General features: G+C 70.7%; 47 protein-coding genes (2 of these 47 running past the window's edge). 21 read left to right on the top strand and 26 right to left on the bottom strand.

Annotated elements, in window-relative coordinates; genetic code table 11:
• Positions 1-352 carry the 5' end (the start) of a hypothetical protein gene (locus MXD95_RS02915; protein WP_250638981.1) on the bottom strand. Its footprint begins 401 nt before the window's first position, so the window shows 352 of its 753 coding nt (coding positions 1-352); its start codon is at positions 350-352; the stop codon falls past the left edge of the window.
• Between the two features lie 459 nt (positions 353-811).
• On the opposite strand from MXD95_RS02915, the gene MXD95_RS02910 reads away from it, so the two are divergent.
• Positions 812-2,371 carry an amidase gene (locus MXD95_RS02910; protein ID WP_250638937.1) on the top strand — a complete coding sequence of 520 codons (1,560 nt, stop codon included), beginning with the start codon at positions 812-814 and terminating at the stop codon, positions 2,369-2,371.
• A gap of 102 nt (positions 2,372-2,473) precedes the next feature.
• Entirely contained in the window at positions 2,474-3,619 is a 1,146-nt protein-coding gene (locus MXD95_RS02905) for a PP2C family protein-serine/threonine phosphatase (protein WP_250638936.1), read from the top strand.
• Between the two features lie 95 nt (positions 3,620-3,714).
• Here the strand turns inward: MXD95_RS02905 and MXD95_RS02900 are convergent, their stop codons facing one another.
• Positions 3,715-4,374, bottom strand: a complete 660-nt coding sequence (locus MXD95_RS02900; protein ID WP_250638935.1) for a TIGR03086 family metal-binding protein — start codon at positions 4,372-4,374, stop codon at positions 3,715-3,717.
• Positions 4,375-4,980: 606 nt separating this feature from the next.
• Here MXD95_RS02900 and MXD95_RS02895 point away from each other — a divergent pair.
• Positions 4,981-6,321, top strand: a complete 1,341-nt coding sequence (locus MXD95_RS02895; protein ID WP_374121943.1) for a glycosyltransferase family 4 protein — start codon at positions 4,981-4,983, stop codon at positions 6,319-6,321.
• Positions 6,318-7,445 carry a lysylphosphatidylglycerol synthase transmembrane domain-containing protein gene (locus tag MXD95_RS02890; RefSeq protein WP_250638934.1) on the top strand — a complete coding sequence of 376 codons (1,128 nt, stop codon included), beginning with the start codon at positions 6,318-6,320 and terminating at the stop codon, positions 7,443-7,445. Before MXD95_RS02895 ends, MXD95_RS02890 begins: the two co-directional genes overlap by 4 nt.
• 110 nt (positions 7,446-7,555) lie before the next feature.
• On the opposite strand, the gene MXD95_RS02885 is transcribed toward MXD95_RS02890, so the two are convergent.
• The gene (locus tag MXD95_RS02885) at positions 7,556-9,601 is read right to left on the bottom strand and encodes an ABC transporter ATP-binding protein (protein WP_250638977.1); all 2,046 of its coding nucleotides are present in this window, start codon (positions 9,599-9,601) and stop codon (positions 7,556-7,558) included.
• Between the two features lie 278 nt (positions 9,602-9,879).
• Between MXD95_RS02885 and MXD95_RS02880 the strand changes: the two genes are divergently transcribed.
• Positions 9,880-11,388, top strand: coding sequence for a Kelch repeat-containing protein (locus MXD95_RS02880; RefSeq protein WP_250638933.1), 1,509 nt, complete (start codon positions 9,880-9,882; stop codon positions 11,386-11,388).
• A 43-nt stretch (positions 11,389-11,431) separates the two neighbouring features.
• On the opposite strand, the gene MXD95_RS02875 is transcribed toward MXD95_RS02880, so the two are convergent.
• Positions 11,432-12,823 carry a lysylphosphatidylglycerol synthase transmembrane domain-containing protein gene (locus MXD95_RS02875; protein WP_250638932.1) on the bottom strand — a complete coding sequence of 464 codons (1,392 nt, stop codon included), beginning with the start codon at positions 12,821-12,823 and terminating at the stop codon, positions 11,432-11,434.
• Between the two features lie 105 nt (positions 12,824-12,928).
• Entirely contained in the window at positions 12,929-13,996 is a 1,068-nt protein-coding gene (locus MXD95_RS02870) for an HpcH/HpaI aldolase/citrate lyase family protein (RefSeq protein ID WP_250638931.1), read from the bottom strand.
• A gap of 406 nt (positions 13,997-14,402) precedes the next feature.
• Here MXD95_RS02870 and MXD95_RS02865 point away from each other — a divergent pair, with 406 nt between their 5' ends.
• A complete protein-coding gene (locus tag MXD95_RS02865; RefSeq protein ID WP_250638930.1) occupies positions 14,403-15,626 on the top strand; it encodes a CaiB/BaiF CoA transferase family protein in 1,224 nt (407 codons plus the stop codon).
• Positions 15,627-15,774: 148 nt separating this feature from the next.
• Positions 15,775-16,803 carry an LLM class F420-dependent oxidoreductase gene (locus MXD95_RS02860; RefSeq protein WP_374121942.1) on the top strand — a complete coding sequence of 343 codons (1,029 nt, stop codon included), beginning with the start codon at positions 15,775-15,777 and terminating at the stop codon, positions 16,801-16,803.
• A gap of 74 nt (positions 16,804-16,877) precedes the next feature.
• Here the strand turns inward: MXD95_RS02860 and MXD95_RS02855 are convergent, their stop codons facing one another.
• From MXD95_RS02855 to MXD95_RS02840, 4 genes are read right to left on the bottom strand one after another with little or no spacing between them, the layout of a single operon-like run.
• Positions 16,878-17,777 (bottom strand): enoyl-CoA hydratase-related protein, encoded by a 900-nt coding sequence (locus MXD95_RS02855; protein ID WP_250638928.1) that lies wholly within the window; start codon positions 17,775-17,777, stop codon positions 16,878-16,880.
• Positions 17,778-17,780: 3 nt separating this feature from the next.
• Positions 17,781-18,197 (bottom strand): MaoC/PaaZ C-terminal domain-containing protein, encoded by a 417-nt coding sequence (locus MXD95_RS28380; RefSeq protein WP_250638927.1) that lies wholly within the window; start codon positions 18,195-18,197, stop codon positions 17,781-17,783.
• Positions 18,194-18,706, bottom strand: a complete 513-nt coding sequence (locus MXD95_RS02845) for an FAS1-like dehydratase domain-containing protein (protein WP_250638926.1) — start codon at positions 18,704-18,706, stop codon at positions 18,194-18,196. The genes MXD95_RS28380 and MXD95_RS02845 overlap by 4 nt, the downstream gene beginning before the upstream one ends.
• A 60-nt stretch (positions 18,707-18,766) precedes the next feature.
• Positions 18,767-19,918 (bottom strand): acyl-CoA dehydrogenase family protein, encoded by a 1,152-nt coding sequence (locus MXD95_RS02840; protein WP_250638925.1) that lies wholly within the window; start codon positions 19,916-19,918, stop codon positions 18,767-18,769.
• Between the two features lie 508 nt (positions 19,919-20,426).
• Between MXD95_RS02840 and MXD95_RS02835 the strand changes: the two genes are divergently transcribed.
• Together MXD95_RS02835 and MXD95_RS02830 are read left to right on the top strand one after the other, a co-directional pair.
• The gene (locus MXD95_RS02835; RefSeq protein ID WP_250638924.1) at positions 20,427-21,626 is read left to right on the top strand and encodes an acyl-CoA dehydrogenase family protein; all 1,200 of its coding nucleotides are present in this window, start codon (positions 20,427-20,429) and stop codon (positions 21,624-21,626) included.
• A 66-nt stretch (positions 21,627-21,692) separates the two neighbouring features.
• A complete protein-coding gene (locus MXD95_RS02830; protein WP_250638923.1) occupies positions 21,693-22,205 on the top strand; it encodes a MaoC family dehydratase in 513 nt (170 codons plus the stop codon).
• Between the two features lie 334 nt (positions 22,206-22,539).
• Here the strand turns inward: MXD95_RS02830 and MXD95_RS02825 are convergent, their stop codons facing one another.
• From MXD95_RS02825 to MXD95_RS02815, 3 genes are all read right to left on the bottom strand, one after another.
• The gene (locus MXD95_RS02825; RefSeq protein WP_250638922.1) at positions 22,540-23,319 is read right to left on the bottom strand and encodes a class I SAM-dependent DNA methyltransferase; all 780 of its coding nucleotides are present in this window, start codon (positions 23,317-23,319) and stop codon (positions 22,540-22,542) included.
• 117 nt (positions 23,320-23,436) lie between these two features.
• Complete coding sequence (locus MXD95_RS02820; protein ID WP_250638921.1) at positions 23,437-24,219, bottom strand: class I SAM-dependent DNA methyltransferase; 783 nt, start codon at positions 24,217-24,219, stop codon at positions 23,437-23,439.
• 134 nt (positions 24,220-24,353) lie between these two features.
• Entirely contained in the window at positions 24,354-25,583 is a 1,230-nt protein-coding gene (locus tag MXD95_RS02815) for an acetyl-CoA C-acetyltransferase (RefSeq protein ID WP_250638920.1), read from the bottom strand.
• Positions 25,584-25,984: 401 nt separating this feature from the next.
• Between MXD95_RS02815 and fabG the strand changes: the two genes are divergently transcribed.
• Positions 25,985-26,743: a 3-oxoacyl-ACP reductase FabG gene (gene fabG / locus MXD95_RS02810; RefSeq protein WP_250638919.1), complete on the top strand. Its 759-nt coding sequence runs from the start codon at positions 25,985-25,987 to the stop codon at positions 26,741-26,743.
• 91 nt (positions 26,744-26,834) lie between these two features.
• On the top strand, positions 26,835-28,019 hold the full coding sequence (locus tag MXD95_RS02805; protein ID WP_250638918.1) for a thiolase family protein: 1,185 nt from the start codon (positions 26,835-26,837) through the stop codon (positions 28,017-28,019).
• 149 nt (positions 28,020-28,168) lie between these two features.
• Here the strand turns inward: MXD95_RS02805 and MXD95_RS02800 are convergent, their stop codons facing one another.
• Genes MXD95_RS02800 through MXD95_RS02790 form a run of 3 tightly spaced genes read right to left on the bottom strand, consistent with a single transcriptional unit; the run spans position 28,169 to position 31,301 of the window.
• On the bottom strand, positions 28,169-29,005 hold the full coding sequence (locus MXD95_RS02800) for an SDR family NAD(P)-dependent oxidoreductase (RefSeq protein WP_250638917.1): 837 nt from the start codon (positions 29,003-29,005) through the stop codon (positions 28,169-28,171).
• Positions 29,002-30,108, bottom strand: coding sequence for a phosphotransferase family protein (locus tag MXD95_RS02795; RefSeq protein WP_250638916.1), 1,107 nt, complete (start codon positions 30,106-30,108; stop codon positions 29,002-29,004). The genes MXD95_RS02800 and MXD95_RS02795 overlap by 4 nt, the downstream gene beginning before the upstream one ends.
• The gene (locus tag MXD95_RS02790; protein ID WP_250638915.1) at positions 30,105-31,301 is read right to left on the bottom strand and encodes an acyl-CoA dehydrogenase family protein; all 1,197 of its coding nucleotides are present in this window, start codon (positions 31,299-31,301) and stop codon (positions 30,105-30,107) included. The genes MXD95_RS02795 and MXD95_RS02790 overlap by 4 nt, the downstream gene beginning before the upstream one ends.
• A gap of 191 nt (positions 31,302-31,492) precedes the next feature.
• On the opposite strand from MXD95_RS02790, the gene MXD95_RS02785 reads away from it, so the two are divergent.
• Entirely contained in the window at positions 31,493-32,086 is a 594-nt protein-coding gene (locus MXD95_RS02785) for a TetR/AcrR family transcriptional regulator (RefSeq protein WP_250638914.1), read from the top strand.
• A gap of 104 nt (positions 32,087-32,190) precedes the next feature.
• Positions 32,191-33,057, top strand: coding sequence for an LLM class flavin-dependent oxidoreductase (locus MXD95_RS02780; RefSeq protein ID WP_250638913.1), 867 nt, complete (start codon positions 32,191-32,193; stop codon positions 33,055-33,057).
• Here the strand turns inward: MXD95_RS02780 and MXD95_RS02775 are convergent.
• Positions 33,038-33,994 carry an LmeA family phospholipid-binding protein gene (locus tag MXD95_RS02775; RefSeq protein ID WP_250638912.1) on the bottom strand — a complete coding sequence of 319 codons (957 nt, stop codon included), beginning with the start codon at positions 33,992-33,994 and terminating at the stop codon, positions 33,038-33,040. The two genes, MXD95_RS02780 and MXD95_RS02775, sit on opposite strands and share 20 nt — an antisense overlap.
• 617 nt (positions 33,995-34,611) lie before the next feature.
• Here MXD95_RS02775 and MXD95_RS02770 point away from each other — a divergent pair.
• A complete protein-coding gene (locus MXD95_RS02770; RefSeq protein ID WP_250638911.1) occupies positions 34,612-34,953 on the top strand; it encodes a cupin domain-containing protein in 342 nt (113 codons plus the stop codon).
• A gap of 74 nt (positions 34,954-35,027) precedes the next feature.
• On the opposite strand, the gene MXD95_RS02765 is transcribed toward MXD95_RS02770, so the two are convergent.
• From MXD95_RS02765 to MXD95_RS02750, 4 genes are all read right to left on the bottom strand, one after another.
• Entirely contained in the window at positions 35,028-36,110 is a 1,083-nt protein-coding gene (locus tag MXD95_RS02765) for an S-(hydroxymethyl)mycothiol dehydrogenase (RefSeq protein ID WP_250638910.1), read from the bottom strand.
• An 89-nt stretch (positions 36,111-36,199) separates the two neighbouring features.
• Positions 36,200-37,057, bottom strand: a complete 858-nt coding sequence (locus MXD95_RS02760; protein ID WP_285223493.1) for an NAD(P)-dependent oxidoreductase — start codon at positions 37,055-37,057, stop codon at positions 36,200-36,202.
• A 138-nt stretch (positions 37,058-37,195) separates the two neighbouring features.
• Positions 37,196-37,387, bottom strand: coding sequence for a hypothetical protein (locus MXD95_RS02755; RefSeq protein ID WP_250638908.1), 192 nt, complete (start codon positions 37,385-37,387; stop codon positions 37,196-37,198).
• Between the two features lie 378 nt (positions 37,388-37,765).
• Entirely contained in the window at positions 37,766-39,475 is a 1,710-nt protein-coding gene (locus MXD95_RS02750) for a serine/threonine-protein kinase (protein ID WP_250638907.1), read from the bottom strand.
• A 687-nt stretch (positions 39,476-40,162) separates the two neighbouring features.
• Between MXD95_RS02750 and MXD95_RS02745 the strand changes: the two genes are divergently transcribed.
• Together MXD95_RS02745 and MXD95_RS02740 are read left to right on the top strand one after the other, a co-directional pair.
• Positions 40,163-41,098 carry an SAM-dependent methyltransferase gene (locus MXD95_RS02745; RefSeq protein ID WP_250638906.1) on the top strand — a complete coding sequence of 312 codons (936 nt, stop codon included), beginning with the start codon at positions 40,163-40,165 and terminating at the stop codon, positions 41,096-41,098.
• Positions 41,099-41,421: 323 nt separating this feature from the next.
• Positions 41,422-43,842, top strand: a complete 2,421-nt coding sequence (locus MXD95_RS02740; protein WP_250638905.1) for a phosphoketolase family protein — start codon at positions 41,422-41,424, stop codon at positions 43,840-43,842.
• A gap of 70 nt (positions 43,843-43,912) precedes the next feature.
• On the opposite strand, the gene MXD95_RS02735 is transcribed toward MXD95_RS02740, so the two are convergent.
• On the bottom strand, positions 43,913-44,935 hold the full coding sequence (locus MXD95_RS02735; protein WP_250638904.1) for an Acg family FMN-binding oxidoreductase: 1,023 nt from the start codon (positions 44,933-44,935) through the stop codon (positions 43,913-43,915).
• A gap of 366 nt (positions 44,936-45,301) precedes the next feature.
• Between MXD95_RS02735 and MXD95_RS02730 the strand changes: the two genes are divergently transcribed.
• Positions 45,302-46,414, top strand: coding sequence for a CobW family GTP-binding protein (locus MXD95_RS02730; RefSeq protein ID WP_250638903.1), 1,113 nt, complete (start codon positions 45,302-45,304; stop codon positions 46,412-46,414).
• Between the two features lie 128 nt (positions 46,415-46,542).
• Here the strand turns inward: MXD95_RS02730 and MXD95_RS02725 are convergent, their stop codons facing one another.
• From MXD95_RS02725 to MXD95_RS02715, 3 genes are all read right to left on the bottom strand, one after another.
• Positions 46,543-46,830 (bottom strand): hypothetical protein, encoded by a 288-nt coding sequence (locus tag MXD95_RS02725; protein WP_250638902.1) that lies wholly within the window; start codon positions 46,828-46,830, stop codon positions 46,543-46,545.
• A gap of 88 nt (positions 46,831-46,918) precedes the next feature.
• On the bottom strand, positions 46,919-47,833 hold the full coding sequence (locus MXD95_RS02720) for an RICIN domain-containing protein (RefSeq protein ID WP_250638901.1): 915 nt from the start codon (positions 47,831-47,833) through the stop codon (positions 46,919-46,921).
• Positions 47,834-48,221: 388 nt separating this feature from the next.
• Positions 48,222-49,007, bottom strand: a complete 786-nt coding sequence (locus MXD95_RS02715) for a TetR/AcrR family transcriptional regulator (RefSeq protein ID WP_250638900.1) — start codon at positions 49,005-49,007, stop codon at positions 48,222-48,224.
• 305 nt (positions 49,008-49,312) lie between these two features.
• Between MXD95_RS02715 and MXD95_RS02710 the strand changes: the two genes are divergently transcribed.
• A complete protein-coding gene (locus tag MXD95_RS02710) occupies positions 49,313-50,605 on the top strand; it encodes a GDSL-type esterase/lipase family protein (RefSeq protein ID WP_250638899.1) in 1,293 nt (430 codons plus the stop codon).
• Positions 50,606-50,661: 56 nt separating this feature from the next.
• On the opposite strand, the gene MXD95_RS02705 is transcribed toward MXD95_RS02710, so the two are convergent.
• The gene (locus MXD95_RS02705) at positions 50,662-51,495 is read right to left on the bottom strand and encodes a crotonase/enoyl-CoA hydratase family protein (RefSeq protein WP_250638898.1); all 834 of its coding nucleotides are present in this window, start codon (positions 51,493-51,495) and stop codon (positions 50,662-50,664) included.
• A 526-nt stretch (positions 51,496-52,021) separates the two neighbouring features.
• Here MXD95_RS02705 and MXD95_RS02700 point away from each other — a divergent pair.
• The 3 genes from MXD95_RS02700 to MXD95_RS02690 all read left to right on the top strand — a co-directional run bounded on the left by MXD95_RS02700 (position 52,022) and on the right by MXD95_RS02690 (position 57,309).
• Positions 52,022-52,975, top strand: coding sequence for an SGNH/GDSL hydrolase family protein (locus MXD95_RS02700; protein WP_250638897.1), 954 nt, complete (start codon positions 52,022-52,024; stop codon positions 52,973-52,975).
• A 178-nt stretch (positions 52,976-53,153) separates the two neighbouring features.
• Entirely contained in the window at positions 53,154-54,365 is a 1,212-nt protein-coding gene (gene serA / locus MXD95_RS02695; RefSeq protein ID WP_251077683.1) for a phosphoglycerate dehydrogenase, read from the top strand.
• Between the two features lie 91 nt (positions 54,366-54,456).
• A complete protein-coding gene (locus tag MXD95_RS02690) occupies positions 54,457-57,309 on the top strand; it encodes an FAD-binding and (Fe-S)-binding domain-containing protein (protein WP_250638895.1) in 2,853 nt (950 codons plus the stop codon).
• A gap of 122 nt (positions 57,310-57,431) precedes the next feature.
• On the opposite strand, the gene MXD95_RS02685 is transcribed toward MXD95_RS02690, so the two are convergent.
• Positions 57,432-57,671 carry the final stretch of an enoyl-CoA hydratase/isomerase family protein gene (locus MXD95_RS02685; RefSeq protein WP_250638894.1) on the bottom strand. It continues 531 nt past the right edge of the window, so the window shows 240 of its 771 coding nt (coding positions 532-771); the start codon falls outside the window, past its right edge; the stop codon is at positions 57,432-57,434.

Raw genomic sequence — 57,671 nt, 5'->3', positions numbered from 1 at the left:
GGTCACGACCGTTCGCGCCACCCCCCACCTCGTCACCCGTCACATCCGCGGTCTCGCCCTCGGCGGCCACGTCGTGAGCGGGCTCGTCGCTGGCAGCCTCGTCGCTGGCAGCCTTGTCGCCGCCAGCCTTGTCGCCGCCAGCCTTGGGCTCTGTCACCGGCTCGGCTGCCCCGAGAACAGGTGCACCAGGTCCGGGCGAGGATGGTTCGGGAGCGCTGTCGGTGGACGGGACACCGACCGAAGCGGCGGTCGGCGGTGTCGGCGGAGGGAGCGGAGGGGTCGTGGGCCGCGAGCCGTCCAGCGGGGCGATCAGCGTGGGATCGGGCGCCGCCGGGTTCGGGTCCGCTGACATCGTCGTGGTTCCTCTCGTTCGGTCGTCCTGGTCCTGAGGGCTGTCTGGTATCGACGTACTGTTCGGCCTCGACGTCCTTGTCTGGTGCGGAGCCCCACCATTCATCCCGCCCGGGCGCCCGGCTTGACGAACCTGGCTTGCGGCACGGAAAGAGTTCACTGTCCGTTCTCCGGGCGGCGGTACCCCGTCATCGATGTTGATAACACGATGTGGGTGGGGTGGTGCACCACTACGCCGCAGATCCCACGGACATAGACCTACATATCGGTGCAATACAGACACGATGCGAGTCGTCTCCGTGGCAAACTCCTCGCCAACCCATACATCCGGCCACGCGATAGACAATGGGCGAGGTACTGTACCGGGTCCGGTCCGGGCGGCCTGACGTCGGTTACGGTTCGAGAGCAGGCCCGACCGCAGCCCACGATGGCCGAGGCAGCGGCTGGCAGGGGGTGGCTGATGTCCGACGTGCAACGAGCCCTCATGAACCCCGACGACGCTGACGCCCAGCGCGCGGGCCCACACGACACGGGGTCGCGCGGCGCCGGCCCGCCCGGCACCGGTCCTGATGGTGTGACGTCCCACAGCTCCGATGGCCTGGAGGGCGTGGCGGCACTCGCTGCCCGCCTCGCACGAGGCGAGGTCACCTCGCGGGAGCTGGTGGAAGCGGCGCTCGGCCGGATCGAGGCAACTCAGTCGACGCTGAACGCCTTTCGCCGGATCCGGCCACGCGAGGCGCTGGAGGAGGCCGCGGCCGCCGACGGCGCACTCGCGGCGGCGGCGCAGGCCGGCCACCGACCTCATCGACCACTGCTAGGCGTCCCCATCGCGATCAAGGATGACACGGACATCGCCGGGCTGCCGACAGCATTCGGCGCGATGGGTGAGTTCGCACCCGTGGCCCGGGACAGCGAGATGGTGCGGCGGCTGAAGGCCGCGGGCGCGATCATTGTCGGCAAGACGAACACCCCCGAGTTCGGCCAGTGGCCCTTCACCGAGGGTCAGGCGTTCGGAGTGACCCGCAACCCGTGGGATCTGGACCATTCTCCAGGCGGATCGTCCGGCGGTGCGGCGGCGGCGGTCGCGGCGGGGCTGGTGCCGGGCGCGATCGGCTCGGACGGCGCGGGTTCGGTGCGCATCCCGGCAGCCTGGACCCATCTGGTCGGCATCAAGCCCCGGCGTGGACGGATCTCCAGTGCGCCGGTCCGCGAGCAGTTCAATGGGCTGACCGTTTTCGGTCCACTGACCAGGACGGTCGCCGACGGCGCGCTGCTGCTCGACGCGCTGTCCGGCAGTCTGCCGATCGATCGGGACCGTCCACCCGAACCCCCGGAGACGTTCCTCGCCGCGGCCGGGCACCCACCGCCCCGGCTGCGGATCGGCCTGTCGCTGCACCGCCCATACAGCGGGATGCCGGCACGGCTCGACCCGGCGGTAAGGGCCGGGGTGGAGCGGATCGCCGAGGCACTCGCGCGGCTCGGACACGAGGTCATCCCGGCCGAACCGGCCTACGGACTTCTCGGCGCAATCTTCTTGCCGCGGTCGATGGACGGCATCCGCGACTGGTCCGGCCGGGTGCCCGACCCGTCCCTGCTGGACGCGCGCACGCTCGCGAACGCCCGCACCGGCCGGCTCCTGCGCCCGCTGCTCCCGCTGGCCCGTGCGGCCGAGCCGCTGGCCCGGCTCAACATCGGCCGAATCTTCCGCAAGGTGGACATCCTGCTCGCCCCGACCACGGCGACACCACCGCCGCGCGTCGGCGAGCTCAACCGCGACACGAACTGGGCCACCGACCAGGCGATCGTGGCCGCCTGCCCGTTCGCCTGGCCGTGGAACGTGCTCGGCTGGCCGGCGGTGAACGTCCCGGCCGGATTCACCCCCGCGGGCCTGCCGGTGGGCGCCCAGCTCATGGGCCCGGCGACCGCCGAATCACACCTGATCTCGCTGGCCGCGCAGCTCGAGGCCAGCGAACAATGGCAGCGCTTTCATCCCGGGCAACGGGTGGCGCGTGCCGGCTGACCCCCTCCGCCAGAGGTGACCATATGGTCAGATCACGGTGACCTTCCAGACGTCCTGCCAGGGTGTATGGCCGAACGCCTGGTCGTCTCGAGACAATGACCCATGCGAACTGTCCGGACGGACACCCCTGGCGCTCTGCTTGCCCCGGGCGAGCGGGCCGATAACCTCGCGTTCGTCGTTCTCGGTGGAGCCGTGCTTCTCGGCGCCCTGCTCGCCGACGTCTTCTCCCACGTGGCGCTCGCCGGGTATTTCGGCCTCGGGCCGCTGATCCTCGCCGCCGCCTGTCCGCCGCTCATCACCGCCGGCGTCGGTGCGGTGACGGTGATGCTGGGGATTCTGTCGGGTCTGTGGGACGACCGGTTCGGCACCGGGCAGCACATCGCCGCGATCATCCTGATCGCCGTCCAGGCAGCGATTGCCGTCTGTATCTGCGTGTGCCGTGAGCGGCAGCGCTCCAAACTGCATCGCGTCCAGGCCGTGGCCGAGGTCGCGCAGCGGGCGCTGTTGCCGGCGGTGCCCGACCGGCTGGACGGCGCCGGTTTCGCCGCCCGCTACCTGTCCGCCGCGCGGGAGGCATCCGTCGGCGGGGATCTCTACGAGGTCGTGCCCACCGCGCACGGCATCCGGGTCATCATCGGGGATGTCCGGGGCAAGGGATTACCCGCGGTGCGCCTCGCCTCGGTGGTGCTCGGCGCCTTCCGAGAAGCCGCGGTCACCTGGCTCGACCCCGAGCAGGTCGCCTCGGCGTGTGCCCGCTCGGTACTGCGCGAGGCGGGGCCCGAGGACTTCGTCACCGCGCTTGTGCTGGACATTCACCCCGACGGCCGGCTCGGGATGTGCTCCGCCGGCCATCACCCACCGCGACTGATATCGCCGACGGGAAGCGCCCACACCCTCACGCTGCGTTCCCCCAGCCCACCCCTTGGCCTGGCGGAGCAGTTCACCGTCACGAAGGCGTCCTGGGAGGTCGGTGACCGCCTGCTGCTGTTCACCGACGGTCTGATCGAAGCCCGCGACGCCCGCGGCCAGTTCTTCGACCTTGACGAGCATCTCGGCCTGCTGCGTGGCGGCGGCCAGGAGGAGGCCCTCGACCGGCTCACCGCTGCCCTGAACATCCATGCTGGCGGCGAACTGCACGATGACCTCGCCGTCCTGCTCGCCGAACGCCGCCCCTCTCTCCCACTTCCCCCCGTCTCGTCGATCTCGCCCGGCGCTGCCGCGCCCGCCGCCCGCACGGCCGCCGACTGACGACAGGTCACTGGCGACTGGCCACTCCCGGGCCGGGGAGGTCGACGCTGGACAGACCGCCGCGGCGGCTGCGCGACCAGACCCGCCAGGAGTCGCTACGGGCGCCAGTGCGGAGAGCGTCCGGACAGAGCGATCAACCTGGTCCACTCGTCGGCGTAGGCGGGTACCGTGACCGGCTCGGCGAAGATGCCGACGACCCGCCACGCGTCGATCTGACGGGCGAGGGTGGCATGAACCCAGTGCACGAGTCCGCGGTTGCTGCCGACCGTCCGGGCCGACGTGCTGTCACCAGGCAGGCGACCGGCCTCGTCGACCGCACGGGCCAGGTCCCAGCCGTGCAGAAGCAGGTCGGCGGTGAGCTGGAAGGCGTACTCGTCCGCGGGGGTGGGACCGAACGAGAGCACCGGGTTCGCCGACCAGACATCCGGCCGATTCCAGGCCGCGCGGGAGCGCCGCGCGGTGGCGCTCCACCGGGCGACCGGGTCGGCGCCGAGCTGGTCGCCGTCGAACCGTCGGCCGATGTCCTCGCGGGTCAGGCCGGCCAGCAGCGGCGGAACCCAGAGATGCTCGACGGTGAGATGGTTGACCAGCGCGCGGACGTTCCAGTCCCGACAGGGAGTCGGCGCGTCCCAGGCATCTTCGGGCACCGCGCGGACCTGGATGTCGAAGACATCCATCGCCCAGTCCAGCCATTCCCGACGTTCCGTGACACTCAACGTGCTGCTCACCATGAGCGCTGCCCCCTTCGGCGCCATGTCACCCCTCGATCCATCCACGTCGTTTCGGCGCTACCTGGTCGCCCCCGTCCCACCGATGCGGCCTCTGGCTCCGCCTGAGCCACCCCACAGCCACCGGACCGCCCCACAGTCACCGGACCTGCCAGGAACCGCGAGGCCCGCCAGGGGCCACCGGGGCTGCCTCCCTTCCACCGGGCGCGCCGCCCCGCCCCTGGCGTCCCAATCCGAGTCCTGCCTACCCACCAGCTACGGGAACCCAACCTGCGGACACCACCCCCTCGCTTTGAGAAGCCGGAGGCATCCAGGCAGACCCCGCGAACTCGTCGCGATGCCGGCCAACCGCCCGGCGCACGCCTAACCGCGACCCCGCGACCCGCGCGCCGCAGGCCGCGCAACGACAACATCGACACCCCACCGGTACAGCACGACACTGTCAGCGCTCGCCGCTATCCGGTGCGCCGCACTCACCATCTGGTGCGCGGCACTCATCCGGCGCACATCGGCCGCCTGTCATCATCTCCCCTCATGGATGGTCGCCGACTGCCGTCGCAACCTGTCACACAGGCCGACGCCTGCCGCCTGCATCCCAAGGCGTCGCGAGGCGTCGAGATACCGCGGACCCTGGTGGTCGCGGACAAGTTCCCGCCGGTGCTCGGCGGCATCCAGACATTTGCCTGTCATCTCACCGCTGGACTGCCCTCCGACCGAGTGATCGTCGTCGCGCCGACGGCCCCGGGTGCCGACGAGTTCGACCGCACCTTGCCGTTCCCCGTGGTCCGTGTCGACGAAAGGGTGCTGACCTCGCCGCGGTCCCGGCGGGTGCTGCGGGACCTGGCCCGCTCCGAGGGGTGCGAGGCCGCCTGGTTTCCCACCTCGACGCCGTTCGGGCTGCTCGCGCCGCTGTTGCGCGAGGCGGGGGTGCGCCATGTGGTGTCGTCCAGCCATGGGCACGAGGTCGCCTGGTCGCGACTTCCCGTCGGCTGGTCGCTGGTGCGGGCCTGCGCCGCTCGCGCCGACGTGCTCACCTATCTGACCTCGTTCACCCGACGCCGGCTGGCTTCGGTCGCCCCGAACGGCACCGCCCTGGCACGGCTCACCGGCGGCGTGGACGTCGACCGGTTCCGGCCGGGATCGGGCGGGGACGAGATCCGTCGGACGCTTGGCTGGTCGGACCGCCCGGTCGTCATCTGCGTGGCCCGGATGGTGCCCCGCAAGGGCCAGGACATGCTGATCCGCGGCTGGCCGACCGTGCGACGACGCCACCCGGGAGCCAGGCTGCTGCTGGTCGGCCATGGTCCGGCCGAGGACCGGCTGCGACGGCTGGCCCGGCGGGCGGGAGTGGCCGACGAGGTCCACTTCACCGGCGCGGTATCCGAGGAGACGCTGCCCGCCTACCTCGACGCCGCCAACGTGTTCGCCATGCCGTCACGCACCCGGTGGCTCGGTCTGGACCTGGAAGGGCTCGGCCTGTCCTCGCTGGAAGGCGCCGCCAGCGGCCTGCCGGTGATCACCGGTGCCCAGGGCGGCGCCCCCGACGTCGTCCTGCCCGGCCGTACCGGCACGATCGTCGACGGACGCAGGGTCGACGCGGTGACCCGCGCCGTCGTCGACCTGCTCGACGATCCCGACCGCGCCGCCCGCATGGGCCTCGCCGGCCGAGAGTGGATGCGCACCGCATGGAGCTGGCAGCAGCTGAGCGGGCGCCTCGCGAGGCTGCTCGCTGGCCAGCCCGTCGGCGACCATCTGGCCGACATCGCCGCCAGCGGGTCCGTCGCCGCCGCAGATACCCAGGACGCTGCTACCGACCACTCAGCTGCCAGCCACGCCGCGGCTAGCCATACCGCCGATGGCCATACCGCCGATGGCAACCTCGACGCGGAGGCCGCGCCCGAAGGCCTCAGCGACGCTGACGACTTCACGGGAACGTTCATGCCAGACCCGGTCGACGCCGGCCAGGGCCGGTGACGCTCGCCGCGGCCACTGCCGAGCCAGAGCCGCGACCAGACCGGCACTCCGATGGCGTCACCGCCGCAGCCCGGTCCGGGGCTACGACCAGGACACGCAGGGTACGCGGGGTACGCGGGGTACGCGGGGTACGCCGGCAGTGGCGGGCGCTGCGTCCGGTGCTGGCCTGCGTCGCGCCAGTGGTGGCGGCGTGGTGGATGGTGCGGTCCTGGGCGACCGTGCGGGGTGGGGTCGGGGCGCTGACCAACGCGCGTCCGGTCTGGCTGGTGGGGGCGGCGGTCATCGCCCAGTTCACCTGGTTCGCCGGCGCGGCCTGTCAGCAGGGCGCTGTCTGCCGTGCTCTGCCGGTCCGGCGGCTGCTGGCCGCCCAGGTGGCGGGCAGCGTGGCCAACCACGTGCTGCCGGCAGGGTTCGGCGTCGGTGCGGTCAAGTTGCGGTTCCTGCACCGGCACGGCTTCTCACTGCCCGAGTCCCTGACGGCTGTCAGCCTGGACGCCACCGCCGGCATGGCCACCCACCTGGCCGTGCTGGGCGTCCTGCTGTCCGGCGGGTTTCTGCCGGTGGAAACCGCCCGGCTGCCCGACGGCGGGACAGTGCTCGCGGCTGTGCTGCTGGGCGTGACAGTCGTCCTCGTCGTCATCGGCGTGACGGTGGCGATCTCGACGCTGCTCGGCTGGTTGATGCCGGCCGTACGCCAGCGGGCGGCCGGGGCGGGAAGCCGTCTGGCGGTCCGGCTGCGGGCCGCTCTGCTCAGCCATCTGCGCGGTGTGGGTACCACGCTCCGCTCGCCAGGTCGCGCCGCGCTGCTGTGGGGCGGGTCAGCGGCGGTCCCGCTCGTCCACGCGGTCACCCTGTGGGCGATCGTCCACGCGTTGCACCTGCCACTCGGAGTCGGCGCGGTGTTCACGCTCTACTACGTCGCCAGCACCGCCTCGGCGCTGGTGCCGTCCCCCGGTGGCTTCGGCTCACTGGATGCGGCCCTGGTCGCGGCACTCATCGCCGCTGGGCAGACATCCTCTGTCGCCATCGGCGCAGTTCTCGGCTACCGTCTGATCACCGTCTGGCTTCCGATGGCGCCCTCGGCCTGTATTCTCGCCGTGATGGTCCGCCGCGGGCATCTGTAGGCTTCGGCGATCGCCCTCGCGTGCAGCCCATCGCGGCCCATTGCGGCCCATCCTGCCCTCGGCTGGGAGTCCCCAGGCCAGGGCCCGGAGCAGGGGGCCCCGGAGCAGGGTCAGGCCATGGTGGGACGGTAAAGCCGGGCATAGGCACCGCCGTCGGCGAGCAGGTCGTGGTGGGTGCCGTGCTGCACCACGCGGCCACGGTCGAGGACGTAGATCTGGTCGGCGTGCATCACCGTCGACAGCCGGTGCGCGATGACCAGGCAGGTCCGTCCGACGGCGAGACGGTCCAGGGCGGCGCGCACCGCCGCCTCGGAGACCGTGTCGAGCGCGGAGGTCGCCTCGTCCAGGATCAGCACCCGCGGTGACTGCAGCAGCACCCGCGCGATGGCCAACCGCTGGCGCTCCCCGCCGGAGAGCCGGTAACCGCGGGCACCGACCCGGGTCTCGAGACCATCCGGCAGCCGTTCGAGCAGCGCGGACAGATGCGCGGCGTCGAGCGCGGCCAGCAACTCGTCATCGGTGGCGTCCAGCCGTCCGTACCGCAGATTCGCGGCGATCGTGTCGTGGAACAGGTGCGGGTCCTGCGGGACCACGCCGATCTGCGCATGCAGGCGGGACGGTGGGATCTCGTCGAGCGGCACGCCGTCGAGGCGGACGGCTCCCCGCTGCGGCCGGTGCATCCCGCTCGCCAGGTAGGCGATCGTCGTCTTGCCCGCTCCGCTGGCACCGACCACGGCCGTCGTCGTCCCGGCCGCCACCCGCAGCGTCACGCCGCGCAGATCCCAGCTCGCCTCAGCCGCGGCCCTCGCCCCGCCGGGCCAGTCCGCTCCGGTCAGCCCACCACCGTCCGAGCCGGGCCCACGTGACGGACCAGGGCTGGGCGATGACCCGCCGGTGGCCTGGTCGTAGGCGAACCAGACATCCTCCAACGCCAGCTCGACTCCGCCCGCGCTGCCGGCCTCACCCGTCAGCTCCCCCGCCGGGCCTGGGCCCGGCTCCTCCTTGTGCGGGGACACCCTGTGCGGGGACTCCTTGTGCGGGAACGAGGAAATATGAACTGCCGAACCGGGGCGGGCCGGCGGGTCGAACCGGGCGCGGATCTCGTCCTCGGGCACATCGAGCAGCGCGAAGATCCGCCGGAACGCGGCACCGGCGCCGGCGAGCTCGGTGCGCAGGTCGATCGCCGAGGACAACGGGCCGAACGACACCAGCAGCGCCCCGCCAAGCGCCGCGACCGTGCCCAGCGTGGTGCGCCCGGACGACACCAGCCAGGCGCCGAGTGCCACGACCACCGTCATCGTCGCCACGACGCCGAGGTTGACCAGAAAACGAACCCGGGAGGTCAGCCGGGCCTGGTCGCGGGCGGCGACGAGCAGCTCGGCACCAGCGGCGTCGAACCATTCCCGCTCGTGGTCGACCCGGTCGAACAGCCGCACGTGCAGCGCGCCGGAGACTGACGCGGTGTCCGCCAGGCGGGCCATCAGCAGGCCGTCGAGCTCCCGCTGGTGGCGGGACAGCTCGACCAGGCGCCGCCGCCCCGAACGGACCATCAGCAGCGTGGCCGGCGCGAACACCATGACCGCGAGGCTGAGCCGCCAGTCCAGCACGAACACGACGACCAGGCCGACGGCGATATCCGCCATCCGGCAGATCACCGCCTGCACGGTCGCGGAGATCGCGTTCTGGGCGGCCAGGACGTCGTTGGTCATCACCGTCATCACCTCGCCCGGCTGGCTGCGCGGGAAGAAGGCGAACGGCAGCCGCTGGAGATGTGTGTTGACGGTCTGGCGGATGCGGACCGACACGACCCCGCCGAGCCGGGCGATCAGCGCCATCCGCGCCGCGAGCACCGCGGACTCGAACACCAGCAGCGCCCCGAGCAGCCCGATCGGCACGGCAAGGTCACGTAGATGGCCGCGGGGCAGCGAGACGTCCACGAGGTGGCGCAGGACGAAGGGTCCCGCGGCGACCGCGACCGACCCGATCACCGACAGGGCGACGAGCACGGTGACGACAGCGCCCTGGTCGACGAAGAACCGCTCGGACCGCCGCGCCTCGTCCGCCCCGGTCAGCCGGGCGAGCACCCGGGCGTGCAGCCGAGTAGCGCGCGCGAGCCGCCCACGTCCCTCCGAGTGGGTGAGGCCGGTCGCAGGGATGGCATCCGCCGGGCGGGTGGTGACGGCCGCGTGGGTGCCATCCGCCCGCCGGATGGACCCTGACGTAAGGGTCGATGGCTCTGAACTCACGGGGAGAGGCTAAACGGCCGATCGCGGCTCGGCCGCAGGGGGTGAGCTCTGACGCATGGTTACCTTTCGCATCCAAGGGAACACCATGCGCGCACGCTCGTCGGTGGAGATGCGACCGGACCCGGCGGATCCACAGCCCTGGACCCGCCCGCCGGGTCGCGACCGCTGGCCCGACAAGGGGGAAGTTTATGAGCTGGTCTCGCACGTCCCGACGATGCGCCTCCCGCGCGTTCGTCCTGTCCGCGACCCTCACGGCCGCGCTGACGGTTCCCGGCCTGGTCAGCACGGCCTTCGGTGCCACAGCAGTCCCGAGCCCGACCCCCGGCGCGTCCGTTGACGCGACGTCGGCACCGTCATCCCGTTCGGACTCCGACGCAGGCCTCGACCCAACAACGACTGACACGCCCTCCTCAGCCGATTCCAACAGCCCGGACGAGACGGCGGGGCCGGGTGAAACCACCGGACCGGGTGACACGGCGGGGCCTGGGGGCGACACCGCCAGCCCGACCGAGAGCGCGGGCCCGAGCAGCACCGCCAGCCCGAGCGGCACCGGCGCGCCGGGCACGGCTCCCGGCGGGGGTGCCGCCACCGGCCCGTCCTGCCCGGCCCTGGCGCAGGCGAGCGGGCCGTTGGGCACCTGGAAGCCGATCGCCGATCTGCCGACCGCGATCACCGGACTGGCGACCACCACCGGTTGCGACGGAAAGATCTACGCGATCGGTGGGACGGCGACCGCGGCAGCGAACCCCAGCGCGTCGGGCACGCCGGGCTCGGGCGCCGGCACAGCCACCCCCGGCAACACAGCCACTCCCAGCAACTCGGCCACTCCCAGCAATACGGCCACTCCGGGTGAGTCGGCGAGCACCTCGCCGAGCACCTCGCCGAGCGCCTCACCCAGCGGCGCAGCCGGGACGGCCGGGGCGGCGGGCACGCCGGTGGACACCGTCGCGGTGCTCGACCCGTCCTCGGGCGCCTGGACGCAGGCCGCTGGGCTGCCGACGCCCCGCACGGATCTGGCCGCGGCCACCGGAACGGATGGCCGGGTCTACGCGATCGGCGGTCAGGGGACGAGCGGTCCGACGGACACCGTGGAGGTGTACTCGCCGTCCAACGACTCCTGGTCGCAGGCCACCTCGCTGCCCCAGCCGATGGCCTCGCCGCGGGCGGCCCGTGGCTCGGACGGGCGGATCTACGTCCTCGACGGCGCCACTCTGGCGATCTACGACCCGAACGCGAACGCCTGGTCCACGGCGCAGGCGCCTCCGTCGGCCCCGACCACGCCGGTGCTCGCCGCTCTGCCCGACGGGCGCCTCCTGGTAGCGGGTGGCTCCACCGACGGGAGGTCGGCGGCGCGAGCGTCCTCGAAGGCCTACGCCTATACCCCCGGTTCGGGCGGTGGCAGTGGATCGTGGGCGCAGGTGGCCAGCCTGCCGACTGCGGTCACCGGCGCGTCCGGAGCGACTGGCCCGGACGGGCGGTTCTATCTCGTGGGTGGGCGTGGCTCGGACGGCACGGTCACCGATGCCGTGCAGGTCTACTCGCCGGACAGTGACACGTGGGCCGCGGGCCCGTCCGGCCAGGCATCGGGCCGGGCCGACGCCGCAGCCACGACCGGTGGAAACGGCCAGGTCTACGTGCTGGGCGGCACCACCGGATCCGGCGAGTCCGACGACAGCGTGTCCGCGCTGACCGGCTGAGCACCGCCCACGCGCCGCGCCGACCGCCGCGTCCGGTGCCGATTCAGCGGTACCGGACGCGGTAGGCGATCCAGGCGGGGGCGCCGGCGGCGAGCGGCAGCCAGAACGACACCAGCCGGTAGGCGAGGGTGGACAGGGCCGCGGCTGCCGGCGGCACCCCGGCCAGGGCAAGGGTTCCGGTCAGGCCGGCTTCGACGAAACCGAGGCCGCCCGGTGTGATCGGAATCATGGCCAACACGCTGGCGGCCACATAGGCCAGCAGCACCAGGGACGCCCGGGGATGCTGGCCGGCGCCGGCGAGTGCCGCGAGCAGCGCCAGATAGTCCAACCCCCATTTTCCCGCCGCGACCAGGACCGCGGCGGGCAGCCGGCGCCCGAGCGAACGCAGCACCTCGTCGCGGCGGATGAGCAGCAGATCGGCGAGCTCCGCGTCGATCGGCCGCCGGGCCAGCCGTGCCAGGCGGGCGAGCAGACGGGCCAGCAGGCGCACCGCCCCGTCCGACCGGGCGAGGACCAGGCCGATCACAGCCAGCACGGCGAAGACCACGCCGCCGAGCCAGGCGGCCGTCGTCAGGTCGTGCGGCGCCGGCTGGCCGAAGATCAGCGCCGGCAGGACGAACAGCGGGAGGCTGAACACGATGCTGGTCGTCACCATCGAGACGGCGGTCAGCGCGAAGCCGGCGGAAACCGGATCACAGCCCGCCCGGCTGAGCATCCGGAACTGGACGGCGCCGCCCACCGCGATCCCACCGGGGATGATCCGGCTGATGCTGTTCGAGGCGAGCTGCGAGGTGATCGACAGGAACCAGCCCAGCCCGTCGATGGCCAGGCGTTGCAGCTGCCAGACGCAGGCGAAGCTGGCGATCTCCAGGGCGACCATGGCCGGGTACCACAGCGGCCGGAAGTTGCGCAGCCGCGGGAACGCGGAGAACACGGTGAGCAACTGCGGGGCGAGCAGGTAGATGGCCACTGCGGTGATCGCGAGCGGCACCACCCGGCCGGCGATCCGGCCCCAGGCGAGACCGCCCGGAACGACGTCGGTCCGGAACCGCCCCGCCGTCGCACCCACCCGCCGCGAGCGGCCCCCGACCGACCCGGTCCGTGCCGCCTCGGTCCGGGCCGCCTCGGACCGTGCCGCTTCGGACTGTGCCGCCTCGGACTGTGCCGCCTCGGACTTTCCTGCCCCCGGTGGCTCCGGGGTTCGTTCCGAGGGTGGAGCCGGCGGTGCCTCGCCGGCGTGAGCCGGCAGCGCGCCGCCGGTCGGGCCCGGTGGTGTCTCGCCGGTGAGGGCCGGTGCGGCTTCGTCCGTTGAGGCCGGCGGTACGTCGTCGTCCACGTCGTCCAGACTGCCCAGCTCGTCAAGTTTGTCCAGCTTGTTCACACCGGCTCGTTTGTTCGGACCGTTTATGGGAACGTCGGCGGAGTCGTCCGGCACTCGGAACATCCTCCACCCCACTCGCCGCGCGGGCAGCGCGAGCCGGACCCGACGCGGCCGGCCGGGCTACTCCTGACCTGGCCGGCGGATCAGGACGGGCCGAGGTCAGGTGCTCTGGCCGGGCAGGCCGTAGCTGGCGGCCAAGTCGGCGTCGCGGGCGGAGAGGCGGCGGGCCAGGTCGAGGATGACCTGGCACTGCTTCACCGACGCGTCGTCCTGCATGGTGCCGTCGACCATCACCGCGCCGGTGCCGTCGCCCATGGTCTCGACCACGCGCTTCGCCCACGCGACATCCTTGGGCTCGGGGCTGAAGACCTTCTTGGCGATGTCGATCTGCACCGGGTGCAGCGACCAGGCGCCGACCGCGCCGAGCAGGAAGGCGTTGCGGAACTGGTCCTCGCACGCGAGAGTGTCGGCGATGTCACCGAACGGCCCGTAGTACGGCATGATCCCGTGCGCCACACAGGCGTCGACCATCCGCGCGAGGGTGTAGTGCCAGGGATCCTGCTGGAAGGTGGCGCGCACGGCGGTCGGGTCGTCCGGCGTGGGGTCCTGGCGCACCAGGTAACCAGGGTGACCCCCGCCCACCCGGGTGGTCTTCATCCGCCGGTCGGCGGCAAGGTCGGCCGGGCCGAGGGACAGGCCCTGCATCCGGGGGCTCGCGGCGCAGATCTCCTCGACGTTGCCGACGCCGCGCGCCGTCTCGAGGATCGCGTGCACGAGGATCGGGCGGGTGAGGCCCGCCCGTGCCTCGAGCTGCGCGAGCAGCCGGTCGACGTAGTGGATGTCCTCGGCGCCCTGCACCTTGGGCAGCATGATCACGTCAAGCTTGGCACCGATCGCCGGCACCAGGGTGAGCAGGTCGTCCAGGCCCCAAGGCGAGTCGATGCTGTTCACCCGGATCCAGAACTGGGTGTCGCCGAACTCGGCGCCCCCCTCGACGATCTTGATCAGACCCTCCCGGGCGGCGAGCTTGTTGTCCGCCTTGACGCCGTCCTCGAGGTTGCCGAGCAGCACGTCGACCTTGGGGATGAGGGTCGGCAGCTTCGCCGCCATCTTGGCGTTGCTGGGGTCGAAGAAATGGATCACCCGGGACGGCCGCCACGGGATCTCGCGCGCCGGGGCTGGCGCGCCCACGGCAAGCGGAGCGAAGAAGTCCTTGGCACTGCGCATGGGGAGTCTCCCGGGAGGGGAACCTGGCTGGGGAACCGAACCCGTCGGACGGGCCTGATCACCACCAGCAGCCAGCACGACGTTCGACGACCGCAATGTTCGACGACCGCGATGTTCGACGACGAGGGACGCTACCAGCTCTCGGTTTACGCCGCCCCGACTTCAATCACCGATAGTGACAGCGTCTGTCCAGGATCCTCACCCACCGAGGTCCGGCGCGGCTCGAGGCGGACAGCGACGGGTCGGACCGGACTGTGGGAGACGTACCGAACCGGCGCGCGGGCAGCTGCCCGGCCGGCTGACAGGGTGACCCCCGCCGCGCAATCCCGCGCCGGACCGGCCCTTCTGGTTTATTGAAGTTCATGACCGCTCGGCCCCGGCCGGGCGCCCATCGCGAGGAGGAACGTTGGCCGACGATGGCGATCCGCGGGTCGGGCGGCAGCGATCCGGGCTCCCCCTGAGCGATCTCGTGGTGGTCGGGCTGGAGCAGGCCGTGGCCGCGCCGACGGCCACCCGGACTCTCGCCGACCTGGGTGCCCGGGTCATCAAGGTGGAGAACCCTCGCGGCGGCGACTTCGCCCGAGACTACGACAACGCGGTCCTCGGCGAACTGGCCGCCCATTTCGTCTGGGCGAACCGGGGCAAGGAGTCGGTCGCGCTGAACTTCCGCGACCCGCGCGGCGCCGACGTGCTGGAGCGGCTGTTCGCCAGGGCCGACATCGTGGTGCAGAACCTCGCACCGGGAGCGGCCGCGCGCTATGGCTTCGCCGCCGAGCAGCTCGTCGAACGGTTCCCCCGCATCATCGCCGTGGACATCTCCGGCTACGGCGAGGGCGGACCGCTGTCCCACAAGCGAGCCTATGACCTGCTCGTGCAGTCCGAGGGCGGCTCGTGCTCGATCACCGGGACGGCCGAGCACCGGGCCAAGCCCGGCATTCCCGTGGCCGACATCGGCGCCGGGATGTACACGGCGACCTCCGTGCTCGCCGCCGTCCACGCCCGGGCCACCACAGGCCGGGGCACCGCGCTCGCCATCAGCCTGTTCGACACGGTGGTCGAGTGGATGAGTTACACCATGAACGTCACCATGGGCACCGGCGAGGAGCAGATCCCCAACGGAGTCAGCTCCCCGGCTGTCTCGCCCTACGGGTCCTACCCGACGGCGGACGGCTACACCATCGTTCTCGGCACCACCAACGACGGCGAGTGGCAGCGCTTGGCCCGCACGGTGCTGGGCCGCGACGACCTGGCCGACGACCCCGCCTTCGCGCACAACGATGACCGCGTGCGGCTACGCCCCCGCCTCGACGAGGCCATCCGGGCGTGGACGTCCGCGGTCACCATCGCGCAGGCCGAGAAGATCCTCGACGACGCCGCCATCGGCAACTCCAGGCTCAACACCGTGCAGGAGGTCATCGACCACCCGCACCTGGCCGCCCGGGACCGCTGGCGGGAGGTCGCCACCCCCGCGGGGCCCTGGCGCGCGCCGCTGCCGCCGCCGATCACCTCGGACTGGACGCTGCCGATGGGCCCGGTACCGGCTCTCGGCGAGCACACCGAGGCGGTGCTGGCCGAGGTGGGCCTGACCCCCGACGAGATCGCCGGGCTCCGGGCCGACCAGGTGATCTGACCAGCACGTGGCGTCCGGCAGCACCCGGGATCGGACGGACGTGGGTCCATACCGGCCCGAGAGTCGCAAGCGGCACCCGAATCCGCGACCGGAACCGGAACCGAACTGAGCGGCACGGAAGTGGAAACGCCGCAGTGGATACGCCGCAGTGGAGAGGAATCCGATGAGGATCGACGCTGAACTGGCCAACGACATCGACCTCGTGGCGACCTCCGCGAACCATGCCGAGGCCGCCGGCTACGCGGGCGCGTGGGTGGGCGACACCAGCCACGACCCGTTTCTGCAGATCATGCAGGCCGCCCAGGCAACGGAGAGCATCACGGTGGGCACATCCGTCGCGATCGCCTTCGCCCGCAGCCCGATGACGACCGCCTACTCCGCCTACGACCTCGCCCGGTACAGCAGGGGACGGTTCGTCCTCGGGCTCGGCTCGCAGGTCAAGCCGCACGTCGAGCGGCGGTTCTCGATGCCCTGGGGCAGTCCGGCGGCCCGGATGCGCGAATACGTGCTGGCGCTCAAGGCGATCTGGGAATCCTGGCAGAACGGCACGAAGCTGGATTTCCGCGGCGAGTTCTACACCCACACGCTGATGACGCCGTTCTTCTCGCCGGAATCGCATCAGTACGGCCCGCCGGACGTGTACGTGGCCGGGGTGAACACCGCGATGACCGAGGCGGCCGGCGAGGTCGCCGACGGCTTCTTCACCCACCCGTTCACCACCCGGCGTTACCTGGAGGAGGTGACGCTGCCGGCGCTGCGCCGCGGGCGGGCGAAGCAGGGCGGCACGCTGGACGACCTCGTCGTCGCCGGGCCCATGTTCGTCACCGTCGGTCGCACCGAGGAGGAGCTCGCCGCCGCGATCGCCGGCACCCGCGATCGGATCGCCTTCTACGGTTCGACCCCCGTCTACCGTCCCGTGCTGGAGCTGCACGGCTGGGGTGACCTGCAGCCCGAGCTGCACCAGCTGACGAAGGCGGGCCGCTGGGACGAGCTCGGCTCCCTGATCACCGACGAGATACTGCACACCTTCTCCGTCGTCGGCACGCCGGCGGAGGTCGGGCCGGCCCTGCGGAAGAAGCTCGGGCACATCTTCGGCCGGACGTCCTTCTACGCGCCGTACGACGCCGAGCCGAGCCTGCTCACCGAGCTGCTCGCCCACGTCCGCGACGCTGCCTGACCAACGGGGGGCGACGCAACGGGGGGCGACGCTCTCGCCCCCCGGGTCAGAACCGCGGTGTCCCCTCGACCCCCTTAGACCCGCACCCGCGGGGCCGGTGGGGGCTCCACGTCGATGCGGGGATGGTCGGCGGGCAGGCCGGCGAAGCGCGGCGGGCGGCGTTCGCGGAACGACGCGACGCCCTCGGGATAGTCGGGCATGCTCCGGGCGAGATCGAGCGCGGTGTTGGCCCGCAGCCGGGACTGCTCAAGGCTCGCCGCGTCATCGGCGGCAAGCTGCTGTTTGACCTGGGCCACCGCCCACGGCGAGCAGTTGCGCGCCACGTCGCGGGCCCAGTCCAGCGCCGCCGGTAGCAGCTCGTCGGGTTCGACGAGCCGGCCGGCCAGCCCGATGCGTACCGCCTCGTCGCCGCGCACCACCCGGCCGGACATCAGCAGGTCGGCGGCGTGCCCCGCACCGACGACCCGGGGCAGCAACCAGCTCGCGGTGTCCTCGGCGATCAGCCCGCGGCGGGTGAAAGCCGTCGTCCATTTCGACCGGGCCGTGGTGAACCGCAGGTCGGCAAGCAGCGCCTGGACGAAGCCGACCCCGGCACACGCCCCGTCGACCGCGGCGATGATCGGTTTGGGCACCGTGCGCGGGATCGTCGCCGGCGGACGCACCGGGCGGACGAAGTCCGGGTCGGTCGTCGCCCGCCGCAGCAGCTCCATGTCCATGCCGGCACAGAACGCCTCGCCGGCGCCGGTCAGCACGATCACCCGCACCGCCGGGTCGGTGGCGGCCTCCTCCAGCAGCGCGGCGTAGCGCAGCTCCATGTCGTAGGCCCACGTGTTGCGCCGCCCCGGCCGGTTCAGCGTGAGTAGCAGCACCCCATCCTCGTCGAGTTCGCGCAGCACCGTGTCCTCGGGCGCCAGCTCCCCGGCTGCCGGCCCTCCGGCGCCCAGGTTGCCGGCCGTCGCAGATGCGTCCCCCACGGCTCAGACCGGCAGGGCGGCGCTGGCGGTTCCGCTGATGACCTGGACGCCGTCGCCGTTGACGGTGGCGATGTCGAGCTCGACGATTCGGCGTCCATCGTCCTCGGTGATGCCGGTCACCGTCAGCGTGGTGGTGAGGCGGTCCCCGGGCCAGACCTGGCTGCGGAACCGCACGCCGTAGCGCAGCAGCTCACCGTCCCCCACGAAGTCGGTGACGGCCTTGCCGGTCATGCCCATCGTGAGCATGCCGTGAGCGAAGACCCCCGGGTACCCGGCGGCCTCCCGGGCGTACAGGTCATCGGTGTGCAACGGGTTGTAGTCACCAGATGCCCCCGCGTACATGACAAGCTGGGTTCGGGTCAGGTCCTCGGTCAGCACGGACTCGACCGTGTCGCCGACGGCAACCTCGCGCGGGCTCACCGGGCCACCGCCGACTCCTCGTTCGATCCGGATCCGCCGCTCCCGGCGTCCTCCGCCGGGGCCTCGACCACCTTCGACGGCACGACGGCGACGGAACGCGCCGTCACCACCAGCTCGCCGGCCGAGTCGCGGTACTCGGTGATCGTCTCGGTGAACGTCAGCGCACCACCGCGTCGACCGGCCTTCTCCCAGGACTTCCCCGGAACCTGGGTGGCGGTGAGAAGGTCGCCGACCCGCACCGGGCGGTGGTATTCGTAGCTCTGCTCGGCGTGCAGACTGCCTGCGGTCGGCACCGGAGCGGCCAGGCCCGAGGGGGTGCGCCCCGAGCCGCGCCACGGCTCACCGGGCTTCGGGCGGAGATGAGATTCCGGGTCGAACTGTGCGCTGGACTGCACGAAGGTCGGTGGGGCGCCGGACTTTCCGTCGCCGTAGGCGGAGTCGGGATAGCCGACGGCCCGGGAGAACAGCAGGACCGCACCGGCCTCGACCGGGAAGGTAAAAGAGCTCACCACACGCCCTCATCCATCGCAGGAGAAGTCCCCCTGTCGGGAGACCGGGAGAAGTCTGGTTCAGCCGGCGTCGCGCAGGACGTTGCGTGCGATCACCAGCTGCTGGATCTGGCTCGTCCCCTCGTAGATACGGAACAGGCGGGCGTCCCGGTAGAAACGCTCCACCGGTACCCCACGCATGTACCCGCTGCCGCCGTGGATCTGCACCGCCCGGTCGGCGATCCGCCCCACCGCCTCCGACGCGAAGTACTTCGCCGTGGACGGACCGATCCGCCGGTCACTGCCGTCGTCGAACGCGGCGGCGACCTCCTTCACCAGCGCCCGCGACGCGTGCAGGTCGGTCACCGAGTCCGCCAGCAGACCCTGGATGAGCTGGTGCTCCCCGATCACCTTGCCACCCTGCACCCGCTGGGCCGCGTACGCCACCGACTCGTCGACCAGACGCTGCGACATGCCGACGCACAGCGCGGCGATGTGGATCCGGCCGTGGGCGAGGCACTTCATCGCCGTGCCGTAGCCGCGGCCCTCGCCGGCCGGGCCGCCGATCAGAGTGTCGGTGCCGACCCGCAGATCATCGAAGTAGACGTCCGCGGTCCAGGCTCCAGCCTGACCCATCTTGTGGTCCTTGGGCGCGACCCGCAGCCCGGGGGTGTCGCGCTCGACCATGAACGTGCTGATCCCCCGACCGCCCGTGGAGCCTTCCTCGGAACGGGCGAAGACCATGAAGACATCGGCGTTCGGCGCGTTGGTGATATACCGCTTCGAACCGTTGATGACCCATTCGTCACCGTCGCGCCGGGCCGTGGTGGAAAGCCCCGCCGGATCGGATCCGGCGCCTTCCTCGGTCAGCGCGAAGGACGCCACCCACTCGCCCGAGGCGATTTTCGGGAGATACGTCTTCTTCTGCTCCTCGGTGGCACCCTCAAGCAGGACATGACCGGCGATTCCGTTGTTCGTGCCGAACATTGAGCGGAAGGACGGCGTGGTGTAACCGAGCTCGAAGACCACCCGCGCCTCCTCGCTCATCGAGAGGCCGAGCCCGCCATAGATCTCAGGGATGGCGAAACCGAACAGTCCCATGTCCGCGGCCGCGGCGCGAATTCGGTCCGGAATCGCATCATTTTCCTCGATCTCCGGCTCGGCCGGTACCACCTCGTCACGCACGAAACGGCGTACCGAGGCCACGACCTCGTCAATGATCTCACTGCTCACCCGACCGTCACCACCCGAAATCCATCAGAAGTACTGCTGTTATGGCGTTATGGGCGCCGCCGCGGCGCGCCACGGTCGAGAGCCCCCCGCGACGGTCCGATCCGCACCAGACAAGATCCGCAACAGAGTTGTGATCCGTGACAGACATAGCAAAAAGCGCCTCAAATGCTAGGGGTGACACCGCCCACCCGCAACCGATCCCCCCGCCCGCCGACCCGACCGGATGGGCATCAGGCACAATCTGTCACTATTTGGACGCGAGTAGCTCGAGATGTGGGCCACGACACGCCAACCGGACACAGGGATCAACCGACCGCGCTACCTGCGGACTACCTGTGGACGACCGTCCTCCACCCATGCCGAAGAGGTTCTCCGCACACCCGGTAACCCATCCCAGGTATTCCTTGCCCGCGCCGCGACAGGCGTGTTAACAAGCTAGCTATTGTCCTGCTCACCGCATCCACCGGCCGTGGACCCACCCGCCGCAGGACCCATCGAGGAGCTGGACATGGGCAGGATCGCGCAGACCGACGGGCTCACCGACGTCCAGACCGACATCCTGGCGGCCGTGCGCACCTTCGTGGACAAGGAGATCCTGCCGAACGCGGGTGATCTCGAGCGCAAGGACGAGTACCCCGAAGAGATCATCAACGCGATGAAGGAGATGGGGCTGTTCGGGATCACGATCCCCGAGCAGTACGGCGGGCTCGGCGAGTCGCTGCTCACCTACGCCCTGGTCGTCGAGGAGGTCGCCCGCGGCTGGATGAGCGTCTCCGGAGTGATCAATACTCACTTCATCGTCGCCTACCTCATCCTGCAGCACGGCAGCCAGGAGCAGCGCGACCGGCTGCTGCCGAAGATGGCGACCGGGGACGTGCGCGGGGCCTTCTCGATGAGCGAGCCCGGCTGCGGCTCCGACGTGTCGGCGATCACCACCCGCGCGGATCGCGACGGCGACGACTACCTCATCAACGGCCAGAAGATGTGGCTGACCAACGGCGCCCGCTCCGGGGTCGTCGCCACCCTGGTCAAGACCGACGAGGGCGCGAGCTCGGTCTACAAGAACATGACCACCTTCCTGCTGGAGAAGGAGCCGGGCTTCGGCACGCACGGCGGGATCACCATCCCCGGCAAGCTGGAGAAGCTCGGCTACAAGGGCGTCGAGACCACCGAGATGATCCTCGACAACCACCGCATACCGGCCTCGACCATCCTCGGTGGGCCCGAGCAGGCCGGCCGCGGCTTCTACCAGATGATGGACGGCGTCGAGGTCGGCCGGGTCAACGTCGCCGCCCGCGCCTGTGGCATCATGATCCGCGCGTTCGAGCTCGGGATCGCCTACGCCCAGCAGCGGCGCACCTTCGGCCACCAGATCGCCGACCACCAGGCCATCGCCTTCAAGCTCGCCGAGATGGCCACCAAGGTCGAGGCCGGCCACCTGATGATGGTCAACGCCGCCCGCAAGAAGGACTCGGGCCAGCGCAACGACGTCGAGGCCGGCATGGCCAAGTACCTGGCCAGCGAATACTGCCACGAGGTGACCACCGAGTCGTTCCGCATCCACGGCGGCTACGGCTACTCCAAGGAGTACGAGATCGAGCGCCTCTACCGCGAGGCGCCGTTCATGCTCATCGGCGAGGGCACATCCGAGGTCCAGAAGCGCATCATCAGCCGCGCCCTGCTCAAGGACTACCGCCTGAATGGCTGAGGGCCCGCCGTCCGGCGGCAGCCCCGACCCTGACCACGACGCCACCCCACACGATCGAGGCGACCCATGCAGTTCGGCCGGTACTACGAGGAGTTCGAGGTCGGCGCCGTCTACAAGCACTGGCCCGGCAAGACGGTCACCGAGTACGACGACCACCTGTTCTGCCTGATCACCATGAACCACCATCCGCTGCACCTCGACCAGAACTTCGCCGAGAAGACCACCCAGTTCAAGCGGAACGTGGTCGTCGGCAACTACGTCTACTCACTGCTGCTCGGCATGTCGGTGGCCGACGTGTCCGGCAAGGCGATCGCGAACCTCGAGGTCGAGTCGCTGCGCCACGTCGCGCCGGTCTTCCACGGCGACACCATCTACGGCGAGTCGACCGTGCTGGGCAAGGTCGAGTCGAAGTCCAAGAACGACCGCGGCATCGTCACCGTCGAGACCCGCGGCCACAACCAGGACGGCACCCTGGTCTGCATCTACCGCCGCAAGGTCATGGTCCCCAAGCGCGCCTACGGCGAGGCCCGCGGCGGCGAACAGCCCGGCCGCCCCGAACCCGCCGCCCCCAAATCCTGAGCCGGGCCCGATCCTGAGCCGGGCCCGATCCTGAGCCGGCGCACCCTGTGCCCGCACAGGCACCCGGGAATGACGGTCTGTACCGTCGGCGACGGATCAAGTAAATCGTTCGGTGGGGCCTCAGCGCCCCGGCGGGCCCGTGGTCCTTGTGGTGTGACAATCCGGACACGAAACCGGAAGATGCGACCACAGAGACCGTTTCCCCTGCAGACATCCGACAAAAGCGACAATCCACATCGTGGCAGTGCGTGACGGCCGGGCCTTCGGAGCGGCGGATCGCCCGGCTGGCCGCGGGGTGGGATCCGCACTGTCGCCGCAGCCTCCCCCGGCCTGGCTATCTGATCACCGGCGACTTTCGCCAGATGGAGATGTGGGTGGCACTCGCCGCGGTGAACGGCTCGCCCGACCAGCCGCCCCATCGCTCGGCGAACTCCAGACCGGCGAGGCGCCCCATCAGGTCCAGCTCACTCGGCCAGGCGTAGCGCAGGTCGACCGGGTAGTTGCGCACCCCGTCCGGTCCGAGGACCAGGCGCCTGTTGCGGATCCGCTGGGCGACCGGGTCGTGGACCGCCGCGTTGAGGTGTGTGGCGTCCTCGGTGAAGCGGTCGACATCCACCCGCTGGCCGCGACCGAAGCGCGTGGGGTCGGGGACGAACGCCTCCACCACGAACTGCCCGCCGGGTCGCAGGGCGGCCGCCACCGCCGCGAAGCAGCGGACCTGTGCCTCCTGATCGGGCAGCCCACAGAACGTGCTGAACACCACGTAGACCAGGGAGAAGTGCCCGCCGGGCAGATCCAGATCACCGAAGTCACCGAGCCTGAGCTCCAGGCCGGATGCGCCGGGCTTGTCGCGCAGCTTTTCCAGCATCCGCGGCGAGGCGTCAATGCCGACCACCTTCGTCCCCCGGGCCGCCAACGGCAGCGCCACCCGCCCAGTCCCGATACCGAGCTCCAGCGCGTGCCCCGCGCCGGCTCGCGCGTGCAGGAAATCCGCTGCGGCGTATGTTGCCTCCCGCCGGTCGGGCCCGGAATGCAGTTCGTCGTAGATGTCGGCGATCGCGTCGCCGTAAACTTCCGGATCGAGAAATCTGTCGATTTCTTCCGTGTCGACCATGGGGCTATTTCTAACGGAGCCGCAGCATATCGTCATCCCATTTTTCTCCCCGGCCGCGACGTCCTCCGGCCAGCGCCGTTTTTAACCGGCGCCGTACATTCGCGGCTCGGGCCGCGGTCAGGCCTCGGGCTTGCGCCAGACGGAGACGTGGGTGGCACTCGCCGCGGTGAACGACTCGCCCGCCCAGCCGCCCCACCGCTCCGTGAGCTCCAGGCCGGCGAGCCGGCCCATCAGGTCCAGCTCGCTCGGCCAGGCATACCGCAGGTCGACGGGGTAGGTCCGCACGCCGTGCGGACCGAGGACGAGATGGCGGGTGCGAACCCGCTGGGCCACCGGATCGTGCACAGTCGCGTTGAGCTGTACGGACTCCTCCGCCACGCCCGCGACCTCCACCCGCTGTCCACGGTCGTAGCGGGTCGTGTCGGGGACGAACGCCTCCAGCACGAACACCCCGCCCGGCCGCAGCGCGGCCGCCACCGAGGCGAAACAGCGGACCTGCGCGTCCTGGTCGGCGAGCATGAAGAACGTGTTGAAAACCACGTAGACCAGCGATAGTGACTGCGCGGGCAGCCCGTCTCCGGTCAGATCACCGAAGTCGCCGAGCCTGAGCTCGAGATCAGCCGATCCGGGCTTTTCTCGCAACTTGTCGAGCATTCGGGACGAGGCGTCGATTCCGATGACTCTCGTCCCGCTCGCCGCGAGCGGCAGCGCCACTCGTCCCGTCCCGACCCCAAGTTCCAGCGCGGGCCCGGCGCCGGCCCTGCCGTGGAGAAAATCGGCGGCCGAAACAGCGGCCGCCTGCCCGTGCCGCGGGGAGTACAGGTCGTCGTAGATGTCGGCGATCGTGTCACCGTAGACCGCCGGGCCGAGAAAATCGCTCTCTTCACCGATGCCACCCATGGCAGATCTTCTACCAGGAGTCACCAACCGACCGCACCTCAATTATCCCGTCGACAGTTATCCCGTCGACCGCCGCACCGCACGCGGTTCCGCGGAACACCATGATCCGCACGCGGTTCCGCGGAACGGGCTGCCTAAGCTGGGATGCGCTCGTAGATGGCGGTGATGCCCTGGCCGCCGCCGATGCAGAGGGTCTCCAGGCCGTAGCGGACCTCGCGGCGGTGCATCTCGCGCAGCAGGGTGGCGAGGATGCGGCCGCCGGTGGCGGCGACGGGGTGACCCAGCGAGATGCCGGAGCCGTTGACGTTGAAGCGCTCCCAGTCACCGGCGGACCAGTCGCCGGCAGGGAAGCCCCACTCGCGGGTGCAGGCCAGCACCTGGGCGGCGAACGCCTCGTTCAGCTCGATGAGGTCGATGTCGGACAGCTTCAGCCCGGCGCGCTCGAGTGCCTTGGCGGTCGCCGGGACCGGGCCGATGCCCATCCGCGACGGCTCGACGCCGGCGACGGCCCAGCTGACCAGGCGGGCGAGTGGGCGCAGGCCGAGGCGCTCGGCGGCCTCGGGGTGGGTGACGACGCAGACGGAGGCGCCGTCGTTCTGGCCACTGGAGTTGCCGGCGGTCACGGTGGCCTCGGCGTCCTCGCGGCCCATGATGGGACGCAGACGGCCGAGAGACTCGAGGCTCGAGTCGGCGCGCGGGTGCTCGTCGGTGTCGACGACGGCGGTGGCCTTGCGGCTCTTCACCGTCACAGGGATGATCTCGTCGCTGAACCGGCCCTCGGTCTGGGCGGCGACGGCGCGCTGGTGCGAGCGCAGGGAGAACTCGTCCTGCTCGGTGCGGGAGATGTTGTACTCGCGGCGCAGGTTCTCCGCCGTCTCGATCATGCCGCCGGGGACGGGATGGTTGACGCCGCCGGCGGTCGTCCGGCCGCGGGCGAGGGCGTCCAGCAACGTGATGGAGCCGGCGTTCGGACCCCAGCGCATCTCGGTGGAGTAGAAGGCGCCGTTGCTCATGCTCTCCGCGCCGCCGGCGAGCACGACGTCGGCGACACCGGTCTGCACCTGCATCGCGGCGATCGTCACGGTCTGCACGCCCGAGCCGCAACGACGGTCGAGCTGCAGGCCGGGCACGGTGATGTCGAGGCCCGCGTCGAGGGCGACGACGCGGCCGAGCGCCGGAGCCTCCATCGTCGGGTAGCACGAGCCGAACAGGACGTCGTCGATGTCGGCGGAGCCGAGGCCGGTGCGCTCCAGCAGCCCGCGCAGCACGGTAGCGCCGAGATCGTGGGCGGTCAGGCCCTTGAACACTCCGCCGTACCGCCCGACCGCGGTCCGGACCGGCTCGCAGATCACCGCGTCACGCATGAGAACTCCCGTCTGCACCTGGCCGCACACGCATCCGGCCGAACAGCCTGCCGGAGCGGCTCCGAGGAGCACGATAACGCGGCAGGCCTGCACATTCCTGAATCTCGCCGGACCTCTGATCATTCCCGCGAATGGCCTGATCATGGGCCTGTTATGGGGTGATCCGCATTTCTGGCGCCGCCCGGGACGGCAAAGTAGGCTCTTGCGCCGGTGGCCTCGCCGACGCGTCCGGCCCGCCGGTCCGACGCGTGTGCCCGGTCGCTCCGCTGCTTCTCGGCGGCCCTGGCTTCTCAGGGGCCCTGGCTTCTCGGCAGCCCTGGCCGCACCGTGGATGTCCGGTCCTGCCGCTCGATCGCTCGGCGCGACCGGGCGGCAGGACCATCGTGAACAAGGAGATGCTGATGAGCGAAACTGGACGCGTCGCGATCGTGACCGGCGCGGCTCGGGGACTCGGCGCGGCCACGGCCCGCCGGCTCGCCACCGATGGCTTCGCCGTCGCGCTGGTCGACCTGGACGAGGCGGGGGCCAAGGAGGTCGCCGACAGCATCTCCGCCAGCGGTGGCACGGCGCTCGCCGCCGTCGCGGACGTCAGTGACGCCGCCGCGGTCGCCGCGGTCGTCACCCGGATCGCGACCGAGCTCGGCCCGCCCACCGTGCTGGTGAACAACGCCGGCATCACCCGGGACAACCTCATCTTCAAGATGCCCGAGGCGGAATGGGACCTGGTGATGGCCGTGCACCTGCGCGGCGCGTTCCTGCTGACCCGCGAGGTCCAGAAGTACATGGTCGAGGCGAAGTACGGCCGGATCGTCAACCTGTCGAGCACGTCCGCGCTCGGTAACCGGGGCCAGGCCAACTACTCCTCCGCCAAGGCCGGGCTCCAGGGTTTCACCAAGACGATCGCGGTCGAGCTCGGCAAGTTCGGTATCACCTCCAACTCCGTCGCCCCCGGCCTCATCGCCAGCGAGATGACGAAGGCGACGGCTGAGCGGCTCGGCAAGAGCTGGGACGACTACGCGGCGGAGCGGGCCAAGGCGATTCCCGTCGGCCGGGTCGGCGTCCCCGAGGACATCGCCCACACCGTGTCGTTCCTGGTCAGTGAGGGCGCTGGGTTCGTCTCCGGCCAGGTCATCTACGTCGCGGGCGGCCCGCGGACCTGACCTGAGGCCGGCCGCCAACCAGCCCAGCCGGCCGGTACAGCCAGCCCGCACAGCCAGCCAGCACGGCCAGCACAGCCAACGAGGTGGAGTGATGACGAGCACCGAGGTCGTGGTGGTGGACGCCTGCCGGTCGGCGATCGGCAGGCGCAAGGGCTCGCTGAAGGATGTCCAGGCCCCGGATCTGCTCGGGGATGTGCTGCGCGGGCTGTTCGATCGCACTGGCCTCGACCCGGCGCTCGTCGGGCAGCTCGTCGTCGGCTGCGTCAGCCAGGTCGGCCAGCAGGCGGCGAACATCGCCCGCAACGCCTGGCTCGGCGCCGGCCTGCCCCTGGAGGTCGGCGGTTCGACGTCGCAGGCGCAGTGCGGATCGTCGCAGCAGGCGACCACGCTGGCCCACGCGCTCGTCGGCTCCGGCCTGGTCGACATCGCGGTCGTCGGCGGCATCGAGTCGATGAACCAGGTGCCGATGACGGCCAGCACCGAGCCGACCTACGGCATCGGCCGCGGCGAGCGGTTCCAGGCCCACTACGAGGTCACCACCCAGTTCGAGGGCGCCGAGCGCATCGCCGAGCAGTGGGGCGTCACCCGGGACGATCTGGAGGCCTACGCGCTGCTCTCCCAGCAGCGCGCGGCCGTCGCCGTCGCCGAGGGGCGGTTCGCGAGCCAGATCGTCGGAGTCTCGGCGCCGGTCACCGACGACGGGGGCGCCGTCGTCGGGCACAAGCCGTTCACCATGGATGAGGCGCTGCGGCCGACCACCCTCGAGGGCCTGGCCAAGCTGAGGACGAACGTGCCCGACCGGCCGGGCGGCAGCCGGCACACCGCGGGCACCTCGTCGCAGATCGCCGACGGTGCCTCGGCGATCCTGCTCGCCAGCGCCGCGCGGGCCGAGCAGCTCGGGCTGCGCCCGCGGGCCCGGCTAGTGCACTCGGTGCTGGTCGGCTGCGATCCGGTGACGATGCTGACCGGGCCGATCCCGTCCACCCGCAAGGTGCTCGCCGAGTCCGGTCTCACGATCGACGACGTTGACGTGTTCGAGGTCAACGAGGCGTTCGCGTCGGTGGTGCTGGCCTGGCGCAAGGAGATCGGCGCCGACCTGGATCGGGTCAACCCCAACGGCGGCGCGATTGCGTTCGGCCACCCGCTCGGCGCGTCCGGCGGCATCCTGATCACCCGAGCCCTCAACGAGCTCGAGCGCACCGGCGGCCGCTACGGCCTGATCACCATGTGCTGCGGCGGCGGCCTCGGCACCGCCACCCTCATCGAACGCCTCTAACCACCCGCCCACCCCGCCCACCCCCCCCGCCCGCCCGCCCGCCCGCCCGGAAAGCGTTCGTGTTCCTTCTACAGGGTTACGAAGGGCGATTTGCCCGCTTTGACCCTGTAGAAGGCTACATCGAAAGTCCGCGCCGGATCGGGCGGGGCTCAGTGGCCGGACATGCCGCCGTCCACGGCGAGGGTGGCGCCGGTGATGTAGGAGGCGCCGGGGCCGGCGAGGAAGACCACGGCGGCGTCCAGCTCGTGCGGCTCGCCGAGCCGGCCGAGGATGCCGGTGGTGCCGATGAACGTCAGCAGGGGCTCCCGCGGGACGTCCGCGGTCAGCTCGGTCTCGAAGTAGCCAGGGGCGATCGCGTTGACGCGGATGCCCTTGCGCCCGGACCACTGCTGGGCGAGGTCGCGGGTCAGGCCGATCAGGCCGGCCTTGCTGGCGCTGTACGCCGCCTGCGGCACGTACGACTTGACCAGCCCCAGCACGCTGGAGATGTTGATGATGGAGGAAGCCGGGCCCATGTGCCGGGCGCAGGCCTGGGCGGCCCAGTAGGAACCATTCAGGTTGATGTCGATGACCCGGCGGAAGTCGTCGGGCCTCTCCCGCAGCGCCGGCACGGCGGTGCCGACGCCGGCGTTGTTGACCAGGATGTCCAGCCGCCCGAACTCGGCGAAAGCCGCGTCGGCGAGCGCCGCGCACGCGTCGGGGTCGGCGATGTCGGTCTCGACGGCCAGGGTGCGCCGGCCGGTGGCCTCGGCGACCGAGGCGGCGACCTCGCGCAGCCGCTCGACCCGCCGGGCGGCGAGCACGACGTCGGCCCCCGCCTCGGCCAGGGCCCGGGCGAAGCGGGCGCCGAGCCCGGAGCTCGCGCCGGTGACGACGGCCACCCGGCCGTCCAGCCGAAACAGGTCGAGCACACCGCCACCACGACCACCGGCGGCATCCGTGCCGGCGGCCCCGCTGCTGCCGGCGGAGCTCCCAGCGCCGCTCATCCGGACACCGCCGTCCCGTCGTGCTTTCCGTCGTAGGACGTGTCGCGCAGGGCGCGAAGGCCCGCGGCGATCAGAGGCGCGGTGGCCTCGCCGACCCGCTCGAAGCCCTCGCCGCGGGTGTGCCCGTGGACATGCCGGTAGTGGATGCCCTCGGCGATCACCGCGATCTTGAAGTAGGCGAGCCCGAGGTAGAAGGAGAACGCGCCGAGGTTGCGACCGGTCACGCCGACATAGCGCGCGAGCAGGGCGTCGTTGCCCGGCATCCGCGTGCTGGTGGCGGCGGCGGAACCGGCCAGCACCGGGGCGAACGCCGGGTCACGGTAGGCCAGGTGCAGGCCGAGGTCGGCGAGCGGGTCGCCGAGGGTGGCCATCTCCCAGTCGACCACCGCCCGGATGTCGGCCGGGTCGGCCGGGTTCACGATGACGTTGTCGATGCGGTAGTCGCCGTGCACGATCGACGCGCCGGACTCCACCGGGCACCGCTGCGCGAGCTGGGCGTGCAGGGTGTCGACGTCGGGCAGCTCGACGGTGTGTACCCGCTGCCACTGGTCGTACCAGCGCCGTACCTGGCGGGCCAGGTAGCCCTGCGGCCGGCCGAAGTCGCCGAGCCCGACGGCCGCGGGATCGACGGCGTGCAGGCGGGCGAGCACGTCGACGAGTGCGTGGGCGCAGGCGTCAACCGTGGCCTGGGGCAGCGCCTCGAGCTGCTCCTCGGTCCGGATGACCTCGCCGGCGACGAACTCGACGATCGCGAACTGCACGCCCAGCGGGCCGTCGGCGTCACTGGACACGACCGCCCGGGCCACCGGCACGCCGCTGCCACCCAGCGCCGAGACGATCCGGTATTCGCGCAGCATGTCGTGGGCGGACGGGGTGAGCCCACCCAGCGGCGGGCGCCGCAGCACCCAGCGATGATCACCCTCGGTGAGCAGGTAGGTCAGGTTGGAGCGGCCGCCCGAGAGCAACCGGGCTGACAGCGGGCCGGTGAAACCTGGCACCCTGTCGGCGAGGAACGTCTCGAGCGCGGGCAGATCAAGCCCCTCGACGCCTCCGGTACCGACTCCGATTCCGACTCCGATTCCGACTCCGGACACGTCGCTCATCGGGCCTTCTCGGTCGCGGCCTGGCGGGCGACGCGGCGGGCGATCGCCCAGCGGTGCGTCTCGGAGGGGCCGTCGTAGATGCGGAACGGACGGACCTCGCGCAGGAAGCGGCCCAGCGGGACGTCACCGGAGACACCGAGCGAGCCGCAGATCTGCAGCGACCGGTCGACGACCCGGTAGATCGCCTCGGCGCAGAAGGTCTTCGCGATCGCGGTCGACTGGGCACCGGAACGGCCCTGGTCGAGCTCCCAACAGGCCTGGTTGATGAGACCGCGGGACGCGGCGATGTCGATCTCGTTGTCGGCGATCATCTGCTGGATCATGCCGAGCTCGGCCAGGCGGGAGCCGAACAGCTCGCGCTCGTTCGCCCGGCGCACGGCGATGTCGCGGGCATGCTTCGCGATGCCAAGCCAGCGCATGCAGTGCGTCATCCGCGCGGGGCCGAGGCGCACCTGCGCATAGCGGAAACCCTCGTCGACCTCGCCGAGCACGGCGGAGTCGGGCACCTCGCAGTTGTCGAAGACCAGCTCGCAGTGCCCGCCGAACAGCGTCTCGTCCAGCGTCTCGATGTGCCGAACGATCTTCATGCCGGGGTTGTCGGCGTCGATCAGGAACATCGTCGCGCCGCCGGTGGCCACGCCGGGCTCGCCGGAGGTGCGGGCCATGCAGATCGCGAAGCCAGCACCGTCCGCGCCGGTGATGAACCACTTGCGGCCGTTGATCCGCCAGCCGCCGCCGATCCGCTCGGCCCGGGTGAGCAGGGCCCGCGGGTCGGAGCCGGCGCCGGGGGCGGGCTCGGTCATCGCGAAGCAGGAGCGGATCTCGCCGGTGGCCAGCGGGCGCAGGTACCGCTCCTTCTGCTCCTCGGTCGCGATCGCCTCGAGCATGTGCATGTTGCCCTCGTCGGGCGCGGCGATGTTCAGGGCGAGCGGGCCGAGCAGCGCGTAGCCCGCCTCCTCGAACACGGTGGCCCGCCCACGCATGTCCAGCCCGTGGCCGCCGTACTCGGCGCTGACGTGCGGGGCGAACACCCCGGCCGCGCGGGCGGCGTCCTGCAGCTCACGGCGCCGCTCGGACGTCAGGGCAACGACACCGCCCTGGGCCTCGATCGGGAGCACGACCGCGCGGACGAACTCGGCGGTGCGGCGGGCCAGGTCCGCGACGGGCGGCTCAGGGGCGAGATCAATCGTCATCGAATCTCCACCGGAACGGCGTTGCTGACGGATGGTGACGGTAGCTGCTGATACTTAGTGCTAATGAGCATTAGCGGAAGCCTAGAGGGGCGATTCCCCCTCTGCAACAGGTCTGATTAGGATCAGGGCTCCACCAGGAGCACCAGTGCTGCTATCGGTGGTTAGCGGACAGCGGCAGGAGAGGGGATCCGATGGGCCGGACCGGTTCGACGCGCTCGGAGGAGATCCTCACCGCCGCCCTCGAGCTGTTCACCCGTCTTGGCTATGAGGCGACCACGATGGCGGACATCGGTGCCGCGGTCGGGGTACGCGGACCCAGCCTGTACCGGCACGTGCCGTCCAAGCAGGACATCCTCGTCCGGATCATGACCCGGACGATGGAGGACCTGCTCAGAACGCACCGAAGCGCGCTCGCCGGGGTCGCGCCGGATGATCCGGTCGAACGACTTCGTCGAGCCACCGAGGCGCATGTGCGGTACCACGCCCGACACCGGCGGGAGGCGTTCGTCGGCAACCGGGAGATCCGCAGCCTCGTCCCCCCGCACCGGGAACGAGTGCTGACGCTGCGCTCCGAGTACGAGCGCTGCTTCCGCGACCTGATCGAGGTCGGCGTCCGGCTTGGCCGGTTTGACGCCGCCTCGGCCCGACTGGCCTCCTACGCCATCCTTGACCTGGGAATGGGCGTCGCCGTCTGGTTCCGGGAGGGCGGCGAGCCGGGCGAGGACGCGGTGGTCTGGCAGTACGGCCAGTTCGCGTTACGGCTGGTCGGCGTGCGATCTGGATGACTCCCAGCGGTGGGATGGGATACCAACGACGCGGAGCCTCTTTACTCCGGCGCGATCGTCCAGTCCGATCGCCACACCTGATCGACCCGACGGAGGAGCCCACCGTGGAGTTCCACGTGTACCTGCCGCAGATGCGCATGAGCCCGGCGACACTCGTCGAGCGCGCGCGAGTAGCGGAGGCCGCGGGCTTCGACGGCATCGCCGGGATGGATCATCTGGCCCCACCCCTGGCCGAGGACAAGCCCATGTTCAGCGCGACCGTCACCAACGCCTGGCTGGCCGCGCAGACCACGCGGCTCACTGTCGGCTCGCTGGTGCTGTGCGACGCCTTCCGCCACCCGATGGCGCTCTCCCAGGAGACGGTGAGCCTCGACCACTTCTCCGGTGGACGGTACGAACTCGGCATCGGCTGGGGTTCACGCGACAACGAATTCGTCACCTACGATGTGCGGCCGACGCAACCGCGGGCCAGGGTGCGCCGGCTGCGGGAGACCCTCGAGATCCTGCGTGCCCTGTGGACCGGTGACGTGGTCAACTACGACGGCGAGTTCTTCCAGCTGCACGATGCCCGCCAGGCCCCCACCCCGCTCGGGCACATTCCGATCACCATTGGTGGTGCCGGTCCGCGGACGATGGAGCTGGTGGCCGCCCACGCCGACTGGTGGAACGTGCACATCGGGATCCTCGACCGGCTCGACGAGATGCGCGCGCACGCCGGCAAGGCCCGGATCTCGCTCCAGCACTACGTCGCCTTCGTGCCGACCGAGGCCGACCGCGAGCGGGTGGAGCAGACCGCCGCCCGCCGGTTCGCGCGGCGAAGCACGGTCGTCGGCACCGCGACCGAGCTGATCGATTTCTTCGGCGCGCTGGGCGAGCGGGGCGTCGAACGGGTCTACACCTGGTTCTGCGACTTCGCGGACCCGGCCACCCTGGCCGCCTTCGGTGAGACCGTCATCCCCGCCCTGCGCTGACGTCTGCGCCGGCCTGCCGGCACTGGGGCGTCTCGTCCATCGGGGGCACGGTGATGTCGCTGGCCGTGGCCGCGAGCGACAGCCCGGTCGCATCGGTCTCGGCGCTGGTGACGTTCAGGTGGTACGGCAGATCACCCAGGGGGATGGGCAGCGAGGTCAGGACGCCGCTGAGGAAGCCGAGCGGGATCGTGATGTTCACCAGACCGCTCAGCGAGATCTGGCTGGGGATCAGCGTCACGAGGTTGTTGTGCACCGCGAAGGTGACGATTCCGGCGAGTTGCTGGGCGCCCAGCAAGGGTACGTCCGCCGACGCCGAGATCTCCAGGCGGCGCCCGCCGTCCACCGGGTTGATCCGGATTTTTCCTGGCTGCCCGGCCAGGTAGGCGTTCAGGTCGGCATAGGTGATACGCACGGCCGCCCGCATCCGGTCGACCGTGATGTCGCCCTCCCCACCGGTCGCCAGCTTGACGATCGGCACGTGCACGCCCTTCAGATGGACGTTGATCGCCTCGATCCGCGGGCCGGGCGTGGGCATCCCGGTCATGGTCAGGCCAAGGTCACTGAACCTGCCGGTGAGAACCTGGGTGAGGAACGGGAAACCGCCGATGCTGACGTCGCGCACCGTGGGCGGCGTGGTGCCGCACGGCATGTCCGCCACGGCACCGGAGCGGATCTGCGTGGCCATCTCATGCTCGGCCAGCTGGACACTGACCCGGTCGAGGACCACGAACTGCACGATCAGCGCGATCGGCAGCACGATCAGCAGCACGGTCCGCAGGCGTACAGGAGCCCGGCCGGCCATAGCACCACGTGCGGCGCCCCCGTCAGGAACCTCGATAGTGGGCGCCGCTCCACCGGACGGGTCGGCGGTGGAGCGGCGCCGGCCGAGCCCGGCAGCCAGGACAGCGAGCCGGCTCCGTCTGGTGTGAGCGACCACCGGGGCGACCTCGGCGTCACCGGCGTCACCGGCGACCGGATCGTCGTCATATCCCCACGGCGGTGGCGCGCCACTTCCGGTCGGCGGAGTCTCGCCATACCCCGACGCGCGCGTCTCGCCGTATTCCGACGGTGTGGAACCACTCCACCTCGGTGACCACGGCTCGGGAGGTTGACGCTGCTGATCCCTGTTGTCTCCCGGCGTAGGTGCCTGATCGGCATCCACGTCGCGCTTCCTCCAGGTCTCGCTTCCAGTGCCCCGCCCGTCGCTCATCGGATCATCTCCCGTCGCACGGTGCCCCGTCGTCCTGGCTGCCGCGACCTCGGTTGGCCGGCCAGAGTCCATACCACTGGAACGGTCGGACCGCCGGTGTGCCGCCACGCGTGCGCGCCTGGGCGGCACACGTCACATCCCGCGGTCCGGTGCAGGCTGCGCCGGTTGACAGGTAACCAGGGAGATGGTGGTGTCAGATGCCGCGTTCATGAACCCGTGAATGTCATGGGCACCCTACCGGAAGGACAGCAGCCGTGCCGCACGCGAAGCCGAGTGAGATCAGGTCCGGAGCCGATCGTTGGCCGGTCGCCGGGTTATCGTTCAAATCGGAGCAGTGGGGGGACATGGAAATCGGCCACACTGTGATCGATGCCCCGCTCGATTGCACGGACATGTACCGGGTCGGCGGCATGCCGGGCGGGGTCTGCATCTGTCCGCACTACGGCTACGTCTTCAGCGGGTCGATCCGCGCCGTCTATCCGAACACCGACTGGCCGGACGAGGAGGCGAAGGCCGGCGAGGTGTACTTCTTTCCCGCCGGACACGTTCTCATTTATCCGGGGCCGGCGGACATTCTTGAGCTGAACCCCGCCTCAGCGCTGGTGTCCTGCATGGACGCCATGCAGCGAGCAGCGGACCGGGGCGTGTTCAACGGCCAGGCCGAGCAGGAGAACGCACCGAGCTGACCGCGCCCGCCGGCCTCGGCCGGCCGGCACCACACGCCTGGCGTCCGCACGCCAGGCGTCACAGCACGACGACGTCACAGCACGACGACAGAGCGCAGCACGTCGCCGGTGTGCATCTTTGCGAATGCCGCCTCGACACCGTCCAGCGGGATCTCCTCGGTGACGAAGGCGTCGAGGTCGAGGCGACCTTGCTGGTAGAGGTCAATGAGCAGGGGAAAGTCACGGGACGGCAGGCAGTCGCCGTACCAGGACGACCTGAGCGCGCCGCCCCGGCCGAACACGTCCAGCAGAGGCAGTTCCAGGATCATGTCCGGGGTGGGCACACCGACGAGCACGACCGTGCCGGCGAGGTCGCGGGCGTAGAAGGCCTGCTTGTAGGTTTCGGGCCGGCCGACGGCCTCGATGACGACATCGGCGCCGAACCCGCCGGTGAGCTCCTGGATCGCGGCGACCGGGTCGGTCTCCTTCGCGTTCACCGTGTGGGTGGCGCCGAATCCCTTCGCCCATTCCAGCTTGCGCGGGTCGGTGTCCACCGCGATGATCTTCGACGCGCCGGCGAGTCGGGCACCGGCGATGGCGCCGTCACCAACCCCGCCACAGCCGATCACGGCGACCGAGTCGCCGCGGCCGACCCCGCCGGTGTTGATCGCCGCGCCAATGCCGGCCATCACCCCGCAGCCGAGCAGCCCGGCGGCCGCCGGGCGCGCCGCCGGGTCGACCTTGGTGCACTGGCCGGCGTGGACGAGGGTCTTCTCCACGAACGCACCGACGCCGAGTGCGGGGGCGAGCGGCGTGCCGTCGGTGAGTGTCATCGGCTGGGCGGCGTTGTGGGTGTTGAAGCAGTACCAGGGCCGCCCGCGCAGACAGGCCCGGCAGGTGCCGCAGACCGCCCGCCAGTTGAGGATGACGAAGTCGCCGGGCGCGACGTCGGTCACGCCGTCGCCGACGGTCTCGACGATGCCGGCCGCCTCATGGCCCAGCAGGAACGGGAAGTCGTCGTTGATGCCGCCCTCGCGGTAGTGCAGGTCGGTGTGGCACACCCCGCAGGTCTGCACCCGGACCACTGCCTCCCCGGGCCCGGGGTCTGGAACCTGAATCGTGGCCAGCTCGACCGGCGCGCCCTTGCTCCGGGCGATCACCCCACGAACCTCCTGCACCGCCGTCTCCTCTCACGCTGAGAGCACTTCGGGACCTGATTCCCATGCGCTCGCCCTCACCCTGCGCCATCGCGCGCCTGCGCCGCCAGTCAACCAACAGCGGTGGCGGTGGTCTCGGGCGGCGCCGGGGACCCGGCCGGTGCCCGGAGGGATTCGGTGACGGTGGCAAGCAGACCGAGGTGGGTGCCAGCCGCGGAGGCGAGCTCCGTCGCGGTCGCCACGTCCTTGGTGATGTAGCGGCCGGCGACGACCTGGAAACGATCCGAGGAGCCGGCCGCGCGGACCGCGCCGAGCACGTAGCTGTCGGCGCTGCAGTGGCTGATCGCCTCAAGGGCGCGGGCCGGATCGATCCCCAGGTCGCGGGCGATCCGTTCCGCTTCGGCGACCAGCGCGACCTGCGCGCCGAACAGCACGTTGTTGACGAGCTTCACCCGCTGGCCGTCGCCGAGCCCGCCCACGTGCAGAATCGGCGCCGCATACGTTGCGAGCACGGGGCGGACCCGCTCGAGCACGTCCGATTCGCCGCCGACCAGCAGGGTGATCTGGCTGGCGGCCGCATCCGCCGGGCCGCCGCTGAACCCGGCGTCGAGCACGGTGATGCCGCGGGAGTGACCGGCCTGGGCCAGCGCCGGCGGCGTCTCGGGGCGGCACGTCGTGTGGATCACCACGGTGCCGCCCGGGGGCAGTGTGGCGAGCAGCCCCTCGGCACCGCCGCACACCTCGCGCACCTGCGCATCGGTGAAGACACACACCACTGCCACATCAAGGCCGGCTCCGAGCTCGGCCAGCGACGGCGCGCTGGCAGCCCCGCATGCGGCCACCTCATGGGCCACGTCTGGCCGGCGGGCGTAGAACGACACCTCATGCCCGGCTCGGACCACTTGCTCGAGCATCGGCCGGCCCATACTGCCGACACCGACGAATCCGACCTTCACGCGCGCCCCCATTCGCTGGCGGTGCCCGGTGAGCCGCTATCCGCTCGACCCGAGCCCGCGCTGCGGCCCGGGTTGAGGCCAGGCCGACCCGACGCCGAGAAAAGACTCCGGCCTCATCCTGCTCTTGCCGCCCTGTCGCGGGAAAGTGGTTCAGACCGCCCGGGCAAACTCGGCACCCTGCTGGCTGGCACCCTGCTGGCTGGCGCGCAGGCGGCGGCGGGCGAGCAGCGCGTCGGCGATCGCGTCGGCGCGCTCCATGTCATCGAGGGTCGCCCGGGAGCGGCCGTCGACCTCGAGCAGCGCTGCCAGCAGCTCAGCGGACAGCCTCGTGCGCGCAGCCACTCGGGCCACGCTCGGGGGCAGGCTGCCCACGGCCCAGGCCGGCCGGACAGCGCACTCGACGGCAGCCCGCTGAGTGGGGAGCCGCTCGACGGACCGGGGGCGGCCCTCGGGTGCGGTCCGGGAATGCGGCTGGACAGCGAACCGATCACGCCCGGGCCTGTCACGCCCGGGCCTGTCACGCCCGAGCAGGTCACGCCCGAGCAGGCCACGAACTCCCATGACATCGAACATACATTCGATAATGCCGGCAGGAGATCGTGCTGTCAAGTGTCGCCGAACAGGTCGGGCGGTGGGCTACGGACACCATCCCACCGCACGACCGGCTTCTCCCGCGCGCGGGTGCCGCCCAGTCCTTCCCGCTCGCGCCGTGCTGCCTGGTCAGGACCTCCGTGCGGCTCCGGGAGCGGCCTGGGCGGCCGCAGTGGCGGTCAGGCTGGGGTCAGGGATCAGCTCGCCGACCGCGGTGGCCATCGGATGCAGTGGTCCCCAGACCCGCACGATGTCGGCGAGCAGTGCGGTGAGCGTCTCGGCCGCGGCGGCCCGCTGGCCGGCGCCAAGCTGCAGCAGACCGATCTGCCGGCGCAGCTCCAGGACCCGGGGGTCATCCGTGCCGAACATCCGCTCCTGGTCCGGCAGCAGAGCCCCAAGGCTCGCCAGGGCCCGCGCGACATCCCCGATCATGGCCCGACAGGTGGCCTCGCGGATGCGGACACTCAGCAGACGCTCGCTGTCTCGGTCGTCGCGACGGCTCAGATCGTCCACCAGTAGCTGGTAACTGAGTGCGGCCCGGCGGAAGTCACCGCCTTCGAACTGCACGTCAGCGAGTTCGATCCGCAGCGCCAACACCTGTGTGCCAGCCATCCCCGATGCCCGCGCGGCCAGGTCCACCGCTTCGGTAAGGATCCCGGCCGCCTGGCTGTGCCGGGCGGCGCGGGCCAGCGAGCGGGCCTCGTCCAGAGTCCGTCGCAGTTCCGCCCGACTGATCTCCTCCACAATTCCGCCGACCACAGCCGCGTCAGCGCTCGTCGCACCGTCCTCCCGCACCGACCCGGCGATGGGTTCGGTCGCGGCCGAGAGCCTGGATGTCGCCGGAGCCTCGGCGGCGGGGATGGGCGCGACCGCAGGGGACGAGACGACGGGCAGCGCGGCGATGGGTATGGACGCTGTGTGCGGATGGACGCGAGCCGTGATCCGGGCGTACATCCGGACCGGGTTGTACGGAGCGGAGTCGACCACTCCTGGCAGGGGGGCGAGGTCCGCTGCCGCGTGCGCCAGCACCTCGTACACCTCCTCGGCACCCGAGGGCCGCTCGTCCGGAGTCTTGCGCAGCAGGTCGGCGACGAGCGTGTCGAGTTCGCTGGGCACGCCGGCTCGTATCATCGCCACGCGCGCCGGAATCTCTTCCACCTGGCGGTGGATCACCGAGTAGGACGACGGGCCGCCGAACAGGCGCCGGCCGGTGAGCATCTCGAACAACGTCGCGCCGAGTGCGTAGAGGTCGGTGGCCGGAGTACTGAGCCCGGCGAGGACCTGTTCGGGCGCCATATTGGCGGGGCTGCCCAGATGCTGTCCGGCGACGGTGATCTTCGAGAGATCGGTCCGATCGAGGCCCACCGCAAGGCCGAAGTCGAGCACTTTCACCGTGCCATCCGGCTCGAGCATGAGATTCGCTGGTTTGAGATCGCGATGGACCAGCGAGGCCCGATGCGCGACGGCGAGAACCGAGGCGACCTGAGCGCCGATGGCAGCCGCCCAGCCGACCGGCAACGCCCCCTGTTCGGCGACCAGATCGGCGATGCTAAGGCCATGAATCCGCTGCATGACGAGGTATGGCCGCCCCTCGTGGCTTCCCGCGTCATACACAGGCGGAATACCAGGATGCACCAGCCGGGCGGTGATCCGCGACTCGCGAATGAATCGACGCGCGAGATCCTCATCGGGCTCGCCGCCTGGAAAGCGGACGAACCTGACCACGACCTCCCGGTCGAGTTTCACGTCCCGACCGGTCCAGACCTCGCCCATTCCGCCTTTGGCCAGCGGCAACGCATCCAGTTCGTACCGCCGGTCAATCAGCCGACGTTGAGTCATCACATCAGCCCCCACCCACAGATAGTCCGAGGGCATGGTCCCACGGAGGAACCGTGCCTGGCCGTCCCCAGTGCGCTCGATGTGCGTCCGATGTCCGACCACAACGTCTGTTTGACGACAGCGCCCGAGCGGAATCGCCCGCAGACGTTGCACGATCATTCCGGGAATCGGCTCGGTCCGGCCGAGTGGCCGAGTGGCCGTGCCGAATGTCAGCCGCGGCCGGCAGAGGCAGGCTGCCGCCTTCGGTCCGGGTGCGCATTGATGCTGCCAGCATCGCCAACGAGCCATTGGTCCCGTTCGACGAGCAGCTACCTGAAGTATGGGCACGGTTACGGCACACGGCTCATCGACGGGGTCATCCCCTGCGCCAGCGGACGCACGCAAACGACCTGTGGATCGCGGCCTGCGCCGTCCACTACGGAGCCCCCTGCTGACCCGCAGTACCCGTCATTTCGCTGATCTGCCCGGCCCGGCCGTCATCGGCGCCGAGCACTGACGGCTCCCCGCGCTGCCGTCCTGTCAAGAGGTCAGGGGCGTCGACGTTCCCCGCTCGGACGCCCCGAGCATCGGTTCGGTGGGCAGTTCATCGGTGTGGGTGACGATCGGACGGGTGACGCCACTAGGGTGACAGACGGAAGGTCCCGGTATGGGCCCGGATCCTGATATGCGAGCAGAGGAGCGCCGAAAATGATCAACGGCGAGCCACCGGAGTCCCCGAGCCCAGGCACCGAGAGCGCCCCGGCGTTGGCCAGCCCGCCAGCCCCCGTCGTGCCGGAGATCGGGAAGCTGGGAGCCGGGAAGTGGTGGACATCGCCGTCGGGCGAGCATCGCGCCGTTGACCTCAAGACCGATCAGCCGCACTCAGCCCGGATGTATGACTACTACCTCGGTGGCAAGGACCATTTCCGGGCCGACCGCGAGGCGGCCGAGCGGGCGCTGGCGAGTTTCCCGAACGCCCGCACCTCGGCCCGAGAGAATCGCGCCTTCCTGGTCCGCTCGATCCGCCATCTGGCGAGCACGGCCGGAATCCGCCAGTTCCTCGACATCGGCACCGGAATCCCCACCAGCCCGAACCTGCACGAGGTGGCCCAGGGAGTCGACCCGCGGGCGCGGGTCGTCTATGCCGACAACGACCCCATCGTGCTCACTCACGCCCGCGCGCTGCTGACCAGCGCTGCCGAGGGCGTGACCGCCTACCTCGACGTCGATCTGCATTCCCCCGAGAGCATCCTCGCCGCCCCGCAGCTGCGAGACACCCTCGACTTCAGCCAGCCGATCGCGCTGTCCGTTCTGGCGATACTGCATTTCTTTCCAGATGCCGACGACCCGTTCGCCCTGGTCGACGAGCTGGTGCGGGAACTACCCACGGGCAGTTACCTGACCATCACGCACGCCACCGCCGACTACGACGACGGCATGGAACGGCTCGCGGCCTCCTACCGGGCCAGCGGCATCCCGGCCCAGACCCGTTCCCGGGACGAGATCCTGCGCTTCTTCGACGGGCTGGAGGTCCTCGACCCCGGCCTGTGCACCGTGCACCGCTGGCGCCCCGACGCCGACGTCCGGAGCGACCTCACCGACGGCGAGGTCAGCTTCTACGGTGCCGTCGCGCGCAAGGCCTAGCGCCGCCTGCGGCGGAGGTCCGTCCGGTCTGTCCTTGTCAAACGTGCTCGTCCCGGTTCCGTGGAACCGGGACGAGCACGGGCGGCCTACCGAAGCGGCCCGCATCCCTCGCTCCGACACGCCGCCGTCTGGTGGCGCGACCAGGCTCATCGGCACCGATGGGCCTGACGTTCGTCCGCACTGTGTGGGACTTCTGACCGTCGTTCCACGCAGCGCGACGGTCCAGAGTTGGCCACCATGGACGGTTGTCAGCCACAGCTGGTGGACCGGCACGACGACACGGACAACCTGGACGACACGGACGACCTTGACGGGATAACACGATGACGACGACTCTCGACGCCGTCGGCCGGGACGGCGCGCTGCCGGAGCTGACCGGACCGGACCTCGACCGGCTGGTCGCCTACTGGAACGCGGCGAACTATCTGACGGTCGCCCAGATCTACCTCCTGGCGAATCCGCTGCTGCGCGAGCCGCTGATCCCCGAGCACATCAAGCCCCGCCTGCTCGGCCACTGGGGGACCTCGCCGGCGCTGAACCTCATCTACGCCCACCTGAACCGGTTGGTCTCCCTGACCGGCCAGGAGGCTCTCTACGTCGCCGGCCCCGGGCACGGCGGGCCGGCGCTCGTGGCCAACACCTACCTCGAGGGCACCTACTCGGAGATCTACCCGCAGGTGTCGGCGGACGAGGCGGGGTTGGTCCGGTTGGTCCGCCAGTTCTCCACCCCGGGGGGAATCCCAAGCCACGTCTCGGTACCGACCCCGGGGTCGATCCACGAGGGAGGCGAGCTCGGCTACGCGCTCGCGCACGCTTTCGGGGCGGCCTTCGACCATCCGGACCTGCTGGTCGCCGCCGTCGTCGGCGACGGCGAGGCCGAGACGGGCCCGCTGGAGGGCAGCTGGAAGGGCGTCTCCTTCCTCAACCCGGCCCGCGACGGGGCGGTCCTGCCGATCCTCAACCTCAATCAGTACAAGATCGCAAATCCAACCGTGCTCGGTCGGCGCAGCCGGGAACAGGTGAGCACCCTGCTCACCGGGCACGGCTACCAGGTGCTGTGGGTCGAAGGCGACGACGTGCCCGCCGTCCACCGGTACTTCGCCGACGCGCTCGCCACCGCACATCAGATGATCCGGCGGATCCAGGCCGAGGCCCGCGCCCCCGGCGCGACGATCCGCGAGACCCCGCGCTGGCCAGCGATCGTGCTGCGCACCCCGAAGGGCTGGACCGGCCCGCACGAGGTCGACGGTGTGCTCGTCGAGGGCACGTTCCGCGCCCACCAGGTTCCCCTCGCCGGCGTGCGCGACAATCCGGCCCATCTGGCCCAGCTGGACGCCTGGCTGCGCTCGTATCGACCCGAGGAACTGTTCGATGACGCCGGGCGACTCGTTCCCGACCTCGCGGCTCTCGCACCGCGCGGGCGGCTGCGGCTGGGCGCGACGACCTACGCCAACGGCGGCCTGCGCACCGTCCCGCTGACACTGCCGGACTGGCGGGCCTACGCGCTGCCGATCGACCCGGCCCGCCGCGGCGCCGACCCGTACGAGACGACCCGCCCGCTCGGCGAACTGCTCCGTGACATCTACCGCGACAACCCCACCACCTTTCGGGTCTTCAGCCCGGACGAGCTGACCAGCAACCGGCTCGGCGCGATCCTCGAGGTGACCGACCGCTGCATGGTCGCGCCGATCGACCCACGCGACGACCGCGTCTCGCCGGAGGGCCGGGCAATGGAGGTGCTGTCCGAACACCTGTGCGAAGGATGGTTGGAAGCCTACACCCTGACCGGCCGCCACGGGCTGTTCGCGACCTACGAGGCGTTCGCGATGGTGTCGGCGTCCATGCTGATCCAGCACGCGAAATGGCTCCAGGAGGGTGCCCGGCTGGCCTGGCGGGCGCCCGTCCCCAGCCTCAACGTGCTGCTGACCAGCACCTGCTGGCGCAACGACCACAACGGCTTCTCCCACCAGGGCCCTGGTCTCATCGACACCGCGGTGTCGCTGTCCGGCGAGGTGGTGCGGGTCTGGCTGCCGCCGGACGCCAACAGCCTGCTGTCCGTGGCCGACCACTGTCTGCGCAGCCGCGGCCACGTCAACCTGCTCGTCGCCGACAAGCAGCCGCACCTGCAGTACCTGACCACGGACGAGGCCGCCGAGCATGCGGCCCGCGGTGGCTCGGTCTGGGACTGGGCCGGCACCGAGACCCGCAACGGGCGCGATCCCGACATCGTGCTGGCCGGCATCGGCGACGTGCCCACCATGGAGATCCTCGCCGCCGCCGAGCTGCTGCGCCGGTTCGTGCCGAGCCTTACCGTCCGGGTGGTGAACATCATCGACCTGATGGCGCTGCTGCGGCCGGACCAGTATCCGCACGGCTTCTCCAGCCCGATGTTCCGTGCGCTGTTCACCAACGAGACCGACGTGGTCGTCGGCTTCCACGGTTACAGCCGCGCCGTCCACCAGTTGCTGCACGGGCGGACAGATCCGCAGCGCTTCCACGTGCGCGGCTTCATGGAGCAGGGCACGACGACGACGCCGTTCGACATGCTCGTGCGCAACAACGTCAGTCGGTACCACCTGGCCCGCCTTGCCGTGGAGTTCGCCCGCACGACGCACCCAGGCACCGACCGGCTCGTCACCTACTGCGAAGCCCAGCTCGAGCGGCACCACGCCCACGTCCGCGAACACTTCGAGGATCTCCCCGAGATCCGCGACTGGGTCTGGGGCGGCGACCAGACCGACTGACGGCGCGCCGCCGGGCTTCCGACGCGTAGCCGTGGGCCACGGGGCTGATCCCGTGGCCCACGGGATCAGCTCAGTCCGCGGAGCTACCGTCGGCGAGGTCGAGGACCTCGGTGATCTGACGACGCCGGGTCGGCGGCAGGGGCGTGGCGGCCAGGTCCGGGTAACCCACGCGCAAGATCATCTGGGGCATCCCGAACCCGCCGGTGGCCTCACGTACGAGAGTGCGGGTGGCCTCCAGATCGATTGCCTGGCCGAGCGGCGACGCGGCCACACCCGCCGCGGTCGCCATGACCAGCAGCCGGCCGAGCGCCCGCCCGGCGTGCAACCAGGCCGCCGGACCATCCCCGTCCGTGCCGAGGATGAGGACGCCGGGCCGCTCGACCCGGGGCTCCCGCAGCCGCTGGCCGGCCTCACCGACCACGTCGAAGTCACGCAGGGGGAATTCCGACTGACGCGGCGTATCGCTACCGATCACGGCGCCACGGGGAATCCCGTCGGTCGCCTCCGGGTCATCGCGGCTCCAGTGGAGCAGCTCCGCCCGATAGGCCGGGTCGTGCGTCTCGATCCAGTCGGCGTGGGCAAGCACCACTGACAGCTCCACCCGCGCGTCCGGCCGGGTCAACGACACCAGCCAGCAGCCCTCCGCCTCGGTCGCCCGGCGCAGCCCATGGATCAGCTCGACCGGCGGCTCGGCCGGGTCGAAGGGCCGCCGGTCGGTGTGCCGATGACGCATCGCGACGGCCAGCGCCACATCCCCCGACGCCGGCGGGCAGGAACCCACGACCCGCATCGCGGCCAGCCGGCCGGCCGCGATGTCCGGACCGTCCGGCAGTTCGTCGACACCCACCGCGACTCCGGCGGCGCGCAGGGCCAGCCAGGCGTTGAACAGCGCGGCGCCGCAGCTCATCACCAGCTGCCGATGGTCCGGGTCGGCCACCGGCGCGGCCCGGGCGAGGTCCGCCGACAGCTCCAGGACGTCGTCACGCAAGCGCCAGCGCCACGGCTGGGAATTGTGGATTGACGGAGCAAGGACCGCCGCCTCCACCGCCACCCGGGCCAGATCGCTGGACAGGACCGTCGTGTCCGTGACCATGTATTCGCTCCCCTCGCCGTCCGGCAGGCACACTCCGGTCAACCCGCCGCCAGGGCGGTCTGTTCGGACTACGTCAGTATCTCGATCCGTCCGCGACCGGTCTTCCTTCCATAAGGTGCCCATTCGAAGGACGATCGTCCCGTCGGGACGGGCTGCTCGCCCCATCCCGGAATGCATGGACGCCCGTGAGGTCGGGATCGCCAGAAAAGTGGCATCTCCGATGCACAGATTATGCGTCGTTCCCTCCGTCGCCACCGCATATTCCGTCCGAATCCGCAGATCGTAGGATCGTCGGCGGTACGAGAAAGTCGACGCGCCGGCGGGTCACCGTCACGGGATCATGGCCGCGGAAGGAGGCAGGTGGGCATGGGAACAGGCGCACGGGTGCCGGTGATCGCGCTGACCGGATACCTGGGAGCGGGTAAGACGACTGTGCTCAACCATCTGCTGGCCGCGCCCGGGGCACGGCTCGGGGTGGTGGTCAACGACTTCGGCGCGATCAACGTCGACGCCGCGCTGGTCACCGGACAGATCGACGAGCCAGCCTCGATCGCGGGCGGCTGCGTCTGCTGCCTACCGGACACCGACGGCCTGGACGAGGCGTTGGAGAAGCTCTCCCGGCCGCGGCTTCGACTCGACGCGGTGATCGTGGAGGCCAGCGGCGTGGCCGACCCGCCGAACCTGGCCCGGCTCATCCGCTTCAGCGCCGTGAAGCGAGTACGCCCCGGCGGCCTCATCGACGTCGTCGACGCGGCGGCCTACTTCGACACGGTGGACCGGGGTGGGCTGGCACCGGCCCGGTTCGTGTCCGCCTCACTTGTCCTGATCAACAAAACCGACCGGATCCCGCCGGCGCAGCGGGTCGCGACCATCGCGCGGATCACCGCCCGGATCCGAGCGAGCAATCCCCACGTCCAGGTCGTCACCACGAGCCAGGGCCGGCTCGACCCGGCCCTCGTCTTCGATGTGGCACATCCGTACGACCCTGTCGACGAGCTCCCGCTCGCAGCCCTGGCCAGGGAGGATCTCGCCAGCGGCTCAGCGTTCGACCGGGCTGGCCTCGGCCATGACCACAACGACCATGACCACGATGACCATGACCACGACGACCGCGCCGACGTGCATGGGCGGCATCCCCAGGTCAGCGCTGTGACCGTGACGGCGTCCGGTCCGGTCGACCCCGGCCGGCTGGTCGACCTGTTGGAGAGCCCGCCGACGAACGTCTACCGCCTCAAGGGCACCGTCACCGTGAGCACGGGCCACAGCCAGCGTGACCACGTGGTCAACCTGGTGGGACGGCAGATCCACATCGCGGCCAGACCCACCGGCGCCGGTACCCGCGGCCTGGTCGCCATCGGCACGGATCTCGACCAGGACGCCGTCCGCGCCCGTCTCGCGGCAGTACTCGAGCCCCTCGTCGATCGCCCGGACGCCGAGGGCGCCCGCCGGCTCGCGCGGTACCGACGCCTGGGCCATTGACCCGGTGACGTCGCCCTGAGCCCGAGGTATACAGGCAGGCCGACCGCGGACCGCAGCGACCAGGACTCAGAGCGATCCCGGCACCGGGTGAGCCCGAGCAGGCGGCCCCAGGCTCAGCCAGCCCGAGCTCAGCCGGAGGGGATCCGGACCGCAAAGACCTGTTCATGGTCCGCGGGCGTCCACATCCAGCCGGCCCCCAGCCGGGAGCCAGGCATCTCGGTCGCCCGCACGGCATAGGGCTCGTCGGGGTTGGTCATTCCCCAGCGCCGCGCGATTGTCTGCGCCTCGCCCCGGGCGGTCGCCATGGCCTGCTCCTCATCCCCGAATATGCCGATGAGCGCAAGCGCCGGATTTTCTATCACGCCGCACTCAATGCAGCCGACCTTACAGACCAGCCAGGTAGCCTCGCCGTTCACATGCATTCCCTTCGACCTCCCACCTTTTCGGGCAACCCGACACGCTGCGCACAATAGCACTTACGGCGGGCCGAAGAGGTCCACCGCGTTATGACCACAACCAGCGCTGGTAGGAGCCATTGTTGCAGGCCATGGTGTAGAGGGAACCACCCCCGTTGCTGTCCAGGCACTGGCCGGTTACCGCATTCACCAGGGTCACGGCATCGTGCACCGATGCGCCCACCTTCCACTGCTGGAGCGAGACTCCGCCGCACGCCCAGGTGGCGACGGCACCGTTGGCACCGCCGCCAAGGCACAGCCCCGTCGCCACATCGACCAAAGTGACGGTGCCATAGCCGAAGGGGTTCCACTTCTGGTAGTTCCCGCCGTTACAACTCATCGTGTAGGCCGAGCCAGCCGCATTGCTGTCGAGGCAGTAGCCGGTCGCCAGATCCACGAATGTGACCTGACCGGCGCCTGCCTGCGGCTGCGGCGCCGCGGGGGCGGGGGCTGGCGCTGGGGCGGGGGCTGGCGCGGGGGCTGCCGCGGGCTGCGGCGCCATGGGCACGGGAGCCGCCGCAGGCGCGTGGTGGGTCGGTGTCGCCGGGCGCGCGGTGCCGCGGGCCAGCGGCGCGGTGCCGGCCGGTGCGGGTGTGGCCGGGGTCCGTGTGGGGGTGGGGGTGGGGGAATGGGCGATCGAAGCGGTGGCGGTCGGCGTCAGCGTGACGGATGGGAGCGCCCCGTCCGCGTCGACCGGGGTACGGGTCCGATCGGGGGCGGCGGGGCCGCCGGCTTCCGGGGCAGATCCGGAGCCCTGGGCGGTAGGGGGGCGCGACGCGTTGCCAGCGGCCTTCGCGGCGACCAGGAACACCACGCCGACAAGCGCCAGATATCCCGCGGCAACAAGTCCTCGGACAATGGGCCGGCGGAGATATCCACCGCGCATTTCCGCGGCGGTTCGGCCGCCCGAGGAGTCCGGCCGAGCCCGTGGTGCCACATGCCTCTCGCCGTACCGCTCGCTCATGACGCCCAGCTCCTCCACACGGTCGCCCAGGTGAGCCCCCGCCGCGCCCGAGGCCAGGCGCTACCTGCACAAGGCAGCAGAATAATGGCGCGCGGCCGGGTACAACCGTGAGTTCGGCACGGGACACCAGCCCACGCCAGGCGCCCGTCGTCTCGGCCTTCGCGGCCACCAACGATGTTCGCCGCGGTTATGCGAGGCGCATCATCGCAGGTCAAAGTCCTCGTGCGACCAGATCGGCAGTTCTTCCCCGCCGGTCGAACCAACCTGCCACGGTCATGGCATCACGCGGAATACAGGTTCTGGTTCCAGAGTGATCTGCCGACAGCCACCAGAGGTTCGCCGGATGTACACCTTCGGGCTCGGCGCAGGGACGTTCTGCCACGGCGCCTCATCTCGTGGTCCCGCTGGTACGAGCTTGCGGCGGGGAGAAGAGGCCGTCGAGGATGACGTCGATGATTCGATCGATCGCCTCATGCGGGTCGCCGCCTGCCACCCCGGCCGTGGCGCCGGTGAGCGCATCGACGTCCGTCGCGGTGATCAGCATCTTCATGATCCACGCGAGATCGGCTGGTCTGACGTCGGGACGGATCAGGCCATCGGCCTGCGCCCGGTCAAAGGCAGGCGTCAGGATGGCGATGAGGTAGGTGGTGTACTGACGCTGCTCGGCGACCGGTAACTCCGCCATGAGGGTGACCAGCGGACGCATCGACACCTGCGTGGCCAACACCCATCGAAGCACTCCGCGGAAGTCACGACGCCCGTCCATCGTGGCGTCGACCGCGTCGTACAGTGCGTCCATGTACTCCGTCGCCACTGCGGCGGCAAGTGCATAACGATCAGGAAAATGACGGTAGACAGTTGCTCGGCCGAGTCCCGCACGGCGTGCGATCTCGTCCAACGGCACGAGGTCGGAACCATCCGCGAAGGCCTCGTCAGCGATGCGGAGAATGGCCTCCCGGTTGCGATGGGCATCGCGGCGCGTCGACCTTGTCGTGAGACGCTGCCGCCGTTGTGACATGTATCCCACACTACCCGCACAGCGGGGCCTGCGAGCCTCCGGCCCCGTACGCCGGATTTGGCGATCATCGATGTCGCCGCCCCGCGCAGAAATGCGGCAGGGTGCCCGCCAGCATATCTGGCGATAGTGAGATCGCCCACTACTTTCCAGTCTCACTTCAGCCCCCTACGCTCCTGCTTCGCAGGGCGGAAGGTCAACACGACCGAGTCGCTGGGCCGTTCCGCGACCGCGGTCATGTGATCCAAATGGAGGAGTCCGATGGTCACCTGCTGCCGGGACGCCTTTCCCCTGAATCTTTCTGGTCATCTCGACGGCACTTTCAGGCAGTCGAGCATGCTCCCGTTTTCTGCTTCCTGGTTCCGCCCAGCGCGGCCGGACGAGAACGGGCCGAGTCCTGGAGAACGGAACATCAGATGAGAACCCGAAAAATTGCGGCCGGCATCGTTGCCGCGGCTTTAACCATGGCGGCCACTGTTCTGGTCGGGGCACTCCCGTCCAGTGCCGAGGCGAGCCCAGGCCCCAGCGACGCGAGCGGATGTCCGTCACCGCGGTGGGTCGCGGCATGGGCCGCGAGCCCGACCGACGGCAAGGTCCCGTTCGACGCCTCGCTGGGTCTCCTCCCAAACCAGCTGAACAACCAGACCATTCGCATGGTCATCACGCCGCACCTGGGCGGATCCTCGATACGGGTTCACCTGAGCAACCGCTTCGGCTCCGCTCCGGTGACGTTCACGCACGTCACCATCGCGCCACAGGGCGAGGGCGCCGCCATCGGATCTCCGGTGACCGCGACCTTCGGCGGTGCCAGGTCGGTGATCGCGCCCAAGGGCCAGGACGTCGTCAGCGATCCGGTGGCGCTCACGTTCCAGGCTTTCACCCCGCTGTCGGTCAGCATCTACCTGGCCGGTTCCACCACCTCGGTCACCAAGCACTGGAACGCGAACGCGACCTCCTACTACGCAGGCGCGGGCTCCGGTGACCTGACGGCGCAGACCAGCGGGTCGGGCTTCTCGCACACGACGCTCAGCTGGCTGTACGTCGACGGTGTCGACGTGATCGCGGGCGCCCGGTCGGTCGTTGCCTTCGGCGACTCCATCACGGACGGCTTCGTCGGTGGCAGCATCGGCAGTATTCCCGCGGACAAGTCCGTGGCCGACAAGAACGGCCGCTACCCCGACGAACTTCAGCGCCGGGTGACCGCCGCGGGCCTGCCCATATCAGTCGTCAACGCGGGTATCGGATCAAACCAGCTCCTGGGCAGCCTCGGCCTCATGGACGGGCCCAGCGGGGTGTCCCGGTTCCAGTCGGATGCCCTGAGCATCCCCGCGGTCGCAGGAATTCTTGTGCTCGAGGGGATCAATGATTTGGGACTCGGCAACAAGGTGACTCCCCAGCAGCTGGAGAGCGGCTACACGCAGCTTGTCGAGAAGTCACACGCCGCGGGGCTGAAGGTCTGGCTCGGCACCATAACTCCCGCGTCCAACGCCCTCGTCGATGGAACCGCGACCGCCCCCAACAGCGAGAAATATCGGCAGGAGGTGAACACCTGGATCCGCGGCCAGCGTCTCGCTGACGGCGTCGTCGACTTCGATGCCGCCCTGCGCGACCCGGCCCAGCCATCGCGGCTGCTTGCGGCCTACGCCAGCCCGGACAAGCTGCACCCCAGCCTCGCCGGCTACCAGAAGATGGCGCAGACGGTGCCGCTCGACCTGCTGGCGGCAACCGACTGCACACCGGCCGCCGCCACTCAGTAATCCCGCGAGGTCGGCACCTCGCGGTCTCTCCTGGCCGGCGCGCTATCAGGCGAGGCTCATGGACGGCCCTCCCGCCAGCGCTCACCGGGGTCCCGAAAGACCGGCGGGCGCTTCTCGAAGGCGGCGGTAACGGCCTCGATCTGATGGGGGCTGCCGATCAGCGCGCTGCTCTCCTGCCGTTCGAGGGCCAACTGCTCGGCCGGGCTGCGCTGGGCGGCCCGGCTCAGCAGTCGTTTGCCGGCCCGGATCGCGTCCGGACTATTGGCCGCGATCCGGGCGGCAAGCTCCAGCGCGGCGGCACGGGGGTCGGCCGCCTGCCGGGTGGCCAGTCCAAGCCGCACCGCCTCCGCACCGGTCAGCCGGCGCCCGGTCCAGCACAGCTCCTTGGCCACGTCGGCCCCGACCAGCTGGGTGAGCGCGAGGGTCGCGCCCATGTCCGGCACCAGGCCCCACCGGATCTCCAGGACCGCGAGCGACGCGTCGGCCGCGACGATGCGCAGGTCGGCGCCGAGCGCGAGCTGCAGGCCACCGCCGAGGCACGGCCCGTGAATCGCGGCGATCACTGGAATCTCCAGGTCCGACCAGGATGCGACCGCCCGCTGGCCGAGGTTGAGGCCCCGGCCGGCGGCGCGCACGCCATCCGCCAGTGCCGCACTGGCCGCGCGGTCGCCCGCCATCGTCTCGAAGGCCGCGAAGTCGAGGCCGGCGCAGAAGCCCCGGCCCTCCCCCGACAGCACGACGGCCCGCACGGCGGGCTGCTCGCCGAGGCTTCCGCACGTGTCGACGAGGGCCTGGAACATCGGCCCGTCGAGTGCGTTGAGCTTCTCCGGCCGGTTCAGCCGGACATCGGCGACCCCGTCCCGGACCTCGACCCTCACCCGTTCGGCCATGAACCGTCCCCTCGTCGACGACACCACCGACGCCACTATCGACCAGACCAATATCGACCAGACGGACGCTGTGAGTCACTTTCTGGCGATCGACCACGCGAGCCTGGCCGGATCGCGCTGGAGGAGACGCCGAGCCGGTTCCCGCCCCAGATCCGCACGACGAGATGATCACGATCGGTGCCTGGTGGGACTACGTCGACCAGGTCGTCCAGTGCGCACGAACGGACCCCGCGGAGGCCGCCGCTTCGGCACGACCCGCGGCGACGCCCGGTCGCCCCTGTCCCGCCGCGAGGCCCTCAAGCACCTGGGCTGACCTGAACGCCTTGGTCCTGTTCCGCCGCTTTGACCTGGACGCCTTGGCCCTGTTCCGACGCTTTGACCTGGACGTTTGCATCGGCCGGATGTTTTCCCCCGATTACCCCGACAGAAGCGAGAATTCCGGGCAGATCCGAGCTCCGCCTGCTACGATCCTTTCACGGTGAACTCTTCGGTGGGAATCGGATGGGAATCGGACGGGAATCGTCGCATGCACCGGTGGAACCTACGCGGATATACCCTGGTCGCCGTGATGGCGATGGGATTCTCCGGCCTCTCCATGATGGGGGCCACGACTGCGTCCGCGAGCACACCCGGCACCTACGTGGCCCTGGGCGACTCCTATTCGTCCGGCGAGGCCAATCCGCCGTTCGATCATGGCACCGCGAATATTCTCGATGAGTGCGACCGTAGCTCGCAGTCCTGGCCGCGCCTGGTCGGCGTCGGTAGCTCCGGCGGCGGCATGACCGCTAGTGATCATGTCGCCTGCGCCGGCGCCGTGGTCGATGATCTCCTGTCGGTCGGCCAGTATCCCGTCGGGCCCGATTCCACCCCCCAGGTGACTCGGCTCGCACAGATCAACAAGAGGACGCCCGTCGGCCTGGTGACCGTCACCATCGGCGGAAACGACGCCGGGTTCGGCCCTGTCCTCGCCAGCTGCGTCCTGATCACTTGCCTACAACACCCGGAACGGCAGGAAAAAACGATCGACGGCGTGGTCGACCGTATTCGGCGTGAGGTGATTCCCGCCATCCGGCGGGCGGCTCCACGGGCCCGCGCAGTCGTGGTCGGCTATCCACGGATCTTTCCCCGGAACTACTCGGACCTGGCAGCATGCAGCTGGTGGTTGAAACCTGACGAGCTCGTCCACCTGAATCAGATACAGGACTACCTTGATCGCCGCCTTCGAAGTGCCGCGATCGCCGGCGGCGCGCGTTTCATTTCCGTGGCGGACGCGCTGAAAGGCCACGAACTGTGCACCCGTGATTCCTGGGTCGCTCCGGTTGTCCAGGTCCAGTTCAAACCGAGCATCGGGTTCCTGAGTCTGCGTCAGAACGGGCACCCGCTGCCGCGGGGCCAGCAGGCGATCGCCGCCATCGTGGGTACCCTCGCCGGCACCCCGCTGAAGCCTCCCCCGGCCGCTCGCGAGGCTCCGACGTCCTGACGACCGTCCGACCGGCGGCCGTCCGGCTCACCATGCCGAGAAGTCCGCCGATCTCCGGCATCTCCGGCATCTCCGGCACCTCCGGCGGCCGGGGGGTGGCGGTCATCGAAGCGCACCTGCCATCCGCCGGGAGTACGGTCGAGGGTTCCGTAGACTACGGGCGTACTGTCACCGGCCGATGAGGGCGTCCGCCGTGCGCGCACTGTTGCTTGAGAATGTCCATCCCGATGCCACAGCGATCCTGACGGCTGCCGGCGTGAGCGTCGAGACCATCGACCGCGCGCTCGATGAGCAGGCGCTGGTCAAGGCCCTGACGGGGGTGCAGTTGCTCGGGATCCGGTCGAAGACCGAGGTCACCGAGGCGGTGCTCGAGGAGGCCTCCGACCTGCTCACGGTCGGTGCGTTCTGCATCGGCACGAACCAGATCGATCTCGGCGCCGCCGGCGACCGGGGCGTCGCTGTGTTCAACGCGCCGTTCTCCAACACCCGCAGCGTCGTGGAGCTGGCGGTCGCCGAGATCATCGCGATGACCCGGCGGCTGACCGAGAAGAACACCGGCATGCACGCCGGCCTCTGGGACAAGTCGGCCGAGGCGGCCCACGAGGTCCGCGGCCGGCGGCTGGGCATCGTCGGCTACGGCAACATCGGCGCGCAGCTCTCGGTGCTGGCCGAGGCGCTGGGAATGAGCGTTTACTACTACGACACCGCCGACAAGCTGGCGCTCGGCAACGCGCGGCGCTGTGCGACCCTCGCCGAGCTGCTCGCTACGGTCGACGTCGTCACCCTGCACGTCGACGGGCGCCAGGGCAACCTCGGGATGTTCGGCGACGAGCAGTTCGCCCAGATGCAGCCTGGGAGTCTGTTCCTCAACCTGTCCCGCGGATTCGTGGTGGACCATCACGCGCTGCGCACGCACATCGAGTCCGGTCGCCTGGCCGGCGCGGCGGTCGACGTCTTCCCGCAGGAGCCGGCCGGGCGGGGCGACGAGTTCCGCTCCGAGCTGCGCGGGCTGCCCAACGTCATCCTCACCCCGCACATCGGCGGCTCGACCGAGGAGGCCCAGCAGGACATCGGCCACTATGTCGCGGGCAAGCTGCGGGACTACGCCCACGACGGCAACACGACGATGAGCGTCAACCTGCCGCACCTGTCCCTGGCGCCCCGCCCCGGCGGCCGCCGCATCGCTCATGTGCACCGCAACGTCCCCGGCGTCCTCGCCAAGATCAACAGCCTGCTCGCCGAGCACAAGGTCAACATCGAGGGCCAGCTCCTCGACACCCGCGGCGAGTTCGGCTACGCCCTGACCGACATCACCGTCGACTACCCGCCCGCGCTGCTCGACTCACTCGCCGCCATGCCCGAGACCGTCCGCGTCCGCCTGCTCGGCTGACGTCACCTCCGTTGTCCCGCTCCCATCGCCGCGGGGTCCGCCGCTGGGCGGCACGGCGGATACCCCGCGACCACCAGCGAAGATGGGACCTGTGAGAGTCGAACGTACCGATCTTGCCGGGGCGATGCGGGCAGCGGGCCTGGAGGTTCACGACGATCGCGGGACGGTGGCGATGTACGCCACCGACGCCTCGCTCTACCGGGTCCCGCCGCTGGCCGTCGTGCGTCCCCGCCATGTCGACGACGTGGCGCGGGCCTTCGAGCTCGCCACCGAGCACGGGGTGGGCTTCACCGCCCGCGGCGGCGGCACCTCCATCGCGGGCAACGCGATCGGCCGGGGGGTGGTGCTCGACTTCAGCCGGTACCTGAACCGGGTGCTCGAGGTGGACGCCGACACCCGCACCGCGGTGGTCGAGCCTGGCACCGTGCACGCGGATCTGCAGAAGGTCGTGCTGCCGCTCGGTCTGCGGTTCGGCCCCGACCCCTCCAGCCACTCCCGGTGCACGATCGGCGGGATGATCGGCAACAACGCGTGCGGCAGCCGCGCGCTGAGCTACGGACGGACCAGCGACAACGTGGTCGCTATGACCCACCTGCTGGCGTCCGGCGACACGCTGCGCACCGGCTACGACACGTCAGGTTCCCCGACCGTCCTGGGCCCCGAGCGCCTACTGGCCGAGCTGCGCGCCGCCGCCGGGCGTCATCTCGCCGCGGCGCGCACCGAGTTCGACACCTTCGGCCGCCAGGTGAGCGGGTACGCCGTCCAGCATCTGCTACCCGAACGGTTCGATGTGGGGCAGGCGCTCGTCGGGTCCGAGGGCACGCTCGGCATCCTCACCCAGGCCACCGTGCGCCTCGTGCGGGACCCCGCGCACCGGGTCCTGGTGGCGATCGGCTTCGAGGACATCGTGCGCGCCGGGCACGCGGCCCCGACGGTCGTGACGTTCGGGCCGACGGCCTGCGAGGGGATGGACCAGCGGCTGATTGACGTCCTGCGCTCGCGACGCGGCGACGGCGCGATCCCGCCGTTGCCGCGCGGCGGCGCCTGGCTGTTCGTGGAGATCGCCGGCGACGACCGGGTCGAGGTGCTGGACCGGGCCACCGCGCTCGCCGGCGCCGATCTCGGGACCGAGACCCGCATCGTCACGGACGCGGCTGAGCAGGCCCGCCTGTGGCGGATCCGCGAGGACGGCGCGGGCCTCGCCGGCCGGGCACCCTCGGGGCGACCGGCCTGGCCCGGTCTTGAGGACGCCGCGGTGCCGCCGGCCCGCCTCGGGGACTACCTCGCACGCTTCGACGAGCTGGTGGCCGAGTACGGGATGACGTCCGCGCCGTACGGCCATTTCGGCGATGGCTGCATGCACGTGCGCCTCGACTTTCCGCTCGACCGCCCGGACGGCCTGACGGTGCTGCGCCGGTTCCTGACGGCGGCCGCCGGGCTGGTGGCGGAGTTCGGCGGATCGATCTCGGGCGAGCACGGGGACGGCCGGGCCCGCGGCGAGCTGCTCGCCCGGATGTACTCCGCCGACGCCATCGCGCTGTTCGGCGAGGTCAAGCACGCCTTCGACCCGGCGAACCGGCTCAACCCCGGGGTGCTCGTCGACCCGGATCCCTTCGACGCCGATGTGCGGATGAGCGGGGTGACCTACCGCCGGGACCTCGCGTTCGCCTACCCGCACGACGGCGGTGATCTCGCCCAGGCGCTGCACCGCTGCACCGGGGTGGGCCGCTGCCGCGCGGACAACTCGGGTGCTGGTGGCGTGATGTGCCCGTCGTACCTCGCCACCCGCGAGGAGAAGGACTCGACCCGCGGCCGGGCCCGGGTGCTGCAGGACGTCGTGCGCGGCGACCTGGACTGGCGTGCCCCCGCGGTGCTCGACGTCCTCGACCTGTGCCTGTCCTGCAAGGGCTGCGCCGCCGACTGCCCGACCGGCGTCGACATGGCGACCTACAAGTCCGAGGCGCTGCACCAGCGCTACCGGCACCGGCCGCGGCCGCGCTCCCACTACAGCCTCGGCCAGCTACCACGGTGGGCGCGGCTCGCCAGCCGGGCCCCGCGGCTCGCGAACCTGCTGGCGAACGCCCCTGGCCTACGGGCGGTCGGGCTCTCCCTCGCCGGGGTGGACCGGCGGCGCTCGATTCCCCCCTTCGCACCGACCCCGTTCCGCCGCTGGTGGGAGGCGCAGACCGGGGGGGCCGAGAAGCCCGGACCGGCTGCGGGGCAGGCCGCTGCCCGGACGCCGGTACTGCTGTTCGTCGACTCCTTCTCCGAGTCGTTCTCCCCTGCCGCCGCAGCGGCGACCGTCCGCGTGTTGCGCGCGGCGGGCTACGAGCCTCGGCTGCCGACGTCGGGTACCTGCTGCGGTCTCACCTGGATCACCACCGGCCAACTGGACGCGGCTCGACGCATCCTCGGCCGGACGGTCGCCGAGCTCGCCGCAGCCGTCCGCGAGGGCATCGGTGTCGTCGGCATCGAACCGTCCTGCACCGCGGTGCTGCGCTCCGACGCCGTCGAACTGCTTGGCGGCACCGACCAGGCGCAGGACGCGCGTCTCGTGGCAGACGCCACGCGTACCCTGGCCGAGTTGCTGAGCAGCACCGAGCACTGGACGCCGCCCGATCTGACGGGCACCACCATTGTGGCTCAGCCCCACTGCCACCACCATGCGGTGCTCGGCTGGGCGGCGGACAAGGCTCTGCTTGAACGCACCGGCGCGACCGTCACGACGCTTCCCGGCTGCTGCGGACTCGCCGGCAACTTCGGCGTCGAGATCGGGCACTACGAGGTGTCGGTGAACGTCGCGCGCCAGCATCTGCTGCCGGCCCTGGACGCCGCCCCGGACGCCATCGTGCTCGCGGACGGGTTCTCCTGCCGCACCCAGATCGCTGACCTGCGCGACCGCTCCGCCGTCCACCTGGCCGAGTTGCTCTCCCGGGCCTGCTGACCACGGCACCCCCAGCTGCGGGATGATGGCGATTTTCTGGTAGTTTGCCCGCCGCGGTCGAGACCACCCACTCTCCGCCCTCGCCACGTCCCTGACATCCGCGGACGAGCCGGGCCCGAGCCTCAGCGGCCGACGAAGACCGGTGGGCGCCGCCCGAGGCTAGCGCTGATGCCCTCGTCAGAGTCCGCTGTTGCCCAGAGGCGGGTCTGTTCGCCGAGTTCGTGGCGAAGAATCTCGCGGATCTCGTCGACCAGGCCTCGGCGCAGGGTGGTGCGGATCGAGTGGACCGCGAGCGGGGCCTGGCTCGCGAGCTCTCCTGCCAGCGCGAGCGCCGCCGGACGCAGCTCGTCCACACCGGGGAC

The organism is Frankia sp. AiPa1 (assembly GCF_023243075.1).
Classification (GTDB): domain Bacteria; phylum Actinomycetota; class Actinomycetes; order Frankiales; family Frankiaceae; genus Frankia.
This window is presented reverse-complemented; position numbering and strand designations above follow the sequence as displayed.

Bases quoted from the DNA above. Each gene is read 5' to 3' on its own strand.
- MXD95_RS02835 (WP_250638924.1), top strand. From the start codon at position 20,427: ATGGGCAGGATCGCGCAGACCGACGGGCTCACCGACGTCCAGACCGAC.
- MXD95_RS02745 (WP_250638906.1), top strand. From the start codon at position 40,163: ATGATCAACGGCGAGCCACCGGAGTCCCCGAGCCCAGGCACCGAGAGC.
- MXD95_RS02900 (WP_250638935.1), bottom strand. From the start codon at position 4,374: ATGGCGCCGAAGGGGGCAGCGCTCATGGTGAGCAGCACGTTGAGTGTC.
- MXD95_RS02910 (WP_250638937.1), top strand. From the start codon at position 812: ATGTCCGACGTGCAACGAGCCCTCATGAACCCCGACGACGCTGACGCC.
- MXD95_RS02805 (WP_250638918.1), top strand. From the start codon at position 26,835: ATGACGAGCACCGAGGTCGTGGTGGTGGACGCCTGCCGGTCGGCGATC.
- MXD95_RS02820 (WP_250638921.1), bottom strand. From the start codon at position 24,219: ATGGGTGGCATCGGTGAAGAGAGCGATTTTCTCGGCCCGGCGGTCTAC.
- MXD95_RS02825 (WP_250638922.1), bottom strand. From the start codon at position 23,319: ATGGTCGACACGGAAGAAATCGACAGATTTCTCGATCCGGAAGTTTAC.
- MXD95_RS02705 (WP_250638898.1), bottom strand. From the start codon at position 51,495: ATGGCCGAACGGGTGAGGGTCGAGGTCCGGGACGGGGTCGCCGATGTC.
- MXD95_RS02730 (WP_250638903.1), top strand. From the start codon at position 45,302: ATGGGAACAGGCGCACGGGTGCCGGTGATCGCGCTGACCGGATACCTG.
- MXD95_RS02790 (WP_250638915.1), bottom strand. From the start codon at position 31,301: ATGACGATTGATCTCGCCCCTGAGCCGCCCGTCGCGGACCTGGCCCGC.
- MXD95_RS02815 (WP_250638920.1), bottom strand. From the start codon at position 25,583: ATGCGTGACGCGGTGATCTGCGAGCCGGTCCGGACCGCGGTCGGGCGG.
- MXD95_RS02800 (WP_250638917.1), bottom strand. From the start codon at position 29,005: ATGAGCGGCGCTGGGAGCTCCGCCGGCAGCAGCGGGGCCGCCGGCACG.
- MXD95_RS02710 (WP_250638899.1), top strand. From the start codon at position 49,313: ATGGCGGCCACTGTTCTGGTCGGGGCACTCCCGTCCAGTGCCGAGGCG.
- MXD95_RS02720 (WP_250638901.1), bottom strand. From the start codon at position 47,833: ATGAGCGAGCGGTACGGCGAGAGGCATGTGGCACCACGGGCTCGGCCG.
- serA (WP_251077683.1), top strand. From the start codon at position 53,154: ATGAGGGCGTCCGCCGTGCGCGCACTGTTGCTTGAGAATGTCCATCCC.
- MXD95_RS02830 (WP_250638923.1), top strand. From the start codon at position 21,693: ATGCAGTTCGGCCGGTACTACGAGGAGTTCGAGGTCGGCGCCGTCTAC.
- MXD95_RS02770 (WP_250638911.1), top strand. From the start codon at position 34,612: ATGGAAATCGGCCACACTGTGATCGATGCCCCGCTCGATTGCACGGAC.
- MXD95_RS02785 (WP_250638914.1), top strand. From the start codon at position 31,493: ATGGGCCGGACCGGTTCGACGCGCTCGGAGGAGATCCTCACCGCCGCC.
- MXD95_RS02795 (WP_250638916.1), bottom strand. From the start codon at position 30,108: ATGAGCGACGTGTCCGGAGTCGGAATCGGAGTCGGAATCGGAGTCGGT.
- MXD95_RS02880 (WP_250638933.1), top strand. From the start codon at position 9,880: ATGAGCTGGTCTCGCACGTCCCGACGATGCGCCTCCCGCGCGTTCGTC.
- MXD95_RS02700 (WP_250638897.1), top strand. From the start codon at position 52,022: ATGCACCGGTGGAACCTACGCGGATATACCCTGGTCGCCGTGATGGCG.
- MXD95_RS02735 (WP_250638904.1), bottom strand. From the start codon at position 44,935: ATGGTCACGGACACGACGGTCCTGTCCAGCGATCTGGCCCGGGTGGCG.
- MXD95_RS02870 (WP_250638931.1), bottom strand. From the start codon at position 13,996: ATGCGCAGTGCCAAGGACTTCTTCGCTCCGCTTGCCGTGGGCGCGCCA.
- MXD95_RS02750 (WP_250638907.1), bottom strand. From the start codon at position 39,475: ATGACTCAACGTCGGCTGATTGACCGGCGGTACGAACTGGATGCGTTG.
- MXD95_RS02740 (WP_250638905.1), top strand. From the start codon at position 41,422: ATGACGACGACTCTCGACGCCGTCGGCCGGGACGGCGCGCTGCCGGAG.
- fabG (WP_250638919.1), top strand. From the start codon at position 25,985: ATGAGCGAAACTGGACGCGTCGCGATCGTGACCGGCGCGGCTCGGGGA.
- MXD95_RS02760 (WP_285223493.1), bottom strand. From the start codon at position 37,057: ATGGGGGCGCGCGTGAAGGTCGGATTCGTCGGTGTCGGCAGTATGGGC.
- MXD95_RS02905 (WP_250638936.1), top strand. From the start codon at position 2,474: ATGCGAACTGTCCGGACGGACACCCCTGGCGCTCTGCTTGCCCCGGGC.